This is a genomic window from Piscibacillus sp. B03 (assembly GCF_052246295.1).
GTDB lineage: Bacteria > Bacillota > Bacilli > Bacillales > Alkalibacillaceae > Piscibacillus.
Genome location: NZ_JBQQCO010000009.1, coordinates 57672 through 114877, shown reverse-complemented (window position 1 = coordinate 114877; position 57206 = coordinate 57672). Strand labels below are relative to the sequence as shown.

The window sequence follows — 57206 nt, the reverse complement described above, 5'->3', positions numbered from 1 at the left end:
TAAGTTGCTTTATAACTTTCATAAGGCGAGAAGATATTTTCAGAAGTTAAATCAAGTCGTTTTATTCGAAGGTTATGCAGATGTTATAAAAGCTTATCAAGCCGGCGTTCATAATTCCGTAGCTACAATGGGGACAAGCTTATCTGAAACACACGCTAAAATATTAAGTCACTATGTCGATGAAGTCATAATCTGTTATGACGGAGATTCCCCAGGACGAGAAGCTAGTTATAAAACTGCAAAAATCATTAAAAAAGCAGGAATGAACGCGCGAGTGGCGAATGTACCTAATGAGATGGACCCAGATGATTATTTTGAACAATATGGGCCAGAGGCATTTCAAAACTTGATACAATCTGCTGAGAGTTATGTATCGTTTGCATTGCAATATATAAAAAAGAACTTCAATTTAAATACAGACCATGACAGAATTCAATATGTCGAAAAAGCTTTAGATATCATTGCGACAGTTGATCAAGCTGTTGAAAGGGATTTTTATTTAAATGATCTAGAAGAAACATTTAAGTTGGACCGTGCAACATTGCTTCAAGAAATCGACAATCGTAGAAGAATAATGCATCGTTCAAAAGAACATGATAATCATGTTAAGAATAAGAGCATTGAGCATAATAATTGGAACAAACCTCAAAAGTTGTATAGTGCTTATCAAAATGCTGAACGTCACTTAATTGCTCATATGTTACAAGATGCGTATGTGGCTGATCGAGTTCAGAATCGACTTGGTGCGTCATTTAATATTGAGGATCATCAAGTATTAGTCACTTATTTATACGCATATTATGAGGAAGGGAATGACCCGAACGTTAGTCGGTTTGTCGAGCGACTAAATGATGAATCCATTAAACATCTAGCTGCTGAGCTAGCTTTAATACCTATTAATGAGGAAATGAGTGATCAAGAACTAGATGATTATATTCGAGCTATTAAGCGAGAAGGAGAATCTAGTCATGAATTGCGAACATTAAAGCAAATGTTAAAGCAAGCAGAGAAAGAAAATGACCATCAATCTGCTGCAAAAATAGGTATGAAAATTATTGAATTAAAGAAGAGAAACATGACATGAATGAACAGCAACCAGTTTGGAAGGAGGGGTTAAAATGGCAAACAAGCCAGTAGATCCAAAAGAAGGTTTAGAAGAACAAGACCTAACGCTCGATCAATCTAAAGAACAGCTACTTGAGATTGGTAAAAAACGAGGTGTACTCGTTTATGAAGAAATAGCTGATAAATTAAGCCATTTTGAATTAGACTCTGAACAGATGGATGAGTTTTATGAAACCCTAGCAGAAGAGGGAATTGACATTATAGGTGAAAATGATGAAGACCCTAATATGCAAAAGATTGCAAAAGAAGAAGAGTTTGATTTAAATGACTTAAGCGTTCCTCCAGGAGTGAAAATAAACGACCCGGTTAGAATGTATTTGAAGGAAATAGGGCGTGTTGATTTACTTTCAGCTGAAGATGAGATTGATTTAGCACACCGTATTGAGCAAGGTGATGAAATTGCTAAACAGAAGTTAGCTGAAGCTAACTTACGTCTAGTAGTAAGTATTGCCAAGCGTTACGTCGGTAGAGGGATGCTATTTCTTGATTTAATTCAAGAAGGTAACATGGGTCTCATTAAAGCTGTTGAAAAATTTGATTACCGTAAAGGTTTTAAGTTTAGTACGTATGCAACTTGGTGGATTCGTCAGGCTATTACGCGTGCTATTGCCGACCAAGCCAGAACAATCCGTATTCCAGTTCATATGGTTGAAACGATTAACAAGTTAATCCGTGTACAACGTCAGCTTCTACAAGATTTTGGCCGTGAACCAACACCGGAAGAAATTGGTCAAGAAATGGAATTGTCACCTGAAAAAGTGCGCGAGATTTTAAAAATTGCACAAGAACCAGTTTCACTAGAAACACCAATTGGTGAAGAAGATGATTCACACCTAGGTGATTTCATCGAAGATCAAGAGGCTCAGTCACCATCTGATCATGCTGCTTATGAATTATTAAAAGAACAGCTTGAGGACGTCTTAGATACGCTAACTGATCGTGAAGAGAACGTGTTACGTTTACGTTTCGGACTTGATGATGGAAGAACGAGAACACTAGAAGAAGTCGGTAAAGTGTTCGGGGTCACCCGTGAACGTATCCGTCAGATCGAAGCAAAAGCGTTACGCAAGCTTAGACATCCAAGTCGAAGCAAACGATTAAAAGACTTTTTAGAGTAGTCCATTGTAGTTAATACGGGGGTAACATGGGCATTGAACGTAAAGAAATCATTATTAATGAAATAAAGCATTGGAAAGAAACAAAGCTTTTACCTGAGAGATATTGTGATTTTTTGTTAATGCTTTACACACAGGGAGAAGATCAGCAAGAAACAACCAACACAAGTAAACCGCTGGGAAGTATTTGGTTCGTGTTAGATTTATTCTTCCTTATGCTCTTACTCCCTGTTACTTCTTATTTTTTATTAATTGAAACAACAGATTTATGGCTCAAAATTACTTTGATTCTTATAACAATTATAATCGCTATAGTTCATATTTTGTATTTTTATAAAAATAAGTCTTTGGTAATTCACATACCTATAATTGTTTTATTTACGACTTTATTGACAGGATCGATTGCTTTTAATGCTTTTTTTGTGTTAAGTATGTATTGGGTCATTGCTTTTCATTGTTTTATGTGGATTATAGTAGGATACTGGAAAAAATTATATTATTTAATTATTTCTGGCGTATTAGGACTTATAATATTGCTAATTAATTATTTTGTTATATAAATATTCACAATTTCTCCCTTTTAGTTTATGTATTTTTCGAGTAAAATAAGTGTAGTTTGAAATTATAACCGTATACATATCGTGCAACGAAGGAGGACAAATAAGATGAAAAAGAACTTAATAATGCCATACGTACTTATTGCTACTCTTGGACTAGTTACTATGATTGTTATGGGTGGAGTAGGGTTAGCCCAAATGGACCAGGCTGAAGGTGAAGGCGGTAATGAGGGTACGTTAGATCCTGCAGAATTGGTTGAACAGAATAACTGTATATCTTGTCACGGTGCTGACTTAAGTGGTTCAGGTAATGCGCCAGGATTAAATGATGTTGGAGATCGTTTTGATAAAGAAGAGTTAGTTGACATCATTAACAACGGTGTAGAAGGTAGTAACTTAATGACTGGCGATTATGCGAATGCCGAAGAAGCAGAAGTAATTGCGGAATGGTTATTAAACGGTAAAGAGTAAATGACTTAAAAGTCCAGAACATATTTATGTTTCTGGGCTTTTTTAAACTTAAAACGAGGAAGTTGACTATGAGCAAAATAATGTTATCCAAGAGACTGGAGAAAGTAGCAAAATATATTCCAAGTACAACTGAAGTTTTAGCAGATATTGGTTCTGATCATGCATATTTACCTTGCTATGTCTGTTTACAGAACCCAGACATTAAAGCAATAGCTGGTGAAGTTAATGTTGGCCCTTCTGAATCAGCACAAGCTCAAGTCAATCAATTTGGCTTGACTAATCGTATTGACGTGCGATTAGGAGACGGGTTATCTGTTTTGGAGCCAGAGGAAGCTGATTGTATTGTTATTGCTGGCATGGGTGGATCATTAATTACTTCAATATTAGAGAATGGTAAAAGTAAATTATCAAATGTAAATCGTTTGATTTTACAACCTAATATAGACGCGCAGTCAATTAGAGAGTTTGCTGTAGATCATCAGTACCAAATAGTTGATGAACAGATTTTAGATGAAGATGGTTATATATATGAAATTGTAGTTTTAGAACCGAGTGAGGATCACGTTCAATATTCTGACAAAGAATTATTTTTAGGGCCCATTTTACTTAAAACAAAGGGTGAAGTTTTTTATCGTAAATGGCGTAATGTTCTTCAAAAGAAAGAAAAGATTATTGAGCAAATGAAGCGGTCATCAAACATAAGTGAACAAAAGCTAAATCTATTTACACAACAAACGCATTGGATAAAGGAGGAAATAGGAAGTGACAACAGTTAAGGATGTCGTGAAGTTGTTAGAAGACTTCGCCCCAAAGTCTTACTCTTTTGAAGGTGATAAAGTCGGGCTTCATGTTGGGAGTATGAATGCTAAGGTATCTAAAGTTATGATAGCTTTAGATGTTCTAGAAAACGTAGTGGATGAAGCAATAGAGAATAAAGTAGATTTAATTCTGGCGCATCACCCATTAATTTTTAAGCCGTTGAAGTCCATTGATCTTAACAGTGAAAAAGGTAGAATTATTCAAAAGCTAATTCAACACAATATTTCCGTATATGCTGCGCATACTAATTTAGATATTGCTGCAGGTGGCGTTAATGATATGCTAATGGAGCAGCTAGGGATTGATACGAGTGAAATTTTAGTAGAGACAGGTGAAGAATCACTATATAAACTGGTCATATTTGTGCCGGAAACTCATGAAGAGATATTACGTAATGCATTGTCTGAAGCGGGGGCCGGCCACATTGGTGATTACAGTCATTGCACGTTTAATACACCAGGAACAGGTACTTTTAAACCTTTAGATGGTACAAATCCTTATATTGGTTCACAAGGTGAGATTGAGAAGGTTAATGAAGTACGCATGGAAACAATTGTTCCAGAAACAATCTTAAATAAGGTTATTAAATCTGCAACATTAGCACATCCATATGAAGAGATGGCTTATGATGTCTACCCTGAAAAACTGCCAGGTATAAAACGTGGACTTGGTCGAATTGGAACATTAAAAGCTCCTGTTACATTAGAACAATTTGCTGAACATGTTAAAGAATCTTTTGATGTACCATTTGTAAGAGTGGTAGGAGATCAATCTAAGAAAATAAAACAAGTTGCTGTCATAGGTGGAGACGGTAATAAATATATTAATCAAGCAAAAATTAAGGGTGCAGATGTGTTAATTACTGGAGATATTTATTACCACACAGCACACGATGCTTTAGGAATTGGACTAAACATGATTGACCCAGGTCATCATATTGAGAAAATCATGAAAACTGAATTGGTAAAGGTTCTAAGAGAACGCAGTAAACATTTAGATGTGGAATATATGTCTTCAAATATTGTTACTGAGCCTTTTAAATTGTTATAAATATAGACTAAGGTTATGTTAATCATAGCCTTAGTCTATTTTCTGTCTATTTAGAATCTTGTAACTTATTCAATCAATGTTGACATTTAACTCATAACGTTGATAATCTTATTTAAAATGAAAAAAGGGGAGGAATTCGGTTAATGGTTTGGGAGCAAAAGTTTCAAAAAGAAGGGTTAACTTTTGATGATGTTTTATTACTACCAGCAAAGTCAGATGTATTACCTAGAGAAGTTAATGTGAAGGTTGAGTTAACAGAAACGTTAAAGTTAAACGCACCTATTATTAGTGCAGGAATGGATACTGTGACAGAAGCTGAAATGGCAATAGCTATGGCTAGAGAAGGTGGACTGGGTGTCATCCACAAAAACATGTCCATTGAAGAACAAGCTGATCAAGTAGATCAAGTTAAGCGCTCCATTCGTGGTGTCATTACTAATCCATTCTTTTTAACACCGGAACATCAAGTGTTTGATGCAGAACATTTAATGGGTAAATATCGCATTTCGGGGGTACCTATTGTAAACAACGAAGATCATCAAAAGTTAGTTGGAATTATAACTAACCGTGACTTGCGATTTATCCAGGATTATTCTTCAAAAATTGATGATGTTATGACAAAGAGTGACCTTGTTACAGCACCTGTTAATACTTCTTTAGAGGAAGCAGAAAAAATCTTACAAGAGCATAAGATTGAGAAACTTCCATTAGTAGATGATGAAGGCTTTTTAAAAGGTTTAATCACTATCAAAGACATTGAGAAGGTCATTGAATTTCCTCATTCTGCAGTAGATGCTCAAGGTCGATTAGTGGTTGCAGCTGCTGTTGGTGTTACAGGTGATGTTTTATTAAGAGCAGAAAAGCTAGTCGAAGCTGGTGTGGACGCTCTTGTGATTGATACTGCTCATGGACATTCTCAAGGTGTCATTGATACAGTTAAAAAACTTAGAAAGCAATTCCCTGAAACCAACTTAATTGCAGGTAATGTAGCAACTGCTGAAGCCACACGTGAGTTAATTAATGCAGGTACAGATGTAGTAAAGGTAGGTATTGGTCCTGGTTCTATTTGTACTACAAGAGTAGTCGCTGGTGTTGGTGTTCCTCAAATTTCTGCCATTTATGATTGTGCAACTGAAGCAAGAAAACATGGTGTACCAATTATTGCTGATGGTGGAATAAAATTCTCTGGTGACCTTGTTAAAGCAATTGCTGCTGGCGGCCATGTCGTCATGCTAGGAAGTATGTTAGCAGGCACAAGTGAGAGCCCTGGTCAAACTGAAATTTTCCAAGGTCGCCGTTATAAGGTTTATAGAGGAATGGGTTCTGTAGGCGCAATGGAAAAAGGTAGTAAAGATCGCTACTTTCAAGAAGAAAATAAAAAGTTCGTGCCAGAAGGGATTGAAGGTAGAGTACCATACAAAGGACCAGTCGCAGATACACTTTATCAATTAATTGGTGGTCTACGCTCAGGTATGGGTTATTGCGGATCTCAGAACCTAAAAGCGTTAAGAGAAGAGGCAAAGTTTGTTAAAATCACAAATGCAGGATTAAGAGAAAGTCATCCGCATGATGTACAGGTAACAAAAGAAGCTCCTAATTATTCATTTTAGAAATTTATTAACCGACCCCTTATAAGAAACGGAATCACTTCATATATACTTGCCAATATGGGGCAAGAGTCTCTACCGGGTTACCGTAAATAATCTGACTATGAAGGTATGAATTTATGAACTAAAATTCTGCCTTTATAGCTATAGAGGTGGAATTCTAGTTTTTTATGTGGGGCACAAAGAAAGGTGTGGAATAATTGGTTACAATCGATGAGAAGATTATTGTGTTAGATTATGGTAGCCAGTATAATCAATTAATTACAAGAAGAATTCGTGAACACGGAGTCTATAGTGAATTAAAACCAAATACATTAACAGCACAAGAAATAAAAGACCTTAATCCATCTGGAATTATTCTTTCTGGTGGTCCTAATAGTGTTTATGGTGAAAATGCTTTTAAAATTGATCCAGAAATTTTTAACCTTAATGTTCCGATACTTGGAATCTGTTATGGCATGCAACTTATGTCTTATCATTTTGGCGGTGAAGTAGAACGTGCCGGAAAGCGTGAGTATGGACGAGCGCAAATAAAGCGTCTGAATGATTCAGAATTATTCTCCGCTTTACCAGATGAACAGCAAGTTTGGATGAGTCACGGAGACCATGTAACAAAAGAGCCAAAGGGATTTGATGTTGATGCATCTAATGAATCTTGTCCAATTGCTGCCATAAGTCATAAAGAAAAACAGCTTTATGGGGTCCAATTTCACCCAGAAGTTAAGCACTCAGAATTTGGTAATGATTTATTAAAAAACTTTGTTATGAATATATGCCAATGTTCTGGTGAATGGACAATGGAGAATTTTATTGAACTAGAAGTTGAGAAAATCAGAAACCAAGTAAAAGATCGTAAAGTGCTCTGCGCCTTAAGTGGCGGTGTTGATTCTTCAGTCGTAGCGGTTTTATTACATCGTGCTATTGGTGATCAATTAACTTGTATTTTTGTTGATCATGGCTTGCTTAGAAAAAATGAAGCAGACGATGTAATGAAGATGTTTAAAGAAGGATTTAATATTAATGTTATTAAAGTAGATGCGCAAAGACGATTCTTAGATAAGTTAGAAGGTGTTCATGATCCTGAACAAAAACGAAAAATAATTGGAAATGAATTTATCTATGTATTTGAAGATGAATCGTCTAAATTAAAGGATATTGATTATTTAGCACAAGGGACGCTATACACTGATATTATCGAAAGTGGCACAGATACAGCACAAACGATTAAATCTCACCATAATGTTGGAGGATTGCCTGAACGTATGGAATTTGATTTAATTGAACCTCTCAACACACTCTTTAAAGACGAAGTTCGTGCTTTAGGTGAGGAGTTAGGTATTCCAGAACATATTGTTTGGCGTCAGCCATTTCCGGGACCTGGTCTAGCAATAAGAGTGTTAGGTGCAGTAACAGAAGACAAACTTGAAATCGTAAGAGAATCTGATGCCATTTTACGAGAAGAAATTAAACATGCTGGGTTAGATCGAGATGTTTGGCAATATTTCACCGTATTGCCTGGTATTCAGAGTGTAGGCGTTATGGGCGATGAACGTACGTATGATCATACCATTGCAATACGAGCTGTAACATCAGTCGATGGTATGACTTCTGACTGGGCACGTATTCCATTTGAAGTTCTTGAAAAGATTTCAACTAGAATTGTAAATGAAGTAAACAATGTGAACCGAGTTGTTTATGATATCACAAGTAAGCCACCTTCAACAATTGAGTGGGAGTAAAGGTGTTTTATACGAACATATAGCTTTAGAATTAAAAAAAGCCGTACTTTAGGTTTCTAAAGTACGGCTTCTACTACTTTTAAGCACGTTTTTTCTTGTTTGATTTAACTTTTGGTAGAATCTTGTTGTTTGTTACTAATGATTCTCGTTGCCATGTAGAATCATCATCTGGATTATAACTTTCAATAAAACGAATGACTTCTTTAGTAATAGGTGTTGGTGTTGAAGCACCTGCTGTTACAGCTACCTTTTCACAACCTTCAAGCCACTCTAATTTAATTTCTGAAACATCTGCAATTCGATAAGCTTCAGTTCCTGCAATTTGTTTAGAAACTTGGGCCAAACGGTTTGAGTTATTACTCATAGGGTCACCAACCACTAAAGTAAGGTCTGCTTCTTTTGCTTGTTCAGCAACAGCTTCCTGTCTAACTTGAGTTGCCATACAAATTTCTTGTACCATCTCTGTTTGTGGATAAATTTCCTTAACTTTTTGCATAACATCGTAAACATCCCACTGACTCATTGTTGTTTGGTTGGTTACAATGATTTTTGTATCATTATCAAAATTTAATTGTTTAGCATCTTCTTCAGTTGTGATTAAATGAACATGGCCAGGAGCAACACCTACAGCACCCTCTGGTTCTGGGTGACCTTTTTTACCGATGTATACAACTTCATAACCCTCAGCAACTTTTTCCCGAATTAAATCGTGTGTACGTGTAACGTCAGGGCAAGTAGCGTCAAGTACTGTCAACCCTTTATTCTCAGCAACTTCCTTAACCTCTGGTGACACTCCGTGTGCAGTGAATACAACAGTTCCTTCATTAATATCTTTTAAAAGCTCTAAACGGCTTTTTCCTTTTTGATCCAATGTGATGATTCCTTCGTCTTTGAAGGCTTTTGTAACATGACTATTATGAACGATCATTCCTAAGATATAGATCGGTCTTGGTAAGTTAGGGTCTTTGGCAGCATTGCTCGCAATCACCATTGCATCAACAACACCGTAACAATATCCCCTCGGTGCAATTTTAATAACTTCCATGAAAATGGCCTCCCCATTTTTATACTCACTATGCTTATTATAAAGCCTATAAGCTTAATTGACAAAATGTTTATTCCAGTAGCATTTAAAGTATGTCTCCTTTATAATGAGATATGTTAGGAATAAAGGAGAATGTTAAAATGAAACGTTATTTTCAATCATACCAATTAAGTTCAAACATGCTTTCGGTCATACAGGAACTTAAGTTCAAACAACCAACAGAAATACAACATCGCGTTATACCTTCTGTCTTAAGAAGAGAAAATGTGATTGGACAGTCACAGACTGGGACAGGGAAGACGCATGCGTATTTAATTCCGTTAATTGACCAACTTAAATTGGATGAACAATCTACACAAAAAATGATTATAGCTCCAACTCGTGAATTGGCAATGCAAATTTTTCATGAAGTAAAAAAAATGCAAGAGTACTCAAAGGAAGTATTCTCTGCTCGATTAGTTATTGGGGGCACTGATAAAGAACGTGAACTCCAAAAGATTCAAAAACAACCACATATAATCGTTGGAACCCCAGGAAGGATTCTTGATTTTATCGAAGAGAATGCCATTAATCCATCTACCGTAAGTAGTGTGGTTATTGATGAAGCAGACTTATTAATTGATTTAGGATTAATTGAAGAAGTAGATCAAACCTTAAGTCGTATGTATGTTGATGTACAAACTTTAGTATTTTCAGCTACTATCCCAAAGAAGCTACAACCATTTTTGAAGAAGTATTTAGTTAACCCTAATTACATTATGATCGAAGATTCCATAAATCCATCCAAACTAGAACATCGATTAGTACCAAGAAGACATCGTAATGCAGCCGAATTAATCGTTGAAACTTCGAAATTAATTCATCCATATATTGCTTTAATCTTTGTAAATAAGAAAGAGCATGCCGATGAGTTAAGAGAAGCTTTACTTGAGAAAGGTTTAGAAGCAGGTGTCATTCATGGTGGGTTAAAACCTAGAGAACGTAAACGTATGTTGAACGATTTACGATCACTGAAATATCAATATATCGTTGCAACTGATTTAGCAGCTCGAGGTATAGACATTCCGGGTGTTAGTCATGTCTTTAATGCTGAGTTTCCTCAAGACGTTGAAACATATACACACCGTGTGGGCAGAACAGCTAGAGCAGGTAATGAAGGTACGGCTGTGACATTTTACGATGATAAAGATATGCCGATTATTGAGAAACTAGAGCAAACTGGAATTGAATTTCACAATTATGATATTAAAAATGGCGAATGGGCACCCGTTAAAGAATGGAATGTCCGTCAAAAAAGACAAAAGCAAGAAAATGAGCTAGAAAAAGAAGCTTGGAAAAAAGTAAGAAAACCGAAAAAAGTAAAGCCAGGCTATAAGAAGAAGATGAAGAAAGAAAAAGAACAGATTAAAAAACAATTGAAGAAAGAACAATTTAGAAAAATGAATAAGGGGAGGAGAAAATAATGACATTAAAATTAGGTTCACATGTGTCGATGAGCGGTAAAAAAATGCTTTTAGCTTCTAGTGAGGAAGCAGTATCTTATGATGCGAATACTTTTATGATTTATACAGGAGCACCACAAAATACAAGAAGAAAAGATATCGAAGAATTAAACATTGAAGCAGGACTTGAACATATGAAGGAACATGGTATTAATGAATTTATTGTACATGCTCCATATATTATTAACATTGGTAACACTACAAAGCCTGCAACCTTCAAGTTAGGAGTCGATTTCCTACAATCTGATATTGATCGTACAGAAGCTTTAGGAGCAAAACAAATCGTCTTGCACCCAGGTGCCCATGTTGGAGCTGGAGCAGAAGCTGGTATTGAAAAAATCATTGAGGGATTAAATGAAATTCTTCATAAAGAGCAAAAAGTTCAAATTGCTCTAGAAACAATGGCAGGTAAAGGTTCAGAATGTGGACGTTCTTTTGATGAAATAGCTAAAATTATTGATGGTGTAAATTACAATGAACATTTATCAGTTTGTTTTGATACTTGTCACGTTCACGATGCAGGATATGACATTGTAAATGACTTAGATGGTGTATTAAAAGAATTTGATGACATTATTGGTTTAGATCGAATGAAAGTCATTCATATAAACGACAGCAAAAATGAAAAGGGCGCTCGAAAAGACCGCCACGAGAACATTGGGTTTGGACACATTGGTTTTGATGCAATTTACAATGTCGTCCATCATCCTGATTTAATGCATTTACCTAAAATCTTAGAAACACCTTATGTTGGCGAGGATAAGAAGAACAAAAAACCTCCATATAAATTCGAAATTGACATGCTAAAAAATGGAGAGTTTGATCCTGATCTAAAAGAGAAAATTAAAAGCCAATAATTTATAATAAATGATCTAAATTATATTGTTTAGCTAGTTGATTTAGTAATGTTTGTGCCTGGCGAGCTTCTTGATGGCCAATGTTACGTTCAACATAGCGATACGTTCTCGATCGGTCCTTTTCTGAAAAAGGGTCGATCGATTCTTTTTTTATGAATGTTAATAACTGATTTGCTTGGCTTCGAGAAATCTGAATTCCATATTGACGACCATACTTGACTAACTCATCAGGTGTTGATGCATATAATTTCGTTCTAATTAAATGTTTAAACATTATAAACTTCCTTTCAAATTGAAAAAGTCATCACTATATATATGCATAAAGTTGTAAATGTTGAAGATTGCCATAAATTACTTATGTAAAAACATTAAATCCTCACACACTATAAATACCACGTAGAAAGTGAGGTAAGATAAATTATGGCTGATGACCAGTACCCGACGAGTTATAATGATGATCAAGATTACTTCCCTAATAAAGGAGAAGAACAAAAAAAGGTCTATAAAGACTTTAATGAATATGATGCAAGAGATCAAGGGTATGACACAGAGTTTGCAAGTGAAGCGGCAACCTTTAACCCAAGTGAGTTAGACGAAGATAAAATTAGAAAAGAAGAGAAGGAAACTCGCTTTGAAGAGCATGTAGATGCAGGGTGGGGTTGGATTGCTTTAGTTGTTTCACTTTTATCGTTTTTTGTCTGGACATTACTGTTTGCAGTAGTTGGTGCAGTGATGGGGATTTATGCTAAAAGACGTGGTGCAGATACACTTGGTAATATCGCGATAGGTATCGCAATTTTAGCAGTCGCCCTTAGATTGTTTGTCTTTCCAATTATGTAGCAAAAAATTATCCCCTAAGAAATTAATCTTAGGGGATATTTTCATTTAAGCATTTTGTTTTTCTTCTTCTTGCTTTTTATAATGTTCTTCAGCAAGTTTGTCGACTTCTTTCTTCAGTTCTTCAACCATTGTTTCTTCGGGTACTTTACGGATAATTTCACCATGTCTAAAGAGTAACCCTTCACCACGGGCACCTGCGATTCCAATATCCGCTTCACGGGCCTCACCAGGACCGTTTACAGCACAGCCTAAAACAGCAACTTTAATTGGTGCTTTAATGGTTTGAATATACTCTTCAACTTCATTTGCGATACTAATTAAGTCAATTTCAATACGTCCACAAGTAGGGCAAGAAATTAAGGTTGCAGCGTTGGAAGCGAGTCCAAATGATTTTAATAGTTCTCTTGCTACTTTAACTTCCTCTACCGGATCAGCGCTTAACGAAATACGTAGAGTACTTCCAATTCCTTTACTTAGAATCGCACCTAAACCAGCAGCACTTTTAACTGTACCAGCAAAAAGTGTACCTGACTCGGTAATCCCTAAGTGTAGTGGATAAGGAATTACTTTAGCGGCTTTTTCATAAGCTTCAATAGCTAGGTTGACATCTGATGCTTTTAGTGAAACCACTATATCATGGAAATCTAAGTCCTCTAAAATTTTAATGTGTCCTAATGCACTTTCAACCATGGCATCCGCTGTAGGGTAACCATATTTCTCTAATAAATGGCGTTCTAATGAACCAGCATTTACACCGATACGAATTGGGATCCCTTTACCTTTAGCAGCGTTCACAACTTCTTCTACGCGTTCACGTTTACCAATATTACCAGGATTAATACGAATCTTATCTGCGCCACCTTCAATGGCCTTTAATGCATATCTATAGTTGAAGTGTATATCAACAACTAATGGAATGTTAATTCGCTTTTTAATTTCTGGAATGGCATCAGCTGCTCGATCATCCGGACAAGCGACACGTACAACTTGACATCCAGCTTCTTCTAAGCGATGTATTTCATTAACTGTTGCTTCAACATCATGTGTTTTCGTTGTGGTCATTGATTGAATAACAACTTCGTCTTTTCCACCAATAATTAAATTCCCGACTTTAACGGGTCTTGTATCTTTACGGTGAATAATCGTAGACATTGCTACAACTCCCCTTTTTTCATAAGAAAATACTTAAGATAATTCACTAATATAGATAATAACATAAAAATAAGGCATTATGCTATTAGTCCTAACTGTTATAATAATAAATATGTCATTAATTTTCTAATAAGAAGTTTTACAGTTATAAAAGTGGAGGGGTCATGAATGATTTTAGACAGTTACTTAGGAATATTAATTGTCACATTTTTAGCGATGTTTTTTATGTTAGGAGAGTTATTAGTTAAGTTAAAAGGTTTAGGAATGATACTAGGTGCTGGTTTTATTACATTTTACTTTATGAGTCAATCACCTACATATAATGTTTGGATTATGGCCTTTGTGTTCATCATTGGCTTAATGTTAGTTGTTATAGATGGTAAGTGGCTAAATGACGGAACATTTGGTGTCGTAGGATTAGTACTTGTCCTACTTTCTGTTGCCTTTGCAGCGACAAGCTTCACACATGCGCTGTATAGTGTAGCAGGTGTATTACTAGGTAGTTTTTCAAGCTTGTTTTTAATGAAAGTTCTACCTAGACGAGATATGTGGTCTAAAGTAACTTTACTTGATCAACTTACAAGTGAAGAAGGATATAATTCTTTAAATGAAACATATAAAGACCTTTTACATAAAGAAGCTATTACTGTTACCGTTCTTAGGCCGTCTGGAACAATTAAATTGAAAGACAAAGAGTATAGTGCTGTTTCAAATTCAAAGTGGATTGAACAAGGCAAGAAAGTCAAGGTTGTCACGGTTGATGGTACAAAAATAGAGGTTGAGGAAATCGAATAATTGGTTCGTTTAATCTAATACTAATGAGAGGTAATTAATTTTTTGAAGTGTTTAACCCAATTTATTATGATATCCACTTTTTGTTAAGTTAATGTAAAGTTTATGTAAATTTTAACTTAACATTATTTACATTATGGATAGACGGGAATAGAATAGAACTCGGTTTTAAAAGTATTAGATCTAACGAGGTGACGAAATGAACTTACAAGAAATGATTTTCTTATTTATCGGTGGTTTAGGTATTTTCTTATTTGGTATTAAATATTTAGGAGACGGACTACAAAAAACTGCCGGAGATAAACTTCGCGATATCCTAGATCGATTCACTACGAATCCATTTATGGGTGTTCTATCAGGTATTGTTGTTACAATTCTTCTACAAACGAGTACAGGTACAACTGTACTGACAATAGGTCTTGTAAATGCCGGTTTTATGACATTAAGACAAGCTATTGGAGTAATCATGGGTGCTAATATCGGTACGACCGTTACTGCATTTATTATTGGTATAGATATTTCCGCATACGCATTACCTATAATTGCGTTAGGAACACTGTTAATCTTTTTCTTTAAAAATAAACGTATTAACTATATTGGACAATCAGTGTTTGGCTTTGGTGCACTTTTCTATGGTCTAGAGCTTATGGGAGATGGTATGAGACCATTACGTTCATCTGAAATGTTCCAGGAGTTAACAGTTAGTATGAGTGACATTCCTTTATTAGGAGTTGCTATTGGTACAATCTTCACTGTAATTGTTCAAAGTTCATCCGCAACAATTGGGGTTTTGCAACAGTTATATGCGGAAGGTGCAATTGAATCATTAGATGCAGTTCTTCCAGTATTATTTGGTGATAATATTGGAACAACTATTACAGCAGTAATTGCAGCTATTGGAGCTAGTGTTGCTGCTAAACGTGCCGCAGCAACACACGTTATTTTCAACTTATTAGGTGCTACCATATTCTTAATATTATTGATTCCGTTCACTCATTTGGTCGAGTGGATTAGGGATACATTAATGCTTGAACCTAAAATGACCATTGCATTTGCACACGGATTATTTAATGTAACTAACGTTATAATTCAGTTCCCATTCATTGCATTACTAGCAGTTATTGTAACGAAAATCATTCCAGGTAAAGACAGTGTTATTGACTATAAACCAAAACACTTAGATCCAATATTCATTCAACAATCACCTTCAGTTGCCGTTGCACAGGCAAAAGAAGAAACGATTCATATGGGACAAATCGCGGTACATGGTTTAGAAGAAACAAGACAATTTTTAAATAATAATCAAAGTAAACACTCAGAGGTTGCTTATCAGTTAGAAGATGCGATTAATAACTTAGATAAGAAAATTACAAATTATCTTGTACAAGCTTCAAGTTCAATTTCTGAAGCAGATAGTGCAGCACACTCATCTGTTGTTGATATCGTTAGGGACATTGAACGTATTGGAGACCATTTTGAGAACATTGTGGAATTAATTGAATACAGAATTGCAAATAAAGTTAATATGACTGATCAAGCTTACGAAGATATGAACGTCATGTTTGATTTAACAATCGACACGGTGTCTCAAGCAATAGAGGCTTTTGAAAACATGGATGAAGAGAAGGCGAAAGCCGTTATGAAGAAAGAAGACGAAATTGATTCAATGGAACGTAAATTCCGTAAGAAGCACATTTTACGTCTAAATGAAGGGCTATGCTCTGGTTCTGCTGGTATTGTTTTTGTAGACATTATTAGTAACTTAGAACGTATCGGAGACCATGCACTAAATATTGCCCAAGAAGTAGTTGGAAAGAAAGAAGAATAATTACTAACCCGTACCATTAACTGGTGCGGGTTTAAAATAATTTTTTCTTGAAAACTTGTATTAAATGTTGTTGACAATATGGCATTATCATGATAAATTATATCTCGTCGTCATCATTTGAAGAGGACAACATTTAAACATTCCAGCGTAGCTCAGTGGTAGAGCAATCGGCTGTTAACCGATCGGTCGCAGGTTCGAATCCTGCCGCTGGAGCCATGGCGGTGTAGCTCAGCTGGCGAGAGCGTACGGTTCATACCCGTGAGGTCGGGGGTTCGATCCCCTCCGCCGCCACCATACATAAATTGACCGGAGCAAACTATATTGACCGTTTGTCAAATACATATTTCATAGCATCATGGCGGTCGTGGCGAAGTGGTTAACGCACCGGATTGTGGCTCCGGCATTCGTGGGTTCGATTCCCACCGATCGCCCCATACAACTTTATATCACGGACCCTTAGCTCAGCTGGTTAGAGCTATCGGCTCATAACCGATCGGTCGCAGGTTCGAGTCCTGCAGGGTCCACCATTTCTTTTACGGAGGAGTACCCAAGTCCGGCTGAAGGGAGCGGTCTTGAAAACCGCCAGGGGCTTCACGGCCCGCGGGGGTTCGAATCCCTCCTCCTCCGCCATATATAACAAGCTTAAGGCTTGTTTTTTTTATGTTTAAAATAGTACTATAAAGGCAATTGTTATTATGTAATAAACCTTTTCATGCAAAAATCTTGCATGGAATGGCTAGCATTGGTAATCTTTAATTAGTGGGGTTATTTCCCCATATAAAGTTAAAGGAGGAATCTCATTATGGCTAAATTTGAACTACCAGAATTACCATACGCTTATGATGCATTAGAACCACACATCGACAAAGAAACGATGAATATTCACCACACGAAGCACCACAACACTTATGTTACAAAATTAAACGCAGCACTAGAAGGCCATGCAGATCTTCAAGATAAGTCTCTAGAAGAATTATTAGGTAACTTAGATTCACTTCCTAGCGATATTCAAACAGCTGTACGTAATAACGGTGGTGGCCATGCTAACCACAGTTTATTCTGGACGGTACTTTCACCAAATGGTGGAGGCGCACCAACTGGAGAATTAGCGGACAAAATTAATCAAGCTTTCGGTAGCTTTGAAGATTTTAAAGAAAAATTCGGAGCTGCAGCAACAGGACGTTTCGGTTCTGGTTGGGCATGGTTAGTAGTTAAAAATGGCGAGTTAGAAATTACATCTACTCCTAACCAAGACACTCCAATAATGGAAGGTGTAACTCCAATCCTAGGCCTAGACGTTTGGGAGCATGCATACTACTTAAAATATCAAAACAAACGCCCTGATTATGTAGCTGCATTCTGGAACGTTGTTAACTGGGATGAAGTTGCTAAGCGTTATGAAGAAGCTAAGTAATTAATGAAATATTAACTGGATCTGTTAATTATGTGAATGGAAACACCAAATGTGATTATTAATCACATTTGGTGTTTTTTGTGTGTTCGAAATTATATGACTTACCCAAGACGATTTAATTTCATAATTGGTTTCAATTTGATTAGCGTATAGACTCATTTCTTTTGTTAAAAATATAGGTTAGGAAATGAGGGATTTTATGTTTTCTAAAAGGTTATCTGATGTCAGCGATCATGAAAAGAAAAACCTCAAGTTATTATTAGTCATTGGTTTGTTATATACACTTGGGATTTACTTATCAAATATATTTGTAAATATATTTCTATGGAAACAAACAGAAGACTTATTGATATTAGCTTTATACAACTTGTGCATATACGTTGCTCAAACATTAATATTTGTTTTATTGGGCAAATGGGTTAAACGAATAGATCGTGTGATTATTCTCAGGACTGGTATCTTTGTTATTTCAGTCTTTTTTATTTCTGTCTTATTATTAAGCACAAAAGCATCTGACCTATTTTACGTATTAGGAATTTTAATAGGTACTGGTTATGGGTTATTTTGGTTAGCCTATAATATTTTAATTTTTGAAGTAACTGAACCATACACTAGGGATTTCTTCAATGGTATGTTTGGAGCTTTGCAATCACTGAGTGGAATTGTAGGACCAGTGTCAGCAGGTTGGATTATTACCGCTTTAACAGGATATAAAGGGTACTTAACCATATTCTTTATTTCATTTGTTTTATTTATAATGGCGATTATTTTCAGTATTTTTCTTGAACGAAGGAAAACAGACGGGGAGTACAACATACGAGAAGTTATAAAGGAAAGTAAGGAAAATCGTCAGTGGTTTTGGATGTTAACAGCGCATTTGTTTCAGGGAATGCGAGAGGGCATATTCTTATTTTTAATCGGTTTATGGGTGTATTTAGGAACGCAAAGCGAATTAATTGTGGGGATTTATAACATGATTTATGCGATTGCTTCTTTCGTGATGTATCAAATCGTAGCGAGAATCGTTAAACCTGACAACCGAAAAATACTCATTTTTATTGGGAGTATCTTTTTATTTATATCAGTATTCTGGCTATTGATTTCAGATGAGCCAGTGGACTTTTATATTTATGCGGGAATCTTAGGTGTGTTTTTACCGTTATTCTTTGCTCCATACACATCTGTCTCTTATGATATTATTGGACAAGCAAAAAATGCCAAGGATAATCGTGTAGAGTATATTATTTTTAGAGACATAATATTAAATAGTGGACGTACGATCTCGTTGATTTTGTTCGTTATAGGATTATTGGTTATTTCTGCAGACGTTTGGATGAAGTATTCAGTTGTTATTTTCGGAATTGGCTATTTTGTTTCGGGAATTATTGTTTTTAGAATTCACAAGCTAAAACATCATACTTAATGAACAATTGATGAAATATCTTTTTGTCAAATAGAAAGGGTGTTATAATATAGAGTAGATTTAAAGGGGGAGGAGAAAGCATTGACAGAAAAGAAAAAGAATAAATCACATTTGCCCCTTCGTTTAAATGTGCTTTTTTTTGTGATATTTATTTTATTTTCGCTGCTAATATTACAATTGGGTGTTGTACAAATTTTACACGGTGAAGATGCTCAAGCTGAAATAGACCGAACAGAAGATGTAACCTCTAGGACACCTGTACCTAGAGCGAAAATGTATGATCGCAATGGCGAGATTGTGGTAGATAATGATTTGAAATACGCCATTACGTATACACCTAAACGTAATGTGCAACCAGAAGATAATTTAGAAATTGCAGAAAACCTTGTTCACTACATGACAATGGAAGATACAGATTCTGTAACTGAACGTGACATTAAAGATTATTGGATCTTGAAAAATAAAGAAGAAGCTTATTCTAGGCTAACAAATAGTGAAATGACCTTAAGTGACAGTGAACAATATCAACTCGTATTAGATAAAATTACTGAAGAAGACCTTAATTCTATTACCGATCAAGAGATGGAAGTTATTGCAATTAAACGCGAGTTAGATCAAGCTACTCAGCTAACACCTCATGTTATTAAAAATGAGGGAATTACAAAAGAAGAGTACGCTGTAATTGCAGAGAACGCACATAATTTACCTGGTATCAGTGTTTCTACTGATTGGGACCGAGTCAAAGTGCATCATCCAACTTTATCTAATCTTATTGGTAATATAACTAGCCGTAATAAAGGATTGCCAAGAGATGAAATGAATAATTATTTGGCACGTAACTATAGCTTGAATGACCGAGTAGGGGAAAGTGGACTTGAGGAACATTACGAGTCATATTTACAAGGACAAAAAGAAATTCGCAAACACGTGACGAACTCAAGCGGAGAAGTCATTAAAAGCGAATTAGTACGTGAAGGTAATCGTGGTAAAGACTTAATGTTATCTATTGATATGGAATTACAAAAAAGGTTAGATTCAATAGTTCAAGAAGAGCTTAAAGAAACGATTACAAACCAGCCTTACGTAAATAGATATGTGGACAGTGCTATGGCTGTTATGATGGATCCAAAAACGGGTGAAGTTTTAGCAGTATCAGGCCAATATTATGATCGGGAAAGTGGAGAATTCAGTCATGAACCTTATCGTGTTTTTCACAATCAGCACCCACCTGGATCGACGATTAAAGGAGCAACAGTACTGGCAGGCTTAGATTCGGGAGTCATTAAACCGGGTACTAGATTCCGAGATCAAAGACTACAATTCATAGGAACACCTGATAAAGGTTCTTGGACATCTACTTTAGGTTCCCCAGATGATATAACGGCTTTAAAGCGATCTTCAAACGTTTATATGTTCCGAACTGCTATGCGATTAGGCGGGCACTGGGATTATATTCCAAAACAGAGATTGTCATATAACGGTGAAGGATACCAACTCTTATCAAATTATTTTAAGCAGTTTGGTTTAGGTACTAAAACAGGTGTCGATTACCCTTATGAAGCAATTGGGGTTAGAGGTAGTGATAAATCTAGATCGGTTGATCCTGGTGAGGTGCTAGATATGGCTATTGGTCAGTTTGAAGCTTACACCACAATTCAACTAGCTCAATATGTCTCAACAATTGCAAATGGTGGTTACCGAATGGCACCACGATTAGTTAAACAACTTCATAATCCATCTGATACAGAAGGATTAGGTACTGTTTATGAGTCTAATAAACCTAAAGTATTAAACAAAATAGAAATGGATGAGCGATATTTGGACAGAGTGCTGGAAGGTTTCCGCCAAGTTTTTCAAGAACCTGGGGGTACTGCTTATTCTGCATTTAGCGATAATCCTTCATACAACCCAGCAGGAAAAACAGGTACAGCTGAAGTAACTGTATATGAAGAAGGTAAAGGTACAGAGACCAACAATCTATCACTAGTTGGATTTGCACCATATGAGGATCCAGAAGTGGCATTTGCTATTATGGTGCCACATACAGGTAAAGATAATAATAATAAAATCAATTTAAATATTGGAAGAAAAGCACTAGACGCCTATTTCGAATTAAAAGAAGAGCGTGAATCTGGAAACACAGATTCGGATGACGAAGAAGAGGAAACAGATTCTGAAGAATAATAATAATAATTATTTAAAGGGCTATTCCTGATGTAAAAGGAGTAGCCCTTAGTATATCAAGCATATATATTCTTTTCACTTATGACAGCATCTATAGGTATATCATAATCATCGTGTGGAACGTGTTTGACTATCTGCTGCTCCATCGCTAAGGATATTTTAGTACCTTTGTAGTTTGCTAAGTACCTGTCATAATAACCTCCGCCATAACCAATTCGATAGCCATGTTGGTCATATAGCAACCCTGGTACAATTATTAAATCAATATCGGAAGGCTTTACAAATTTTGTTGGATCTTCTTTTGGTTCGTATAAATCAAGGTACACATTTTCTAATTCATATTGGTTAGTGAATGTGTAAAAATCCATCTCATGAGTATCTGGGTAGCATTTTGGAATAACCATTTGTTTCCCTTGTTTCCAGCCATATTCAATAATAGGCAATGTGTCTAACTCAATTTCTCTAGCAATGGTGATGGCGATTGTATTTGCATCCTGCCACCACTGTGTTTCATAAAGTCTTGTGGTGATGTCTATTAGATATTGCTTTTTTTGTTCTTTTTGAATCTGCCTTAATAATCGTTTGCTTAGAACACGAAAGGTCTCTTTATACATGAAGAATCCCTACTTTTATGTTTAATAGTATAAAAAAACAGCAGGAATAATCCCTACTGTTTATTTCGTTTCACGGTGTAGCGTATGTTGTTTTTCTCTTGGGCAATACTTTTTCATTTCGATACGTTCAGTGTTTGTACGTTTATTTTTAGTAGTGTAATAATTACGATCACCACATTCTGTACATGCTAAAGTTACTTGTACACGCATGTGAATTCCCTCCATTTCTGCAATTACAATCATTTTTGACTACATCATCATACCAAATCACGACAAATTATTCAAGAAAGAATTGTAAATGAACCTTTATGGATATTATTCTATTATAAAATAAGAAGTGTTAAACTAATAATAGATATAGAAAAAGAGGTGAAACAATTGATCGTAGCAATTATAACTATAATAGCTATCAGTGTTGTGCTATTAATATTATCTTTCTTTACGAATAACAGGTTTGATGAATTAGATCAACAAATTGAAGATTTATCTATTTCATCAATGCAGGAAGGGTATATCTTAAAAAATAAAATTAAAGTGTTAGAAGAAGAGTTATTAGTGGATCCTTATAAATCTTACAATCCAAAGAGCTCTGTTAAAAAAACGACACGACCAGACCAAGAGCCTACCATTGTTTTACATATTGGACAATTATATGAACAAGGGTACACATTAAATGAAATCTGTAGTAAGACAGGATTAAAAGAAGAAGATATTAGAGTGATTATTAATCAACTCCAAAAAAATGAGTCTTTTAAATAAGGAGCTATCAACATGAGACCCATAATACAAGCATTTTCAATTGGCCTATTAACAGCAAGTGTTCTTTTGGGATTTATCTATATACAAACTGAAAAACCTAACAATGAGTCATCTGAAACAGAGGTTTCCTTAACAGATGAAGATGCCAAAGATTATTTAGAAAACAGAGGTTTTGCTGTAGTGAATGGTCAAGAATACGAAGATTTAGTGAGGCAAAAACAACAATTAGAATCTGAAATAGATGAAATTAACGAAAGTGAAACTGATTCTGAACAAGAATCAACAGAGAAATTTATATTTGAAGTGGAAAGTGGAATGACATTAAATGATATAGCATCAGAATTAGAGCAATTGAATATAATTGATGATGCGCAGTCATTTAGTCAATTCATGGAAGAAGAGGGTTATAGTCGAGGGGTTCAATTAGGTGAGTTTGAGTTACACAATCGTTTAACATATGAACAAATTGCAGAAATTTTAACAAGGTAAATTGAAATACATATAGATGAAGGTGAATGGTTAGAGGAGTTGTTATTTTGTTTGTTACAGAGCGGTTTACTTTAATGAAGATATTAAGTCATTTATTAGACAATCAGTACAATTTGGTTTATAAATCAGAAGAACGTGATGAATATATATTGCAACGCATAGATCGAAAAGAAAATCATATTGTAAGGTTACTGCATCGGACTTATGATTGGTCTAATCAACTAAAAAGAGATTTAGAACAGAGAATGTCATCTATACTAAAACAAAAACAGTTATTCAAAGGGAAAAACATTCATCTTCACTTTATTTATATTGCTGATCTAGTCCCCGTTGATAATTGGGAGAACCTTAAACGGACGATGCCAATCCGTCATCACAAATCGACAGATGTAACGATGTATTATTTAAATCAGCAAGATCGAGAAGAAGAATGGTATCGAGTGACAGAGCAACTACCTGGTTTAAATCAAAATTTATTGGCAAATTACCCTGGAGTTGAAGAGCAGGAAAGGCAATCTATTTATTTAGAACAAAAAATCCATGCAGATTTATATAAAAAGCAAAAAGAATTAAAAGAAACGTTTTCGTTTGGTAAAACTCGGTTGACATTATTTTTATTAGCGATTAATGTTTTTATATTTATGTTAGTTGAAAATAGTGGCGGTAGTACTAATGTAGAGAATTTGGTTAAATGGGGCGCTAAGTATAACCCATATATTGCAGATGGGGAGTATTGGAGAATTATTACTTCAATGTTCCTACATATAGGTGTGATCCATTTAATTATGAATATGATTGCCCTATATTATTTAGGGGAGTTAACAGAGAAAATTTATGGTACAAAGCGCTTTTTCTTTATATATTTCGTTGCAGGAGTCTTTGGAAGTGTTGCAAGCTTTGCTACAAATGATTCTGTTTCTGCAGGAGCTTCTGGTGCTATATTTGGCCTTTTTGGTGCATTATTGTTTTTTGGTTTACACAATAGAGAAATTTTCTTCAAGACAATGGGCATGAATTTAATGATTGTAATAGGAATTAATATCGTATTCGGTTTATCAGTACCTCAAATTGATAATGGGGCACATATTGGCGGTTTGATTGGTGGCTTTTTAGCATCCCAAATCGTTCATTTACCAAAAAAGAAATCTTTTACATTTCAAATTAGTACAGGAATTTTAACTTTGGTTGCTATTACAATTATGTTTAAATTAGGATTAATGCGACTATAGAACTATTAAAGGAAGAAATTTATGAATAATATAATAGACGTAAGGAAATTATTAAAACAATTCGGTATATTTGTTTATATTGGAGATCGATTAGCTGACTTAAATTTAATGGAAGATGAAATTAAAAGTTTGTTTGAAAATCGAATGATCAGTACTAAGAAATATATGGACGCACTCGCTATTATTAAAAATGAGAAAAAAGGACTAGAATAAAATGTGGGAGTTTGCGTTATAATACTTGAATTTAAGGATATATCTGTTAATAATATATTTTGTGAAACTTTTCTTTCTTTCACTCGTCTAATGTTAAGGAGAGAAAGAAACTGGAGGTTCATCTTATGGAACGTATTAAAAAAATACCACTATTTATAATAGCTGCAGTGTTAATTGGTTTAAAAACCTATATTGTTTATCGTTTTTATTTTAATTTATCAATTGAATCAGCTTTTCAGGAAATCATCTTATTTATAAACGCATTTGCTTTTAGCTTCTTTGTCTTTGCGATTGGAGTTTGGTTTAAAGAAAGACGACAGAAGAAGTTTATTTATATTACCACTATTGTGATGACATTTATTTTAATTGCAAACTTGATGTACTATCGCAATTTTACTGACTTCATCACACTTCCAACATTAATGCAAGTTAATAATGTGGGTGATTTAGGTGGAAGTATGATTTCCTTAATTCACATCGAAGATTTATTTTTGATATTAGATGTGGCTCTTATATTTTATTTAGCAAGAAAAGAAGCATTCCCTGTGAAAACTTTTTCTAAACTGTTTAAACGACGTATTGTGACGGTTAGTCTTTCTGTTGTAATTCTAAATTTAGTTTTAGCAGAGATTGAACGTCCAATGTTATTTAAGCGTGGTTTTGACCGTGAATATTTAGTTAAAAACGTAGGTATCTTTACATTTCATGGGTATGATGCATTTATTACTGCTTCGATGCAGTCTAAACGCCTGTTTGCAGATGGATCAGAATTCAATGAAATTGAAGAGTATGTAAAAGAAACAGTGGAAGACTCTAAGGATGCAAATCAAAAAATTGATATTGAAAATGTTGCTGAAGGAAAAAACATTGTATACATTGCTGCAGAATCTGTTCAACAGTTTGTCATTAACCGAGAAGTATATGGTGAAGAGATTACACCATTCTTAAACGATTTAATTGAGGACAGTTACTATTTCGATAATTTCTATCATCAAACAGCGTTAGGTAAAACGTCGGATCATGAATTTCTATTAGACAATAGTCTTTATCCATTACCCAATAGTGCTGCGTTCTTTACACACGCTCAAAATGAATATTATGGACTTCCAGAAATTATAAATAATAAAAGAGATTATAAATCTTATGTGTTTCATGCAAATAATGCAAGTTTCTGGAATCGCAATGTTATGTACGAGACTTTGGGCTATGAAGAATATTTTGATATAGAAAGCTATGAATTTACAAAAGAAGATGAGATTGGTTGGGGGTTAAATGACAAAATATTCTTTGATCAATCGGTAGATATACTAAAAGAATTAGACGACCCTTACTATGCCAAGTTTATTACGTTAACAAACCATTTTCCATTTGATATTCCTGAATCTGAAGCAAATTTACCACTATATGAATCTGATTCAGTAACATTAAATCAATATTTTCAAACCGTTCGTTATACTGACGAGGCTTTAGAGGAATTCTTTGCAACGATGAAGGAAGAAGGGTTGTATGAAGATACCATCTTCATTATTGGTGGAGATCACTATGGAGTTCCCTCATATCATAATGAGGAGTTAGGCGAATATTTAGGTGAAGAGATTACGCCTTATGAGGACGCAAAACTCCAACGAGTTCCGTTTATCATTCACATTCCTGGACATGATGATTCAAGGACTATCTCAACTTTAACTGGTCAAATTGACTATAAACCAACAATATTAAAAATGCTTGGAATCGAATTAGATGAAGACATTCGTTTTGGTAGCAATTTATTTGATCAGCCCGAAGATCGAAAAGACTTTATTGCCTTTAGGGATGGGCGAGTGATTGGTAACGATTATGTCTATGCAGCAGGCATGTGCTATGACAATGAGTCAGGTGAAGCAGTAGAAGAGGTCAATTGTGACCCAATTCGAGAAGCTGCAACTAAAGAATTAAATTATTCAGATGAAATGATTTATGGTGACCTACTTCGTTTCTATGATTTTGATCGTGGTGAAGTTATAGAATCTGCAGAAGGTGAATAAGCAATGAGGCTGTTACTTGAGCAGCCTCATTTTTTTTAGTATCTTTATATCTGAGTGGGTATATTCTGGAAAATGGAGAGAACATATAATATGAGCCAAATTACGTTTAAAATGTCTAATGTAAATAGACGAATATTAAATAATGTAAATTTGACGATTGAAAAAGGTGAACGAGTGATGTTATTTGGACCATCAGGTTCCGGGAAATCGACATTACTTCATTTATTTAATCGTTTAGATGACCCCGAACAGGGAGAGATACAATATAATGGACAGAATATAGGTGAACATGACATCACGAAACTAAGAAAGAATGTTGGATTAGTATTACAACAGCCTTATTTGTTTCCTGAAACAGTAGAAGATAATTTAGGGTATGGTCCTAAATTGTTTAATGAATGGAAGCCAGATAACGTTAAGAAGCTATTAGATTATGTAAACTTACCTGCATCTTATTTGGATAAGCCTATAGACGAACTGTCAGGTGGGGAAAAACAACGTGTGTCTTTAGCTAGAACATTAGCTAACAAGCCTGAGGTATTATTACTAGATGAACCGACCAGTGCACTTGATGATCAAAACATAGAACGAATTGAAGAAGATCTTATTAATTTAATCAATCGTAATGATTTAACCGTCATCATGGTTACGCATAATTTGGAGCAAGCTAAACGATTAGGTACTAGGGGAATATATTTAGAGAATGGACAAATTATTGAAGATGGACCATTACCTGAAATGTTAGAGAATCCTAAAACAAATGAACTTAAAAGTTTTACAACGAACCAATAGGAGGCAGCTATGGATAGAGATGTTTCAAATTTTTCTTTATTAGTCTTAATCGTCTTTGTGATGATCCCTTTTACCATTTCATATTTTTATCAACTTGGCCTTAAAAAAGATATAGTTTGGTCTTCAGTTAGAGGGGCTTTGCAATTATTTTTAATTGGTATAATTTTAACTTATTTATTTAACTTGGAACCTATAATAGGGATTCCTATTATGTTGAGTGTTATGATTACAATCGCTACTTTTCATGCTAGAAAGAAAGGGAAAGAACTACCCAATGTATTTATCACCATACTTGGTGGTCTTATTGTAATAGAAGTCTTTGTATTAGCGTTATGGCTAGGTTTCGATATGGTGTCATTCACACCCGAAGAGGTAATCCCGATGAGTGGTATGGTAATAGGGAATAGTATGGTTGCCATGGGATTATCGCTGGAGAGAATGAAAGCTGAATTCAGCACAAATAGAGGAAAGTTACTAGCTGCTTTATCTTTAGGCGCTACTCCTAAACAAGCATCTCATCTTTCTGTTAGACGGACATTAAATGCTGCATTAATACCTAATATTGACCAACTAAAAACGATTGGACTTGTGCAACTACCTGGGATGATGACCGGTTTAATCTTAGGCGGAGTTGAGCCGATTGTTGCGATTAAATATCAGTTAGTCATTTCAATCAGCATATTTTCGTCTGTTTCAGTCAGTGCCATTATAGTATCGTTAATTATGTATCGTTTCTTCTACAATGAACATATGCAATTACTTGATCTTGAAGAAATTCAAAAGAAAAACGGCTAACAAGTTAATGTTAGCCGTTAAACGTGTTTGTAGTTAAGATTTACAGCATATTCATTAGTTCAGAATAAATGGTCATCACTGAGAACCAACCGAATACAGCAGCAGAAGCTCCTGCGAATAAAATAGCCAATACATTACGACGTTTCAGTTCTCTAAAAACGGCAATAAAGCTTAAGATAGCGACAAATAAGAAAATAATTCCTAATACCATTTAGTTGTTGCCTCCTTGATCAAACTTGTTGTTCATTAATTTAATATCTTGATTTATAACGTATCATACTCTAGTATATTTTATACAAAAATTATCATACTGTCGAGTGATAAAGTAAAATTAGCCTATTAAAAGGGGGACAAAATTGTGAACATTAAACATTTTGAATTAGGACTTCTAGGAACAAACTGCTATATAATAGAGAGCGATAAGAAAGCCCTTGTGATCGATCCAGGAGGAGATTATAACATATTAGATCAGCACTTTATAGAACAAGATATTAAACCTATTGCTATCTTATTAACGCATGCTCATTTTGACCATATTGGAGCTGTTGACCCTTTAAGGAAAAACTATGATATACCAGTATATATGCATTCAGAAGAGAAAGAGTGGTTAACAAATCCTAGCTTTAATGGTTCTAAATTATTTGGTGTGGGTGAAATCTATAGTACTGAACCTGCAGAATTTTATCTTGAGGAAGGTTTTTTTGAAATTGACTCTTTCTCATTTGACGTGTTTCATACACCTGGACATTCACCTGGAAGTATTTCATTTTGGTTTAAAGAAGACTCAACTCTTGTCGCAGGTGACACGCTTTTTAACGGCAGTATAGGCAGAACGGATTTACCTTTTGGTCAACATGATCAATTGATTAAAAACATTAAAAACAAAATTCTTACATTACCTGCAAATTCAGTCGTTTATCCTGGACACGGTCCAAGCACGACAATTGAGAAGGAAAAGAATCATAATCCGTTTCTCCAATAATTTGGTTATGACGATCATTAAAGAATATAAAAAAGGATGGCTGTTGTTAGCCATCCTTTAATTAGTGCGCAAATCCAGGTTCTAAAAGGAATGTTACATAGTAAGTGAAGCCCACCATGAAAACAGTTAAGTACGCGCCAAAAATATACATATAAAGACGTTCAGAAAGGTTTAAGTATCCAATTCCTAAAAAGAAAACAGTTTGCGCTAAGAATAACAGTGATAACTGAATCATACCACCAGCGTAGAACATCGCCGTAAAGATTCCTGTCCAAAACGCGATTACTCGAAACATTCGTGGCATATTTTTTTCCTCCTTTTACAGGAATGTTGTCAAAAACATTATATATGAATCCAAATTAAATGTAAATGAACATTTTATGTACATTAACAAGTATTTCCTAAATAAAATATAAGCTGGGCCACCAGGATTCGAACCTGGGCATCACGAGACCAAAACCCGTTGCCTTACCGCTTGGCTATGGCCCAATTTACAATTATTATTATAACATCTATATAAGTTTTTATACATTCCAATGTGTTACGTGAGTATATGAAGGCTCTTCATGATCTGCTAATTTGACAATTAACTCTAATCTTAATTTACTTTGAGATGAAAGGTTATAGTTAATAACCACTGAACCGGTCATATAATCAAATTTTAATGACTGTTTAACATCACTTGGCTCTAATGTGTCGAGTGTATATGAAAATTCATGTAAAGCAATTTGGATAAGGTTTTGAATAGTTTCTTGATCGTTTAATAATTGTATATGCTTTAATTGATCTTTTTCATTTTGCCAAGATAATAGTATAAATGATGATACGACTAACATAATGGTAAGTGCGTAAGGAAAGAGAATACCTGATTCTTCTTTTGATTTTGTGATTATCTTAGTAAAAGACTTGTTTAAAATATATCTTTTCAAATGTTTGCCTTTCTCCTTTCGAAATGGTTATTATAAATGCTTCTTCTGTTAAAGGAGTCATTTTAAATTCTTTCACATCTCTTATTATAATCTCATGACCAGTATCATTTACTCTTCTCCTAACAAGGTTATGATAAAGCTCATATTTAACAGTTGAACCGTCATGGTTAATAAAAGTTATTGAATTTGTTTCAAGTTGTTGGTCAATGGACTTATTCAGTTCACTTTGAATATGAAAATGCACATGCCTTAACTCTGAGTCGGTAGAAACATACAACGGCTCGATTGATAATACAAACTTCAACATTTGAACTAGAAAAGGTGTAATAACAGTTAAAAAAGAAATTGAAATGAGAAGAGGAAGCAAGGTAATTCCTTTATTATTAAGTAGGTACATAACGGCATATACTCTCTTTTAATTTTTTATGATTTTCCCAGTTTATACAAATTAGTAAAACGTGTTCATTATAATGTGTAAGATCGATTTTGAAATTTTTATCTTTGTAAAATATAGAGTTATCAACGCTATCAAAATCTTTTGTTATAATATTTTCTTTTAAAATTTTATTGTACATTTCATCTGCTAAAAAATATTGATTATGATCATGCTGTAATTTAAGTAAACTATTTATTGAGGGGAAGAGGAACGAAGTAAATAAGATAATACAAGACAATGTAAGTAGTAAATCAAATAAAATATATCCTCTATGACACCTTAGTAACATAAAATCTTCCTTTTCCAAACGGAAACGTAATATTGTATTGTTCATCTTTATAATAAAGCACCATCTTGCCTGGATTAATTATAGTACCGTCAGTGTTAAATCTTATAGGGTTTTTCAATGTTGATAAGTAAATTCTAATATCTGGATGATAAGATTGTGTCATGACACTTGGCTGTTGGGTAGAGTCGTGTATCAGATATTGACGGTCAGATGAATTTATCGTAATAGAAATGGGTATTTGATATGTTGCAGCTTTCTGTTGAGAATAGAAAACATCTTTTTCAAATTGTTGAAAGAATTCTTTTGGTGGATCTTCATGGTCCTCGAAATAATATCGACTCATTGATATAGTAATTAAAACTGAGATGACAAAAAGGACAATTAGGGTCTCAATTAGTGTATAACCTCGCACTCTATTCATTGTTAAAAATAACTTCACCATTAACAATTGATGCGCCTTCTAAGCATACATTATCACTTGTAGAGTCGATAGAAGAAAGGTTAGTTAAATCACTAGGGTATTGATCCTCCTTAATTTTGAACAATTGCACTTCACTGCGTACTAAATCTTCATAAGCTTCACAACCTTTATCTTCCACAGTATTGTTGTAATCTGTAATATTTGGAACAGCTAAAATTAATAAAAACGAAATAATCATTAACACAATCAACATTTCAATCAAAGTAAAACCTTTCTCGGATTTGAACATCTCAATTTTCCTCCTTATATTTGTTGAATCAATTTATAAATAGGGAATATGGTTAGTGCATAGATAGTAATCACCAAAATACCTACAATAATATAAAGAATAGGTTGGATTAACATGATTAATTGTTTAATACGTTCTTCGAAAGTTTCGAGTAATATAGTAGAATATTGTTTCAAATCGTAGCTTAATGTCCCCTGTTCATCACTTCTGCTAATAAGCCATTTCATTTCTTCTTGTATTAAAGGAAGGTCCTTAATAGAGTCATAAAAACTATTTCCCTTTGATAATTGTTCAAGTGTTACTGATGCATAGTATTTTACAGTATCAATTTCATTTTGAGTTTTTAGTAAGATTAAAGCTTCTTTTATATTTTTCCCACTATGAAGGAGCGCATAGAGTTGATAAGAGAGTTGTAGGCTAATAAACGAGCTATAGATGTAACGATAAATGGGTAGTTTCATAATAAGAGTTAATCGTCTTTCGACATATAAGCGCTTAATATAAAAGATAAATACTATAACAGATAAGATTAATATCAAAATAAGTATCAGAGTTAAATTAAAAATAGATATTAAAGCATTAATAAAAATTATAGATTGATTTTGTCCAAAATTAGCAAATGTTTTGGTAAGGGAGGGAAACAAATAATAACTCATGCCTAAAAATAAAACGATACTTATTACAAGTAGCAATAATGGGTATCTTAAAGATTTCTTTAATCTCGTCTGTAGATCATACCTTAATTTCATTAGCTGAGTGCAGTGGTTAATATGTTCATGGAAGTGACTAGACTCTAATGAAAATTTAATATATGAGATAACTAAAGGGTTAAAGCGTAGAAATTTAAAACATTGATCAATCGGATGTCCTCTAAGTAATAAAATTGAGAACTTTTTAGATAGTTCATTAAGATGCGGATCGAAATGCATGAATTCTAATGCTTGTTTTAATGGATAATGTTTATTTAATAATTTTGATAATCGGTCGAGAAATTGTATTTGCTTAGTTAGATTAATGCTACTTTCATGACGTCTGTTTAATAAATCCCAATGCATAAGCTTTCCTCCTTAAAGATTGAAACGATTGGTAACCTTCTTGATGGGACGGAGGAACACCTTCGATGGCTTTTGATAAGGCTTTTCCTGATAATATCTCCGCAATAGCAGCTCTCCTTATAGACGGTCGCTTAAATGGCTGAGATATTGTCAATAATTGCTGCGAAGCTATACCTATAATCGTTTCCTGAAGATCGATATCTGATAGGCCCATAGCCTTAAGGCGAGAAATGGTTCCGAATGCATCTTTTGCATGAATCGTACTCAATACTAAGTGCCCTGTTAATGCAGCTTTAAAAGCAAATTTTGCAGTATTTTCATCTCGAATTTCACCTACTAAGATAATGTCAGGGTCGTGTCTTAAGGCTGCTTTTAATCCGACATCATAACTGAATCCGGAATTTTCATTGACTTGTACTTGAAGCAAATTATCTACTTGTTGTTCAACTGGATCCTCTAGTGTGATTGCTTGGTAGCCATATAACTCTATAGATTTTCGAATTAGAGAATACATTGTGGTTGTTTTCCCAGACCCGGTCGCGCCAGTAAACAGAAGCATTCCGGCTCGGTGATTAATCCAGTTTAAAAGGTGTTTCGCTTGATTAGGAAATAGAAATAAGCTTTCAATATTAGGGAAAACATCTTTTGGAATTATACGGATAGCCAAGCTTTCCGTCACTTTTGTAGGTAGTGTTGATAACCTAAGATCATAACTGTGCCATTTTGTTTGATGTAAAATAGTTCCGTTTTGTGGTAACCGTTTTTCTGCAATGTCCATACCAGAATTGAACTTAAAAAACCTTAGCAAATTATGATAAGATTTCATAGAGAGTGATTCATAAAACCATCGATAACCATTTACACGAAAGTAGACCTCAATGTGATGATCTTTAGGAGTAAAATGAATATCTGATGCTGACTTATCGATCGCTTTACTTAGCATTTTGTATGAATATTTGTCTGGAGAAAACATTAGGCAATCCCCCTTAATTACAAAAGTAGGTGTATAAAATGAATTCAATAGTTTTAATAGGTTTCATGGGAGTAGGAAAATCTACAATTGGTAAAGAGTTATCTTATAGGTTAAACCTGCCTTTTGTTGATACAGATCAGCTGATTGAAGAAGAAACAAGTTTAACCATTCCTAAAATATTTGAATTGTATGGGGAAGGTCATTTTAGAAAATTAGAATCTGAAATCTTAAATAAAGTAATACAACATAATCAAGTAATTAGTACTGGCGGGGGAATTGTAGAGTTAAAACAAAATAGGGATTTCTTGAAAAAACAAGATTATACAACGTTTCTAAAAGCAAGCTTAAATACTATTTATCAGAGACTTGAAGGAGATCAATCTCGTCCGTTATGGAATCAACCATACGTTAAACGTCTAGAGCTGTTCAATCGTAGACAGGCCTTTTACGAAGAAGTGTCTAATTTAACCATTGAAACTGACGAATTATCAGTTAGTGAGTCTGTTAATCTAATCATTTCACAGTTAAAGTTATAATATAGTTAAATTGTTACGTCAAAACCTATAAAAATTTATTTTTCTCTAATAAAAAATTAAGTTTTCTCACCGTTTTCATAATAAAAAGTTGAAAAATCGGTGAGAAAACTTAAAAATGCAATTTTTAATGAACAGACATCATTTTTTTAGAACGAGCTTCTGTTATATAGAACAGCCCACAATTTATTAGCTTTAAATGCACTTTTGGGTATAAACGATCATAAATTTGTTTCTCTATATTTTCTTTTAATAACTCACCATCTTCCTCTTCACGTTCTTGGAAAAGTTGGTTGGTCATATCCATTTCTTTCTGATATATTTCCTCTGATTGCTTGGCAAAAGATAATGATTTTTCCTTGATTCTATGTTTGATTTCTTCATTAATCATCATTACAGCTCTTTTACTTGAGATAATGGGGGGGATTTTATAACTTAAGTCTGGAATTATTTTTGAAAATGCCTCGTCCAGTAATTCATCCATCATTTTAAAACGCATTGTCCCATTGATTAAATAGACACCAACACTGACCATTTCATCATGTGTATAAGCTCCTTGATATCGTACCATTAAGTTACATACAAACCAGGGATGGAGTGGTTGGCGTTCTTCAGTGGGTGTTTGTTCAAACAGTTCAGTATATTTTCCCTCTTCTAGGATCACTTGAAAGAGCTGCTCTAGTCTTGGTGATCCGTAGTGAATCCACTCACCTTTTTCTGCCTTTTTATTCTCATCAGATATAAATGTAACAGACATGGGGTCACCTTTATAGCCGAGTTTCTTAACGTATTGCCAGTAAAAAGGGCGATTCATTAATCGTTGATCTAACTCTTCTGTTAATTTCACCTTAAGGATACCAGTGTCATTATATTCAATTGTGGCATTTCGTTTGTAAAAGAATTGCACTAGGAAATCATGAATTTCAGCTTGATTCATTAGCTATATTCCTTTCTACCTGACTGTCACTAATAACGGAGAATAAGTGGTCAACTTTAATAGAAGCTTCTTTTTCAGAACGTGAATCTTTTACAATATCTACAATCTCCTCCTCAAGACTATTTATACCTAATTGACTAAGGATTTGATCAAGTTCTCCAATGACATCTTTAAATAAATCAAGTTTATCGTAAAGTAAGTTTAATACACGTTCATCAATCGTATTATTAAGCACCATATAATAAATATTGACATCTTTTGTTTGACCAAATCGGTGAATGCGACCAATTCTTTGTTCAAGCTTCATTGGATTCCAAGGTAGATCGTAATGAATCATATGGTTACAGAATTGTAAGTTTAACCCTTCTCCACCAGCATCAGTTGCTATTAACACTTGTGCTTTATTTTTAAATAGTTGAACCATCCAGTCTTTTTTACTTTTACGGAATTTGCCGTTAAATGTAACTGAAAAGATCCCATTTTGTTGTAATAACCACTGTAAATAAATTTGTGTAGACTTATACTCTGTAAAAATAATACACTTATCATTTATAGATTTTACAAATTCAACTGTTTTTAAAGCTTTAGAATGATGTGGTAATTGTTCAATTTGAGACATTAATTCCTTTTTAAAATCATTACTCCAGTCAGAGTGTCTAATGGTTTCATAACAAGCTTCACGACTCGAACAAATCTCACGCTGTAACGTTAGAGCTGTAAAAGAGTGATTCACATTTAACGATTCTAATGTGTTATAGAACTCCATTTCTTCGTCTGTAAAGTCCACGCGTATCGTATTAATATCTCTTTTTGTCCATTCATTAGCTGTTTCTGCTCGTCTGTTTCGAATCATAGATTGTTTGACAAGCGTTTGTATGGCTTGACTGTCTTCTTTTCTTTCATTACGAACAGTTTGTTTAAATGATTGTTTATCACCAAGTAATCCCGGTCTTACGATTGACATAAGGTAGTAAATCTCATCAATCTTATTTTGGATGGGAGTAGCAGTTAATAACAAACAATAAGTAGACTTTATTTGTTTAACAAATTGATAGTTACGAGTTTTAGGATTTTTAAGACGATGTGCTTCATCTATGATTATCATATCGTATTCTTGTGATAATATTTCACTAGCATGTGGTTCTTTTTTAGCTAAATCAATTGACGAAACGACAACATCGTATGCATACCATGGATAAGAACGGTGTTTAGCCCTTGCTGGTATATAAAATCGTTGTTGCAATTCGATTTCCCACTGCCTGATTAGAGAAGAGGGGACCAAGATTAATACTTTTTTTACTAGGTTCTTAACCATTAATTCCTTAAGAATAACTCCAGCTTCGATTGTTTTACCAAGTCCAACTTCATCAGCTAGAATGGCACGTCCATGCATTTGGTGGAGTACTTTATGAACAGCGTCTAATTGGTGTGGCATTAACTCTAAACCAGGTAAATGTTGCATACAAGTTAATGTGTCTTTAGAATTCATCTTCATCTGACTTACTTTATACGCTTGTTTAAACGTATCCCAATCACTTATTTCAAATTGATTTAGATCTTCGTCAAGAGATTGTAAGTCATCATCATGAATGATTATACTCATAGTCTAAACTCCTCTCTATGAGAACTTAGTGTATTATTTTATTTGTTAATAAATTTCTTAAAGTTGTGACTTAAATTATATGATGTCGCTTACACTACTAGCAGACATATGCTATAATGTGACACAAGTATAGTATTATTATGTACAAAAAATAGAATATCATCAGGCGAATGATGACAAGGGGAGAGACCACAATTGTGGCGCCGACGGAGCAAGTACGAAAAGCGTATGAATCTCTCAGGCAAAAAGACTCTTGTCGGACGCTACTCTGGAGAGTGCTCGAGTTAGAGCCACCAAAGATGCAAGTAATACTCTATGTATTATGAAACTTTCAGGTGACAGGACAGAGAATTCCGAATGCTTTAATTTGGTATTCTCTTTTTTAATGCTTAAAAACGGAGGGATGAGCAATGGGAGAGTTAAAACGTACACCTATTTATCCAGCTTATAACACTAAAACAGTTGATTTTGGTGGTTGGGAAATGCCAGTTCAATTTACTGGAATTAAAGATGAACACCATGCAACTCGGGAGAAAGCTGGTCTATTTGATGTATCACACATGGGGGAAATTTTAGTTGAAGGATCTGATAGCGAGAATTTCCTACAAAAATTATTAACAAATGATGTATCAAAATTATCGATTAATCAAGCACAGTACACGATGATGTGTTATGAACACGGTGGTACAGTAGATGATTTAATTGTCTATAAACTAGATGAACAGAAGTATTTATTAGTTGTAAATGCTGCAAATACAGAAAAAGATTTCGAATGGGTTCAAAAACATGTAGAAGGTTCAGTTGAAGTAAGTAACGTTTCAAATCAATTTGTTCAGTTAGCTCTTCAAGGGCCAAAGGCAGAGACGATTCTTCAAAAGCTAACAGATGAGGATCTTAGTGACATTAAATTTTTCCGTTTTAAACAGGACGTAGCATTTAAAGGCGTAAACCATACAGCAATTGTTTCTCGTACGGGGTATACTGGCGAAGATGGATTTGAAATTTACATAGATCAAGAAAGAAGTGGTATTGAGTTGTGGAATGCCATTCTTGAAGCGGGTGAAGAATTTGGTGTGACACCTGTAGGTTTAGGGGCTCGTGATACACTTCGTTTTGAAGCAAATCTAGCTTTATATGGCCAAGAGCTTTCAAAGGATATTTCTCCAATAGAAGCCGGCTTAAATTTTGCCGTTAAGGTGAAAAAGGATGCAGACTTCATTGGTAAGGAAGTTTTGGCAGAACAGAAAGAAAATGGTCCAAAACGAAAATTAGTTGGTATTGAGATGATTGATAAAGGAATTCCTCGTCATGGTTATGAAGTATTAAAAGGCGGTGAACCTGTTGGATTTGTTACTTCAGGAACACAATCACCGACTTTAGGTAAAAATGTTGGCTTGGCACTTGTCAAGACCGAATTAGCTAATGAAGGTGAGTTACTTGAAATAAAAGTCAGAAAGAGAACGCTACAAGCAAAAGTAGTTCCAACGCCATTTTATAAAAGAAAATAAGAGAGGTGACCGTTCGTGCAACATCGTTATATTCCTATGACAGAAGAAGATAAAAAAGCGATGCTTGAGACAATTGGAGTTGAATCAACTGAAGACTTATTTGCTGATATTCCAAAAGAGGTGCGCTTTAACGGCGAGCTCAAAATAAAGCCTGCTAAAAATGAACATGAATTAAAGAAAGAGCTAATGGAATTGGCAGATCAAAATGTTAATTTACAAAGCCATACATCTTTTTTAGGTGCGGGTGTTTATCAACACTATATCCCATCAATTGTTGATCATGTGATCTCTAGGTCAGAATTCTATACAGCTTATACGCCTTATCAACCAGAAATTTCTCAAGGTGAGCTCCAAGCGATTTTTGAATTCCAAACAATGATTAGTGAACTAACAGGTATGGAAGTTTCTAACTCATCTATGTATGATGGAGGGACTGCTCTAGCAGAAGCTGTTAATTTATCTGCAGGTCAAACTAGAAAGAAGAAAGTTCTAGTATCAAAAGCAATCCATCCTGAGTCGTTAGAAGTAATACATACTTATGTAAAAGGACCGGGTCTTGAGATTGTTGAGATTGATGTAAAAGATGGTTTAACGGATTTAGAACAATTGGAACAAGAATTAGATGAAGATACAGCTAGTGTTGTACTTCAATACCCTAACTTCTTAGGGCAAGTTGAACCTCTAAAAGAAGTAAATGAATTAATTTCTAAACAGAAAAAGACGATGATGTTAGTATCTAGTAACCCACTTGCTTTAGGTTATTTAACACCACCGGGCGAATTTGGTGCAGATATTGTTGTCGGGGATGCTCAGGTCTTTGGTATTCCAGCACAATTTGGGGGGCCTCATTGTGGTTACTTTGCAACGACTAAGAAATTAATGAGAAAAGTTCCAGGACGTTTAGTAGGTGAAACAGTAGATGAAGAGGGCCAACGTGGTTTTGTATTAACATTACAAGCACGTGAACAACATATCCGTCGTGATAAAGCTACATCAAATATTTGCTCTAACCAAGCTTTAAATGCTTTAGCATCTTCTGTTGCCATGACTGCATTAGGTAAACAAGGTGTTAAAGAGATGGCTGTTCTAAATATGAAGAAAGCACGTTATGCTAAAAAGCAATTTGAAGAAGCTGGTTTTGAAGTTGTTTACACTGGACCATTCTTTAACGAGTTTGTTGTAAAAGTTAACAAAGATATTAAAGAAATTAATCAAAAATTAGTTGATAAAGGGTATATCGGTGGTTTTGATCTAGGAAGAGTAAGAGACGGTTGGAAACAGCATTTACTTGTTGCGGTAACTGAAATCCGTACTAAAGAAGAGATTGATCAATTTGTAAAAGAATTGGGTGATATCAATGGCTAATAAAAAAGACTTCCCAGTAATTTTTGAACTCAGTCAAGAAGGAAGAGTTGGATATAGCTTACCTGAAAATGATGTACCAGATGTAGACATCGATCAAGAATTTGGACCTGACTATATTCGTTCTGAAGCACCAGAATTACCAGAAGTAAGTGAACTTCAAATTATGCGTCATTATACCGCACTATCTAAACGTAATCATGGTGTAGATTCAGGCTTCTATCCATTAGGTTCTTGTACAATGAAGTATAATCCTAAAATTAATGAAGATGTTGCTCGTATTCCAGGACTAAGTCAAATTCACCCATATCAAGATGAAGATACTGTTCAAGGTGCACTTGGTTTAATGTACGATTTACAAACAACATTAGCTGAAATAACAGGAATGCACGAAGTGACACTACAACCAGCAGCTGGTGCACATGGTGAGTGGACTGGACTTATGATGATTCGTGCTTTCCATGAAGCGAATGGTGACTATAATCGTACGAAAGTCATCGTTCCTGATTCAGCGCACGGTACGAACCCAGCTTCAGCAACCGTTGCAGGATTTGACGCAGTTACAGTTAAATCAGATGAACGTGGCTTAGTGGATCTAGAAGACCTAAAACGTGTTGTGGGTGATGACACGGCAGCTCTTATGCTGACAAATCCAAATACGTTAGGTCTTTTTGAAGAACATATTGTTGAGATGGCTAACATCATTCATGAAGCCGGAGGACGTTTATACTATGATGGAGCTAACTTAAATGCAATTATGGGTTATGCGCGTCCTGGCGATATGGGATTTGATGTTGTTCACTTGAATCTTCATAAAACATTCACAGGCCCTCACGGTGGTGGTGGACCTGGTTCAGGACCAGTTGGTGTATCAGAGGAGTTAGCTAAATATCTCCCTAAGCCAGTATTAACAAGTAATGGTGAGAAGTATTTCTTTGATAACGACCGTCCAGATTCAATTGGTCGTGTAAAACCATACTATGGCAACTTCGGAATTAATGTAAGAGCATATACTTATATTCGTTCTATGGGTCCAGATGGCTTAAAACAAGTTAGTGAGAATGCTGTATTAAATGCGAACTACATGATGCGTCGTTTACAAGATGAGTATGAGTTACCATTTAAACAACATTGTAAACACGAATTTGTGCTATCAGGTAAGAATCAGAAGAAATTAGGAGTTCGTACATTAGACATTGCAAAACGCTTATTAGACTTTGGTTATCATCCACCGACAATATACTTCCCGTTAAATGTGGAAGAAGCCTTAATGGTTGAACCAACAGAAACAGAGTCTAAAGAAACTCTAGATGAATTCGTTGATGCAATGATTCAAATTTCTAATGAGGCTAAAGAAGACCCAGAAGTAGTTCAAGAAGCACCACATACGACTGTTATAAGTCGACTAGATGAAACACAAGCAGCTAGAAAACCAGTTTTACGTTATTATAAAGACTAATTTCAAAACACCTCTATAGTGGAAAATATCCATATATAGAGGTGTTTTAAATTTGGGATATAAAAAGATTCCAGATGAGCTCTGGAATCTTAATATGCTTTCTTCTTCACTTTTACCTTACCTGTCCACTTACGAAAGCCACCTTTAAGATGGTTTAGATCCTGATAACCTTGCTTCTTTAGTATTGTTGCAGCTCTTAAAGAACGCTGTCCGCTTTGACAATATAAATAAACCGGCTTGTCAGGACGAATTTCTTGTAAACGTTGTTTTAATTGTGACATTGGAATGTTACGCGCACCTAGTATATGTCCTCTTTCAAATTCGTTAGGTTCACGAACATCAATTAATTGAGCTTTACGATAGCCTTCAATAAATTGTGATTCAGTTAAAGTGTTTAAAAATTTATTGGTTCTAATATATCGAAAGACACCAATTAGAATAAAAGCAGCAATAACAATTAAGATAGATAAGATGATCTCCATTATGATCCCCTCTCTCTGTTCTCTGTCTATATTATATTATATAAGGCATGGCTTTAATATTCAAAGAGAAAATATGTTAAGTAGTAAACTTCTATTGATTTTTAATTTAAATTCGACAATTTTTTCGGTTGACTTTAATTGATGGTTATGCTTTACGACACAATATATAGTGATAATATTAAAAAGTTCACACTATATATTGAAAATAAATTTTGGTTCTGTTACATTTAACTCATCAAGAAAATTTGACCAATAAATAATTTGTCGAATGAGGAGGGGCAACATGCAAGGTGTGAAAACTAGGGATTTTCAAATTGATGTGGACCGTTTGAATGATGATATCAAACAGTTTCCACAAGTACATCCCATCACCAAAGATATGCATACAACGCATAAAGGTGTGTCAAGGTTGGTTATGTTAGACCGATATGCCTTTAAAGACACAGAAAAGAAAACATTAAAAGAAGGAGATTTTGTTGTCTTAACAGTTAAAGACGACCCAAAATTTCCAGCTAGAGGTACAGGATATATTGTATCAATTAATCAAGAAACTAAAAAGGCTAAAATTAAAGTAGAAGAAGACTTTATACATGTATTAGAGAAAGAGTCGGAGCAGGAGACGGGTATTGTAGAACGATCGATCAGTGCAATTGATAAACCGTTAGAAATCTACTATGAACAGATTGCTCGACGTAATGCGACTGGACTAGCTGAAGTTGAGCGCACATCAGAAAAAAGGCAGGAATGGTTTGAGAAATTCAATGAAGAACTATCTAATTTAAACTTCATTCCAGCAGGTAGAGTTCTTTATGGTGCAGGGTCGAACACAGACGTGACGTATTTTAACTGTTATGTGATGCCGTTTGTGAAAGATTCAAGAGAAGGGATTAGTGATCACCGCAAACAAGTAATGGAGATTATGTCACGTGGTGGCGGCGTTGGAACGAATGGTTCGACACTTAGACCTCGAAATGCTTTAGCTAGAGGTGTAAATGGTAAGTCATCTGGTTCCGTATCTTGGCTAGATGATATAGCGAAACTAACGCATTTAGTAGAACAGGGCGGATCAAGGCGCGGTGCTCAAATGATTATGCTTAATGATTGGCATCCAGATGTTATAGAATTCATTATTTCTAAAATGCAAAACCCTAGGATTCTTAGATATTTAATAGAAAACATAGAGGATGAAACTATTCAGCAGTTAGCTAAAGATAAATTAAAGTTCACCCCATTAACCACAGCTGAAGAGCAGATGTACCAGGGGATTGTTAACTACAAACATATTCCTGGACAAGGTGGTTTTTCTGATGAAAATATTAGAGAAGCAGAATCTAAACTTAGAGATGGTGGAACATATAGTGTTCATAACCCGGATTTTCTAACGGGGGCTAACATTTCTGTATGTATCACAGATGAATTTATGGAAGCGGTAGAGAATGATCTTGAGTATGATTTACGCTTTCCAGATGTAGAAAACTATTCAGAACAAGAGATGGAATTTTACAACGAGCACTGGCATGAATATGGAGACGTAAGAGATTGGGAAAACTTAGGTTACGGTATTAGAGTTTATAAACGCATTAAAGCGAAAGAACTTTGGGATCTTATTAACATCTGTGCGACTTACTCTGCCGAACCTGGTATTTTCTTTATAGATAATGCGAATAAAGAAACCAATGCTAAGGCTTATGGTCAAAAAGTGGTTGCAACAAATCCATGTGGAGAACAACCCCTCGCACCATATTCTGTCTGTAACTTAGCTGCCGTTAACTTAGCTAATATAGCAGATAAAGAATCAAAGAAACCTGACTTAGAACAATTAAAACAGACGGTCGAAGTTGGAGTTAGAATGCAAGATAACGTCATTGATGCGACACCTTATTTCTTAGACGAAAATAGAGTGCAAGCTCTTGGTGAGCGCCGTGTCGGTTTAGGAGTAATGGGTTTACATGATCTTCTAATCTATTGTGAGACAGAGTACGGTTCAGATGAAGGAAATAAAATGGTAGATCAAATCTTTGAAACCATTGCGACGACAGCTTATAGAACTTCTATTGAGTTAGCAAAAGAAAAAGGTAGTTTCCCATTTTTAATTGGTGAAACTGATCATGAAACAAAAGTGTTAAGAGAGAAATTTGTTAGTACAGGCTACATGCAAAAAATGCCTGAAGATATTAAAGAAGGTATCTTGCAGTATGGTATTCGTAATTCTCATTTACTAACAGTAGCCCCAACTGGTTCAACTGGTACAATGGTTGGTGTTTCAACTGGTTTAGAGCCTTACTTCTCATTTACTTATTACCGAAGCGGTCGATTAGGTAAATTTATTGAAGTAAAAGCAGATATCGCTGAAGAGTATTACAAGCAACACCCTGAAGCGTCACAAGATGAGCTTCCTAAATGGTTTATTACAGCAATGGATTTATCACCAGAGGCACATGCTGATACACAATGTGTTATTCAACGTTGGGTTGATAGTTCAATTTCTAAAACCGTTAATGCTCCAAAAGGTTACCGTGTAGATCAAGTTGAGAAGGTTTATCGCCGTCTATACAGAGGTGGAGCAAAAGGTGGTACCGTCTATGTTGACGGTAGCCGTGACACTCAAGTATTAACTCTGAAAGCAGAAGAAAATGATATCTCAGAACAACAGGAGCTATTTGAAGAAGAAGAGAAAAAAGTAGTGTTAATGGAAACGGTCCAAGAATTAGATAAAACAAACGTCAATATTGGGTCAGAAATTGGTGATACTTGTCCTGTATGTCGTAAGGGTAATATAGAAGATGTCGGTGGATGTAACACTTGTACAAACTGTGGTGCCCAATTAAAATGTGGCTTATAGAATTAAAGCGTCTGGTGCTACCAGGCGCTTTTCTTATATGTTCTATTTACTATCCTCCAAACATAAAATGATATGTGCATCAATGGATGGAGGGGTCACATGAAAGTTGATGGCGTCTTTTCAGGTGGAGGTATAAAAGCATTTGCATTTTTGGGTGCGTTAGACGAGTGCGACCGTCGAGGTATCGAATTCTGTCGGTTAGCTGGTGCATCTGCAGGTGCATTAATTGCAGCACTTATAGCAGCAGGTTATAAGCCCAGTGATATTAAAAGAATTATTAATGATCTTGATACAGAAAAATTTTTAGATCCTCACCCACTTGCAAAACGAATTCCTTTTATAAAATGGTTGTGGATGTACTATAGTTTAGGGTTGTATCAAGGTAAATATATTGAGAAATGGATTGACGATTTATTATTAGCAAAAGGTGTTCGTACGTTTGAAGATTTAAAAGAAAAGTTATTTATTATAGGTGCAGATATTACAAATGGTCGAATAGCTGTATTTCCTAATGATTTAGAACACATTTATGGAATAAAGCCCGATACTTTTAGAGTTTCTAAAGCCGTAAGAATTAGCATTAGCATTCCTTATTTCTTTCAACCCATTAAATTAACGACTCAAAGTCGAAATCAATATGTTTTTATTGACGGGGGAACATTAAGTAACTTTCCTTATTGGTTATTTCAACAAGAATCTCTTAAGGAAAATAGGCCAACATTAGGAATTAAATTAAGCTCTTATGATTCTGTGGTACCTGGACAACATATCAAAACCGCATTTGATATGCTACCAGCGATTATATCTACGATGATTCATGCTCATGATACTAAATACATATCTTCAAATGAAGCGGAAAACATAATGTTTATACCCATTAAAGAGAACATAAAGGCAACAGATTTTGATTTGAGTATTGAGCAAAAAGAGTATTTATATAATTTAGGAAAAAACAGCGCTCAAAGTTATTTTGAAAGGTCAAATAATTAAATAAAAAATAGCTGAACGATTTATATGTTCAGCTATTTTTTATTGCCTTTTATAACAGTCAAATGAGAAGACTTTTTTGTAGTGCGTTGTATCTTACTTGGGCCATTTTGTTTTGTGAAAGGTACTGTATTTTTGCCGTACTTTTTGCGTGATTGTTTTAAAGCTTTTCGATAATTAGAGTCCTGGCCGCCCTTATGTCTACCAACAAATAGATAATATATGACAACCCCGATCACAACAGCAAACCCTAGCATCATAAGAATACTTTTAAAGAAGTTAACAGGATTTACAAATAAATTGTAAATGAGTCCGAATATAGCTAAACCAATGATTCCATAAACGAAATACTTTGCTTTTTGACCCATGACAGACTCCTTTCACTGTATCAATTAATATATTAATATCTTACCATGTGTAACAACTAATATACGGTATTCTATGTATATTTTACTAAAAATCACCACAAACGTATATACCAACATTTCAAGGTATGATTCATTAAGTAACGTACAAACTATTTTCATGGAGGGATGTACGATGTCAAGAAAGCACAACAAAGAAGAAAGTAAACGATCAGTTTTTCTAAAAAGTTTGTTTTGTGGTGTTGTCGGAGCGTTTATTTGGGGAATAGTTAGTTCAATTGCTTACTTCTTCAAATTTTCTGAGGTGTCGCATGCTACATTTATTCTTAGGTCATTCTTTTCAGGTGGATGGACGGAAGGTCTAACTGGAGAATTAATTAGTTTAGCGATATTAACTGTTTTAGGCATTATACCAGCATTAGCGTATTATTTGCTTATGAAGAAATTACACGGTATGATGCCAGGCATTATGTTTGGTATGGGTTTGTGGGTTCTTGTGTTTATTATTATGAATCCACTATTCTACTATGTACCATCATTCTATGATCTTTCAAGCGACACAATTGTGACGACAATTTGTCAGTTTGTATTATATGGCGTATTTGTAGGGTATACAATTTCATATGAATATCATGACCGTCGAATTGAAGCGAATCATGTCCAAAAAGAAGTCTAGTTATGATAAACTAATGAATAGACAGAATATTAAGGGGAATTGTCATGAAACCAGTATTACTGTTAAATGGTCCAAACTTGAATTTATTGGGGCAGAGAGACCAGTCAACTTATGGGAACAAAACGCTTCATGATGTTGAAAAAGATGTCATAGACTTTTTAAAAAATCAAGGAATAAAAGTCGATGTATTTCAGTCTAATCATGAGGGGGAGTTAATTGACCAATTGCACAAAGCCCATCAGGAATACTCAGGAGTGATTTTCAATCCTGGAGGATATACTCACACAAGCATTGCACTTCGTGACGCAATAGAGGCGATTATTCCTCCGGTTGTTGAAGTGCATATCTCAAATATACATAATCGTGAGGAGTTCCGCCAAACATCACTTATTTCACCTGTTTCAGCTGGGCAAGTTATGGGTTTTGGGGTTGACGGTTACTTAATCGCAGCTTATGCATTGGTGAAACTATTAGATCATAGAAAGGGAGAGGATTAATAATGAACAAATTAAGTAATTTGAGAGAGAAACTGAATGAGAAAAAACTAGATGGTATTTTGATTACGAATGGTAAGAATAGACGCTATTTAACTGGATTTACTGGTACTGCTGGGGTTGTACTTGTTACCTTGGATCAAGCTCTGTTTATTACAGATTTTCGTTATACGGTGCAAGCTAATGATGAAGTCAAAGGTTTTGAAATTATAGAACACAAAGGTCCCATTCATGAAGAAGTAGCTAAACAGGTAAAAGAATTAAACCTTAATAAGCTAGGTTTTGAAAAAGATACTATGACGTACTCAACTTATGAAAATTACCATAATGAATTAAGTGCAGAATTTGTGCCAGTTTCAGGTGTCGTTGAAGAGTTACGTCTAATAAAGACAGATGAGGAATTAAGCATTTTAAAAGAAGCTGCAAAAATAGCTGATGATGCATTTGAGCATATTCAATCTTACATAAAACCTGGTGTTAAAGAAATTGATGTTTCAAATGAGCTAGAGTTCTTTATGCGTCGTCATGGAGCTACATCATCTTCATTTGATATTATTGTCGCATCAGGGTATCGATCTGCACTGCCACATGGAGTTGCATCAGAGAAGGAAATTCAATCTGGTGAATTAGTCACTTTAGATTTTGGTGCATTATATAAAGGGTATTGTTCTGATATTACTCGTACGGTAGCTGTTGGAGAAATTGACGACAAGCTCAAAGAGATATATGATGTAGTATTGGAAGCACAAAAACGCGGCATGGAGTACACAAAAGCAGGCATGACTGGAATTGAAGCAGATGCTCTGACGCGTGATTACATTAAAGAGAAGGGTTATGGTGAATACTTTGGTCACTCGACTGGTCATGGTCTAGGAATGGATGTGCATGAAGGTCCTGGTTTATCTTTCCGTTCAAACACTGTACTAAAGCCTGGAATGGTTGTTACAATTGAGCCGGGCATATATGTACCAGATGTTGGTGGTTGCCGAATTGAGGATGATACAGTCATCACTGAAAACGGAAATGAATCTTTGACATTCGCACCTAAAGAACTCATAACTCTATAAGTATTGAGGAGGAAAATTATAATGATTTCTGTAAACGATTTTAAGACTGGATTAACAATTGAACTAGATAACTCAATCTGGCAAGTAATTGAGTTTCAGCATGTTAAGCCAGGTAAAGGGGCGGCATTCGTTCGTTCAAAATTAAGAAATTTAGAGAATGGTAATATACAAGAGAAAACGTTTAGAGCTGGTGAAAAGGTTAACAAAGCTCATTTAGAACGTCGTAAAATGCAATACCTTTATGCAGATGGTAATAACCATGCGTTTATGGATACTGAATCTTTCGAACAAATTGAAATACCTTCAAAGACGATTGAAAGTGAACTTAACTTCATGAAAGAAAACATGGAAGTTACTGTTTTAATGTATGAAGGTGATACTCTAGGGATCGAGCTACCAAATAACGTTGAGTTAGAAGTGATTGACACAGAACCTGGAGTAAAAGGTGACACAGCTAGTGGTGGGACAAAACCAGCTACATTAGAGACTGGCCATATAGTTCAAGTACCTTTCTTTGTTAATAAAGGTGACATGTTAGTTGTAAGTACAACGGATGGTAAATACGTATCACGAGCTTAATTTTTTTACTAAACCAAGTAACTCGAACGATGACTATTATTCCAAGTCATTGTTCGGGTTATTTTTATTTTAGCTTCATTTCCTTATGTACCCCCTTCATGTTTTCAAAATTCTTTTAAAAACTCTTCATATTTCCTAACTCAAAATTAATAGATTAACTATACTCTTTTTTCATATTCAAGAAATAGCATTCATAGAATAGTGATATCTAAGTAGGAGGATGTCACATGAAAGAGATCTTAGAAATGTTGCCAGCGGATATTCAGTTTATGATTTTAGAACTAAATCCTCAACAACAAGATCAACTTGAAGAGGTCCGATTAAGGATGAATAAACCAATAGAGCTTGTTTTTCACGACCATACAGAGTTTAGCCAACAGTATGTTTTTAATGAAAAAGATGCAAAAGAATTTTTAGGGAAAATAAGCCAGCACTCTGTATATCGTATGGAGGAAGAATTGCGCAATGGCTATATTACCATCCGTGGAGGTCACCGTGTCGGAATTGCTGGTAAAGTAACTTTATCTCAAGGAAAGGTCAAGGCAATTACACATATTTCATCATTTAATATTCGTGTGGCGAAAGAGCATAAAGGTACAGCTAATAATGTTATGCCATTCATTTATGATCGAGCAGCTAATAAAGTTCTGAACACCATGATTATTGGTGCGCCAAAGACTGGTAAGACAACCTTATTAAGAGATGTCGTTCGTTTAGTGAGTGACGGTTTTGATGGGCGAAAAGGTATGAGAGTGTCTTTGATAGATGAACGATCAGAAATTGCAGCTCCATACGAGGGAGTTCCTCAGCATGATGTTGGAGCACGTACAGATGTTATGGCTGACTGCCCAAAAGCAGAAGGTATGATGATGATGATTCGGTCCATGTCTCCAGAAGTGTTAGTTGTTGATGAGATCGGTGATGAATTAGATGTGAGAAGTATAAAGGAGGCCGTTTTAGCAGGTGTACAAGTTATTTGTAGTATTCACGGATACACCTTAAATGAAATTAGGAAACGTCCTTCGATTCAACCGTTGTTTCAAGACCAAGTTTTTGACCGTTTTGTATTGCTAGATTATAAAAGAGAGCCTGGTAAAGTGAAACAAGTTTATGATCAAGAATTCAAAATGATTAAGAATCACATAAGGAGAAATCAAAATGAAGTGGATCGGAGCTATTCTGATACTGTTCACGTGCACGTGGGTCGGAATCGATATCGCTAGAAATTATGCGAAACGCCCTAAGCAAATACGTGAGTTATTACATGCGCTTCAAATTATGGAAGCAGAAATGGTATACGGACAAGAGCCTATTCATCAAGTATTAAATAAAATATCCAAACAGCTAACCCCACCATTAGGCTATATATTTTACGATATTTCAGAACAACTTATAAAGTCTTCTGAATCATTAAACGATGTTTGGGAACAAATTTTCATACAAAAATGGCATCACACAGCTATGAAAGAAAGGGAGAAAGAAATTATAACGCAGTTTGGGCAAACACTAGGTATTCATAATTTGGAACAACAACAAAAGCAAATACAGTTAGCAAAAGTACACCTTCAGAGGGAATTATCAGATGCCTCAGAAGAGGAAAAGCGTTTCTCTAATATGTTTCGTGCACTGGGAGTATTATTCGGTTTATTATTAACGCTTATATTCATTTGAACTAGGAGGTAAAGGTAGATGGCCGATGTATATTTGTTATTTCAAGTAGCGGGAATTGGAATTGTCGTCGCTATGATCCATACAATCTTAAAACAGATGGGAAAAGAAGATATTGCTCACTGGGCAACTTTAATTGGGTTTGTCATAGTGCTAGTCATTGTAGTCGATCATCTATCTAGACTGTTCCAACAAATTAAATCTGTATTTTTATTACAAATCATTAGAGGTTTATTTATGTAATGCAAATACTCCAGTTGCTTACTGTCGTGATTGTAGCGGCGATGTTAATCATTCTAGTGCGCGAGAAGCATGAAACAATTGGTTTTTTGTTAATCGTTATTACAGGTGTAATTGTTTTTATATTTGTGTTGGACAAGGTTTCCCAACTGTTTGATGTAATCCAACAAATCGTATCACGGTTTAATGTTTCATTACTCCATCTAGATACTATTTTTAAAGTGATTGGGATTGCCTACATAACTGAATTTACAGCACAACTGTTAAAGGATGCAGACTTAGAAGCAATAGCCATAAAAGTTGAATTAGTAGGTAAAATTTTTATCCTGCTTTTCGCTTTACCAATATTCATTGCAGTATTAGAGACTTTAATGAGTTTTATACCTGGTTAATGAAGAAGGGATCGTTTTATGAAAAAGTTGGGATACGTTACCATATGTGCTATTTTCATAGTTCTATTCTCAGAATCTAGTGTGCTTGCCAATGATGAACGACTATTTGAGATGCCTAAAGAATGGACAGAGAGTGAGGAAATGCAGGCACAATGGCAGCAAGTTTTAGCCAACTATAGAGAATATTTGCCCTTTTCAAGCCAGGACCATTGGTTAGATTCTGTACAAGATGGTTCTGTATTTACTTTTAAATACTGGTTTTCAGGTATTCTTAAATTTTTTATAGATGAGTGGATTGTAAATGGCAAACTCCTAGGAATGTTAATATTCCTAACGCTTTTAAGTGTATTTCTTAAGTTACTGATTGGATCCTTTGAAAACAAGACAGTTTCAAATGTTAGTTATCTGGTTATCTTTGGGGTTTTATTAACTATTGCGATAACAAGTTTTTATAATGCTGTTCAATACACAACGAATGCCATCGATGGAATGGGCAATTTTATGATTGCATTATTACCACTTATGCTAAGCCTTATGGCGGCTTTTGGAAATATCGCGTCAGTTGCATTCTTTTCTCCTATTATTCTAGTTTTCATTCAAGTGAGTGGGATTTTAATAAGTAAGGTTGTTTTACCATTGTTCTTTCTATCAGCGATTTTGAATATCGCTAGTACGATTAACAACGAGTATAATGTCACAAAACTTGCTGACCTCATAAAACAAGTAGCTTTTGTTATTTTAGGTGTATTTCTAACATTATTTGTTTCTATCATGTCTTTACAAGGTGTCAATGCAGCAGTTGCAGATGGAGTGGCCATAAGGGCTGCAAAGTTTGTTACTAGCAATTTTATACCAGTCATCGGAAGGATGTTTACGGATGCGACTGACACAGTGCTGTCAGCATCCGTATTATTGAAGAATTCAATCGGGATCGCTGGAGTCGTTCTTCTATTAATTATCTCACTGTTTCCTGTACTAAAAGTCCTTGTTTTAGGATTAATTTTTAGATTGTCAGCAGCTCTTTTACAACCGGTGGCAGATGGACCAATTACAGATGCAATAGAAACTATGGGAAAACACATATTTTATATATTAGCTGCTTTGCTAGCTGTATCAATAATGTTCTTCTTCGCTGTTGTTATGTTAATTATCGTTGGGAACTTAACCTTAATGGTCCGATAAGAGGTGATCTTATTTGTCGTTTATTACAGACTGGATTTCGCAAATTGTATTTTTCATTTTCTTAGCAACAATTATTTCATTATTAATACCTTCAACGAAACATGACAAGGTTATTAAATTAGTGTTTGGGTTAGTCATTTTCTTATTATTTCTTCACCCTTTAACGGAATTATTTAATATAAATCCTAACCAATTTGTTAAAGAGTGGGAGCTGAAGATGGAAGAGGTATTGGGAGATGACATAGAAGATGAAATAAATTCTAAAAAAATAGAAATACAAGCTTCACAACATGCATATATATTAGAACAGTTACAGATAGAAATACGTGAGTTAGTAGAAAAAGAGTTAGAAGAACAGCATAATCTCAAGTTGAATTCTATTGAAATCACTATGGAAGAAGCTGAGGGACAGGAGAATTACAGTGCAGAAGATATTCAGACCGTAACATTTTATTTAGAAGAAAAAATGGACAACCAAGTGCAGAATGTAGAAATAATAAGCATTCCATCTAGAAGAGATGAAACTGAACATACAGCAAAACAAACACGAATTAAAGATATGTTAGCAAGTAAATTAAATATAACACAAAACCAAATTCAACTTATTTGGGAAGGGGATTAAGGATGTTTCAGAGCCTAAAGAAGATTTTCAAAATGAAAGATGAAAGCAATCAACCGACAAAACGGTCTTATGTCATTCTGATTGGTTTAATAGGTTTGCTGTTTTTGATCGTGTCAAATATCTTCTCAAGTAATAATTCAGAACCACAAGAACCAGCCCCAATCAGTAATGAGGAGGAAGTATTTCTAGATAAGAGTGAAGAGAGGCCGAGTAGTTCTTCTGATGATGTTGCAAGCGAGTTAAGAAATCAGATGCAAGATGAGTTAGCAACAGCCTTGAATTCCATACAAGGCGTTTCAAATGTACAAGTTATGCTCCAATTGGAAGCATCATCTCTTAAAGTTTATGAGAAAAACACAATAACAGGTCGCCAACGGACAAGCGAAACAGATCAGAATGGTGGAACTCGAGAGGTTGAGGATGAAACCGTCGAAAACCAAACAGTCATCTTAAGAAAGAACAATTCTGAAGAACCATTACTTATTCAGCAAAAATATCCGTCCGTTCGAGGTGTCCTAATCATTGCGGAGGGGGTTGATAATTTACAACGGAAACAAAGCGTCGTTGAAGCAGTCTCTAGATTATTAGATGTTTCAACACACAGAATTTCAGTATTGCCAAAAGATAGGGAGGAATAATTTATGGTATTGAAAAAACAAACTGTATGGTTAATTACAATGTTAAGTTTACTAATTGTATTAAGCGTGTTTTATATGACATCTCCAAATGATGTAGAAGTTGTGGGTAATGATGATGAAAATACGGAAGAGAACCAAAATGGTGAAGAAACAAATGATGGTGAAGATAACAATGAAGAAGGAGAAGGTTCTGAATCAGGAGAAAGTAATATCGATGTATCTGGTATGAGTGTTGATGATCTGTTTGCTACGACTCGTCTAGAAAAGCAAGATACTAGAGAACAATTAATTGAACAATGGGAAGCGGTTTTAGCTTCATCCAATTCTTCAGCAGATGAAGTAAATGAAGCAATGGAGCAAATTCAGGATATTCGTACAATTTCTCAGAAAGAATCTTACTTAGAAAACACAATTCGTTATGAGAAAGACTACCGTGATGTATTAGTTCAAAAAGATGAAGAAACTGTTTCAATTACAGTTATAGCTGAAGAGTTATCTAAAACTGAAGCGAACCAATTAATGCAAATGGCTAGAGATGAATTTGGTATTATGGATGTTAGAGTAAGTTTACAAGAAGATGACATCTAAACACTAATACTATTTTTGAAGTCCCATATCTAAGAGGTATGGGATTTATTGTTTTATAAATGTTGAACAAAAAAACTTAAAGATAAGTTGAAGTTAATAAGTTACTTGTCGTACAATGTTAGTAGGAATTATTAGTACCTGTTATTAAAAAGTAAAAGGAGTGCCAATAATATGTTAAAAGTACAAGAGGTTCGAGAACTAATAAAACTTATCGATGAATCTTCAATATCAGATTTTACTTATGAATCAAATGGTACCAAAGTAACTTTAAAAAAGAATGACGGAGAAGTTGTAACTGTAAGTAAAGCTGTAACTGAACAACCAGTTGTAGAACAGCCTAAGCCAGCAAATCCAGCTTCACAAGCTGAGGTGAAAACTGAACCAAAGACAGAAGAAAAAGTTGAAGAAACAACAGAAGCATCAACTGATTACGATCATGAAATCGTTTCGCCAATGGTTGGAACATTCTACGAGTCTCCTTCGCCGGATGATGATCCTTATGTTAAAGCTGGATCGACAGTAGAGGCGAATTCAGTTGTATGTATTGTAGAAGCGATGAAGCTATTTAACGAAATTGAAGCAGAAGTTAAAGGTGAAATCGTAGAAGTACTTGTTGAGAACGGTGAATTAGTCGAGTACGGACAACCATTATTCAGAGTGAAAAAGAAATAAAGGAGGGATTGTCCGTGATCCAAAAAGTACTTATTGCAAATAGAGGAGAAATTGCAGTACGAATTATTAGAGCTTGTAAAGAGTTAGGAATTGAAACAGTAGCTATTTATTCTGAAGCTGATAAAGATTCTTTACATGTACAATTAGCGGATGAAGCATATTGCGTTGGTCCGACTGCTAGTAAAGATAGTTATTTAAATAAAACAAACATCATGAGCCTTGCAAAATTAACAGATTCAGACGCAATACACCCAGGTTATGGCTTCTTGTCAGAGAATGCTGATTTTGCTGAAATGTGTGAAGCATGTAACGTAACATTTATTGGCCCTAGTGCTGATGCTATCTCACGTATGGGTACCAAAGATGTAGCTCGCGAAACTATGCGTCAAGCTAATGTACCGATTGTACCTGGTTCTGAAGGGATTATTAAAGATGCTGAGGATGGCAAGAAAATTGCTAAAGAAATCGGGTACCCCGTTATTATTAAAGCAACTGCCGGCGGTGGTGGTAAGGGGATACGAGTGGCAAGAGATGAAGAAGAGCTTGTCAAAGGAATTCGTTTAACACAAAATGAAGCCGAAACAGCATTTGGTAACCCAGGTGTTTACTTAGAGAAATTTATAGAGGACTTCCGACATGTTGAGATACAAGTCTTAGCAGATAAACATGGAAACACAGTTCATTTAGGTGAACGTGATTGTACGATTCAACGTCGTCTACAAAAATTAATAGAAGAAACACCTTCTCCAGCCATAGATGAAAAGACACGTGAAGAGATGGGTAATGCTGCTGTAAAGGCTGCTCAGGCTGTTGATTATGTAGGTGCGGGTACAATTGAATTCATTTATGATCGTAAACAAGGAAACTTCTATTTCATGGAAATGAATACAAGAATTCAGGTTGAACACCCGGTAACAGAAATGGTAACTGGAATAGACTTAATTAAAGAACAAATTAAAGTAGCGAATGGCGAAAAACTTTCATTTAAACAAGAAGATATTAAATTCGAAGGATGGGCTATTGAATGTAGAATTAACGCTGAAGATCCATTTAAAAACTTTATGCCATCAGCAGGTAAAGTAGCTATGTATCTTCCACCAGGCGGTTTAGGTGTAAGAGTTGATTCTGCGGCTTATACTGGATGGAATATTCCACCTTTTTACGATTCAATGATTGCAAAATTAATTACTTATGGTAATACTAGAGAAGAGGCAGTTAAAAGAATGAATCGTGCTCTTGATGAGTTTATTATTGAAGGAATTCATTCTACGATTCCATTCCACAAACGCATGATGAATCATCCTGTTTTTGTTGGAGGAGAATTTAACACTAAATTCTTAGAAGAGTATGATGTATTAACTGAAGAATCGGCTGAAGAGGTGAACTAAATGGAAGATAAGCAACTATTAAACGTTAGTGACGATCAAACGTTAGGAAAAGTAGAAATTGCACCTGAAGTAATTGAAGTCATTGCAGGTATTGCAGCAAATGAAGTTTCAGGCGTTGCGAATATGCGTGGTAATTTAGCTTCAAACGTCACTGAACGCTTTGGTAAGAAGAAGCACGGAAAAGGTGTTCGCGTTGACTTAACTGATCAAGGGATTGTTGTTGATGTGTTCACTGTATTAGATTATGGTGTATCCATTCCAACTGTAGCTCAAAAAATTCAAGACAGTATTCGATCTACATTGAAAAATATGACTGCATTAGAAATTTTAGAAATTAATGTCCATGTAGTAGGAGTCCAGATTGAAGATAAACAAGAGGATTTAGATAAGGAAACGAAATCTTAATCATGATGAAAAATTGACTTGCTAGGGGATTGTTTAGCCCCTAGCAAGTCTTCTTTTTTCTAAGATATAAAAAACGTGGTAAACTAATGGTGGACGTGGTAGGATATAAAAGGATATTTGAATGACAAAGGAGAAGTAACATGGAAGAACGAAGATTTGCCAGAGAAAAGGCTGTTCAGGCCTTATATCAAATAGATATTAATAAAGACACGACTTATCAAAATTTAATCGAGTCTTTAGAAGATTTAAATGACTATGGTAAAAAGCTAATCAAAGGCGTGTTAGAACATCAAAGTGAAATTGATCAAGCGATTTCTGCCAAGCTTGAGAAATGGTCCTTTAATCGAATTGCAACGGTAGAAAAAACAGTTTTACGAATTGCTGTTTTTGAAATGATGTATGATGAAAGTGTTCCTAAAGAGGTCTCTATTAATGAAGCAGTTGAATTAGCAAAACGATTTAATGAAGATAAATCAGGCAAATTCATTAATGGAGTATTGTCAAAATTCATATAAAGAAAGTGGGTGATTATGATGTCGGCAGAAATAATGTATGGTGATGTATTAGCAAATAAGTTAAGAGACGAATTAAAGATTGAAGTTCAACAATTGAAGCGACAGAATATTGTACCCAAATTAACAGTATTAATTATTGGAAACAACCCGGCATCAAAGACCTACGTTAGAATGAAACAAAAGGCTTGTGAAA

The 57206-nt window shown here is 34.9% G+C and carries 64 protein-coding genes, 6 tRNA genes and 3 riboswitches (2 of these 73 cut by a window edge); of the genes, 52 read left to right on the top strand and 18 right to left on the bottom strand.

Features of this window, described 5'->3' with window-relative positions; genetic code table 11:
- The 8 genes from dnaG to guaA all read left to right on the top strand — a co-directional run.
- Positions 1 to 1084: the 3' portion of a DNA primase gene (gene dnaG, locus ACTWQB_RS08155; protein WP_443138694.1), read on the top strand. Its footprint begins 734 nt before the window's first position; only the last 1084 of its 1818 coding nucleotides appear in the window; its start codon lies beyond the left edge, outside the window; it ends in the stop codon at positions 1082 to 1084.
- A 34-nt stretch (positions 1085 to 1118) separates the two neighbouring features.
- The gene (gene rpoD / locus ACTWQB_RS08150; protein ID WP_443138693.1) at positions 1119 to 2243 is read left to right on the top strand and encodes an RNA polymerase sigma factor RpoD; all 1125 of its coding nucleotides are present in this window, start codon (positions 1119 to 1121) and stop codon (positions 2241 to 2243) included.
- A gap of 26 nt (positions 2244 to 2269) precedes the next feature.
- The gene (locus ACTWQB_RS08145) at positions 2270 to 2800 is read left to right on the top strand and encodes a hypothetical protein (RefSeq protein ID WP_443138692.1); all 531 of its coding nucleotides are present in this window, start codon (positions 2270 to 2272) and stop codon (positions 2798 to 2800) included.
- Positions 2801 to 2905: 105 nt separating this feature from the next.
- Positions 2906 to 3268, top strand: coding sequence for a c-type cytochrome (locus tag ACTWQB_RS08140; RefSeq protein WP_443138691.1), 363 nt, complete (start codon positions 2906 to 2908; stop codon positions 3266 to 3268).
- A gap of 68 nt (positions 3269 to 3336) precedes the next feature.
- A complete protein-coding gene (locus tag ACTWQB_RS08135; protein WP_443138690.1) occupies positions 3337 to 4044 on the top strand; it encodes a tRNA (adenine(22)-N(1))-methyltransferase in 708 nt (235 codons plus the stop codon).
- Positions 4031 to 5137 (top strand): Nif3-like dinuclear metal center hexameric protein, encoded by a 1107-nt coding sequence (locus ACTWQB_RS08130; protein WP_443138689.1) that lies wholly within the window; start codon positions 4031 to 4033, stop codon positions 5135 to 5137. Before ACTWQB_RS08135 ends, ACTWQB_RS08130 begins: the two co-directional genes overlap by 14 nt.
- Before the next feature lie 143 nt (positions 5138 to 5280).
- The gene (guaB, locus tag ACTWQB_RS08125) at positions 5281 to 6747 is read left to right on the top strand and encodes an IMP dehydrogenase (protein WP_443138688.1); all 1467 of its coding nucleotides are present in this window, start codon (positions 5281 to 5283) and stop codon (positions 6745 to 6747) included.
- Positions 6748 to 6766: 19 nt separating this feature from the next.
- A riboswitch (purine riboswitch) is annotated at positions 6767 to 6868 on the top strand.
- A gap of 76 nt (positions 6869 to 6944) precedes the next feature.
- The gene (gene guaA / locus ACTWQB_RS08120) at positions 6945 to 8483 is read left to right on the top strand and encodes a glutamine-hydrolyzing GMP synthase (protein ID WP_443138687.1); all 1539 of its coding nucleotides are present in this window, start codon (positions 6945 to 6947) and stop codon (positions 8481 to 8483) included.
- A 79-nt stretch (positions 8484 to 8562) separates the two neighbouring features.
- Here guaA and ACTWQB_RS08115 read toward each other — a convergent pair whose 3' ends face one another.
- Positions 8563 to 9528 carry a 4-hydroxy-3-methylbut-2-enyl diphosphate reductase gene (locus ACTWQB_RS08115; RefSeq protein WP_443138686.1) on the bottom strand — a complete coding sequence of 322 codons (966 nt, stop codon included), beginning with the start codon at positions 9526 to 9528 and terminating at the stop codon, positions 8563 to 8565.
- 140 nt (positions 9529 to 9668) lie between these two features.
- Between ACTWQB_RS08115 and ACTWQB_RS08110 the strand changes: the two genes are divergently transcribed.
- Both ACTWQB_RS08110 and ACTWQB_RS08105 read left to right on the top strand, forming a co-directional pair.
- Positions 9669 to 10991: a DEAD/DEAH box helicase gene (locus ACTWQB_RS08110; RefSeq protein ID WP_443138685.1), complete on the top strand. Its 1323-nt coding sequence runs from the start codon at positions 9669 to 9671 to the stop codon at positions 10989 to 10991.
- On the top strand, positions 10991 to 11887 hold the full coding sequence (locus ACTWQB_RS08105; protein ID WP_443138684.1) for a deoxyribonuclease IV: 897 nt from the start codon (positions 10991 to 10993) through the stop codon (positions 11885 to 11887). Before ACTWQB_RS08110 ends, ACTWQB_RS08105 begins: the two co-directional genes overlap by 1 nt.
- Before the next feature lies 1 nt (position 11888).
- Here ACTWQB_RS08105 and ACTWQB_RS08100 read toward each other — a convergent pair whose 3' ends face one another.
- Positions 11889 to 12161, bottom strand: a complete 273-nt coding sequence (locus ACTWQB_RS08100) for a DUF2624 family protein (RefSeq protein WP_443138683.1) — start codon at positions 12159 to 12161, stop codon at positions 11889 to 11891.
- Between the two features lie 146 nt (positions 12162 to 12307).
- On the opposite strand from ACTWQB_RS08100, the gene ACTWQB_RS08095 reads away from it, so the two are divergent.
- On the top strand, positions 12308 to 12727 hold the full coding sequence (locus ACTWQB_RS08095) for a DUF4190 domain-containing protein (RefSeq protein WP_443138682.1): 420 nt from the start codon (positions 12308 to 12310) through the stop codon (positions 12725 to 12727).
- Between the two features lie 45 nt (positions 12728 to 12772).
- Here ACTWQB_RS08095 and ispG read toward each other — a convergent pair whose 3' ends face one another.
- On the bottom strand, positions 12773 to 13879 hold the full coding sequence (gene ispG / locus ACTWQB_RS08090; protein ID WP_443138681.1) for a flavodoxin-dependent (E)-4-hydroxy-3-methylbut-2-enyl-diphosphate synthase: 1107 nt from the start codon (positions 13877 to 13879) through the stop codon (positions 12773 to 12775).
- Between the two features lie 168 nt (positions 13880 to 14047).
- Here ispG and ACTWQB_RS08085 point away from each other — a divergent pair, with 168 nt between their 5' ends.
- The 10 genes from ACTWQB_RS08085 (at position 14048) to ACTWQB_RS08040 (ending at position 21520) form a co-directional block, all read left to right on the top strand.
- The gene (locus ACTWQB_RS08085) at positions 14048 to 14674 is read left to right on the top strand and encodes an NfeD family protein (RefSeq protein ID WP_443138680.1); all 627 of its coding nucleotides are present in this window, start codon (positions 14048 to 14050) and stop codon (positions 14672 to 14674) included.
- Positions 14675 to 14870: 196 nt separating this feature from the next.
- Positions 14871 to 16499, top strand: coding sequence for a Na/Pi cotransporter family protein (locus tag ACTWQB_RS08080; protein ID WP_443138679.1), 1629 nt, complete (start codon positions 14871 to 14873; stop codon positions 16497 to 16499).
- Positions 16500 to 16640: 141 nt separating this feature from the next.
- Positions 16641 to 16715 (top strand) — tRNA-Asn (locus ACTWQB_RS08075).
- A 1-nt stretch (position 16716) separates the two neighbouring features.
- Positions 16717 to 16793, top strand: a tRNA-Met gene (locus tag ACTWQB_RS08070).
- 64 nt (positions 16794 to 16857) lie between these two features.
- Positions 16858 to 16933, top strand: a tRNA-His gene (locus tag ACTWQB_RS08065).
- 16 nt (positions 16934 to 16949) lie between these two features.
- Positions 16950 to 17026: transfer RNA gene (locus ACTWQB_RS08060), tRNA-Ile, on the top strand.
- A 10-nt stretch (positions 17027 to 17036) separates the two neighbouring features.
- Positions 17037 to 17129, top strand: a tRNA-Ser gene (locus ACTWQB_RS08055).
- A gap of 172 nt (positions 17130 to 17301) precedes the next feature.
- Complete coding sequence (locus tag ACTWQB_RS08050; protein ID WP_443138678.1) at positions 17302 to 17913, top strand: superoxide dismutase; 612 nt, start codon at positions 17302 to 17304, stop codon at positions 17911 to 17913.
- A gap of 199 nt (positions 17914 to 18112) precedes the next feature.
- Entirely contained in the window at positions 18113 to 19336 is a 1224-nt protein-coding gene (locus ACTWQB_RS08045) for an MFS transporter (RefSeq protein ID WP_443138677.1), read from the top strand.
- A gap of 81 nt (positions 19337 to 19417) precedes the next feature.
- Complete coding sequence (locus ACTWQB_RS08040; protein ID WP_443138676.1) at positions 19418 to 21520, top strand: peptidoglycan D,D-transpeptidase FtsI family protein; 2103 nt, start codon at positions 19418 to 19420, stop codon at positions 21518 to 21520.
- 56 nt (positions 21521 to 21576) lie between these two features.
- On the opposite strand, the gene ACTWQB_RS08035 is transcribed toward ACTWQB_RS08040, so the two are convergent.
- Complete coding sequence (locus tag ACTWQB_RS08035; protein WP_443138675.1) at positions 21577 to 22134, bottom strand: 5-formyltetrahydrofolate cyclo-ligase; 558 nt, start codon at positions 22132 to 22134, stop codon at positions 21577 to 21579.
- Between the two features lie 60 nt (positions 22135 to 22194).
- On the bottom strand, positions 22195 to 22344 hold the full coding sequence (rpmG, locus tag ACTWQB_RS08030; RefSeq protein WP_054752974.1) for a 50S ribosomal protein L33: 150 nt from the start codon (positions 22342 to 22344) through the stop codon (positions 22195 to 22197).
- A 168-nt stretch (positions 22345 to 22512) separates the two neighbouring features.
- Between rpmG and ACTWQB_RS08025 the strand changes: the two genes are divergently transcribed.
- The 7 genes from ACTWQB_RS08025 to ACTWQB_RS07995 all read left to right on the top strand — a co-directional run bounded on the left by ACTWQB_RS08025 (position 22513) and on the right by ACTWQB_RS07995 (position 28435).
- The gene (locus ACTWQB_RS08025) at positions 22513 to 22893 is read left to right on the top strand and encodes a hypothetical protein (RefSeq protein WP_443138674.1); all 381 of its coding nucleotides are present in this window, start codon (positions 22513 to 22515) and stop codon (positions 22891 to 22893) included.
- A gap of 12 nt (positions 22894 to 22905) precedes the next feature.
- A complete protein-coding gene (locus ACTWQB_RS08020) occupies positions 22906 to 23382 on the top strand; it encodes a hypothetical protein (protein WP_443138673.1) in 477 nt (158 codons plus the stop codon).
- Positions 23383 to 23429: 47 nt separating this feature from the next.
- Positions 23430 to 24611: a rhomboid family intramembrane serine protease gene (locus ACTWQB_RS08015; RefSeq protein WP_443138672.1), complete on the top strand. Its 1182-nt coding sequence runs from the start codon at positions 23430 to 23432 to the stop codon at positions 24609 to 24611.
- A 21-nt stretch (positions 24612 to 24632) separates the two neighbouring features.
- Positions 24633 to 24824, top strand: a complete 192-nt coding sequence (locus ACTWQB_RS08010; protein WP_443138671.1) for a YqgQ family protein — start codon at positions 24633 to 24635, stop codon at positions 24822 to 24824.
- Positions 24825 to 24949: 125 nt separating this feature from the next.
- Positions 24950 to 26848: an LTA synthase family protein gene (locus tag ACTWQB_RS08005; protein WP_443138670.1), complete on the top strand. Its 1899-nt coding sequence runs from the start codon at positions 24950 to 24952 to the stop codon at positions 26846 to 26848.
- A 90-nt stretch (positions 26849 to 26938) separates the two neighbouring features.
- Positions 26939 to 27640, top strand: coding sequence for an ABC transporter ATP-binding protein (locus ACTWQB_RS08000; protein WP_443138669.1), 702 nt, complete (start codon positions 26939 to 26941; stop codon positions 27638 to 27640).
- A 9-nt stretch (positions 27641 to 27649) separates the two neighbouring features.
- Entirely contained in the window at positions 27650 to 28435 is a 786-nt protein-coding gene (locus ACTWQB_RS07995; RefSeq protein WP_443138668.1) for an ABC transporter permease, read from the top strand.
- A 40-nt stretch (positions 28436 to 28475) separates the two neighbouring features.
- Here the strand turns inward: ACTWQB_RS07995 and ACTWQB_RS07990 are convergent, their stop codons facing one another.
- Entirely contained in the window at positions 28476 to 28646 is a 171-nt protein-coding gene (locus ACTWQB_RS07990; protein WP_443138667.1) for a DUF2759 domain-containing protein, read from the bottom strand.
- Positions 28647 to 28793: 147 nt separating this feature from the next.
- Between ACTWQB_RS07990 and ACTWQB_RS07985 the strand changes: the two genes are divergently transcribed.
- Positions 28794 to 29417: an MBL fold metallo-hydrolase gene (locus ACTWQB_RS07985; protein WP_443138666.1), complete on the top strand. Its 624-nt coding sequence runs from the start codon at positions 28794 to 28796 to the stop codon at positions 29415 to 29417.
- 61 nt (positions 29418 to 29478) lie between these two features.
- Here the strand turns inward: ACTWQB_RS07985 and ACTWQB_RS07980 are convergent, their stop codons facing one another.
- The 8 genes from ACTWQB_RS07980 to comGA all read right to left on the bottom strand — a co-directional run bounded on the left by ACTWQB_RS07980 (position 29479) and on the right by comGA (position 33809).
- Positions 29479 to 29721, bottom strand: a complete 243-nt coding sequence (locus tag ACTWQB_RS07980) for a DUF2626 domain-containing protein (protein ID WP_054752962.1) — start codon at positions 29719 to 29721, stop codon at positions 29479 to 29481.
- A gap of 113 nt (positions 29722 to 29834) precedes the next feature.
- Positions 29835 to 29906 (bottom strand) — tRNA-Gln (locus tag ACTWQB_RS07975).
- A gap of 35 nt (positions 29907 to 29941) precedes the next feature.
- Complete coding sequence (locus tag ACTWQB_RS07970; protein WP_443138665.1) at positions 29942 to 30253, bottom strand: hypothetical protein; 312 nt, start codon at positions 30251 to 30253, stop codon at positions 29942 to 29944.
- A 58-nt stretch (positions 30254 to 30311) separates the two neighbouring features.
- Positions 30312 to 30743: a ComGF family competence protein gene (locus tag ACTWQB_RS07965; RefSeq protein WP_443138664.1), complete on the bottom strand. Its 432-nt coding sequence runs from the start codon at positions 30741 to 30743 to the stop codon at positions 30312 to 30314.
- 308 nt (positions 30744 to 31051) lie between these two features.
- Positions 31052 to 31492: a competence type IV pilus minor pilin ComGD gene (gene comGD / locus ACTWQB_RS07960; protein WP_443138663.1), complete on the bottom strand. Its 441-nt coding sequence runs from the start codon at positions 31490 to 31492 to the stop codon at positions 31052 to 31054.
- Complete coding sequence (gene comGC / locus ACTWQB_RS07955) at positions 31485 to 31781, bottom strand: competence type IV pilus major pilin ComGC (protein ID WP_443138662.1); 297 nt, start codon at positions 31779 to 31781, stop codon at positions 31485 to 31487. The genes comGD and comGC overlap by 8 nt, the downstream gene beginning before the upstream one ends.
- 14 nt (positions 31782 to 31795) lie before the next feature.
- Positions 31796 to 32836 carry a type II secretion system F family protein gene (locus ACTWQB_RS07950; RefSeq protein ID WP_443138661.1) on the bottom strand — a complete coding sequence of 347 codons (1041 nt, stop codon included), beginning with the start codon at positions 32834 to 32836 and terminating at the stop codon, positions 31796 to 31798.
- Positions 32805 to 33809 (bottom strand): competence type IV pilus ATPase ComGA, encoded by a 1005-nt coding sequence (gene comGA, locus ACTWQB_RS07945; protein WP_443138660.1) that lies wholly within the window; start codon positions 33807 to 33809, stop codon positions 32805 to 32807. Before comGA ends, ACTWQB_RS07950 begins: the two co-directional genes overlap by 32 nt.
- A gap of 38 nt (positions 33810 to 33847) precedes the next feature.
- Here comGA and ACTWQB_RS07940 point away from each other — a divergent pair, with 38 nt between their 5' ends.
- Positions 33848 to 34345 (top strand): shikimate kinase, encoded by a 498-nt coding sequence (locus ACTWQB_RS07940; protein ID WP_443138659.1) that lies wholly within the window; start codon positions 33848 to 33850, stop codon positions 34343 to 34345.
- 124 nt (positions 34346 to 34469) lie between these two features.
- Here the strand turns inward: ACTWQB_RS07940 and ACTWQB_RS07935 are convergent, their stop codons facing one another.
- Together ACTWQB_RS07935 and ACTWQB_RS07930 are read right to left on the bottom strand one after the other, a co-directional pair.
- Positions 34470 to 35279: a YqhG family protein gene (locus tag ACTWQB_RS07935; RefSeq protein ID WP_443138658.1), complete on the bottom strand. Its 810-nt coding sequence runs from the start codon at positions 35277 to 35279 to the stop codon at positions 34470 to 34472.
- A complete protein-coding gene (locus ACTWQB_RS07930; protein WP_443138657.1) occupies positions 35266 to 36882 on the bottom strand; it encodes a DEAD/DEAH box helicase in 1617 nt (538 codons plus the stop codon). The genes ACTWQB_RS07935 and ACTWQB_RS07930 overlap by 14 nt, the downstream gene beginning before the upstream one ends.
- 170 nt (positions 36883 to 37052) lie before the next feature.
- A riboswitch (glycine riboswitch) is annotated at positions 37053 to 37145 on the top strand.
- Between the two features lie 3 nt (positions 37146 to 37148).
- Positions 37149 to 37231, top strand: a riboswitch (glycine riboswitch).
- A 61-nt stretch (positions 37232 to 37292) separates the two neighbouring features.
- On the opposite strand from ACTWQB_RS07930, the gene gcvT reads away from it, so the two are divergent.
- The 3 genes from gcvT to gcvPB are packed head-to-tail and all read left to right on the top strand — an operon-like array spanning position 37293 to position 41211.
- Complete coding sequence (gene gcvT / locus ACTWQB_RS07925; RefSeq protein ID WP_443138656.1) at positions 37293 to 38390, top strand: glycine cleavage system aminomethyltransferase GcvT; 1098 nt, start codon at positions 37293 to 37295, stop codon at positions 38388 to 38390.
- Between the two features lie 15 nt (positions 38391 to 38405).
- Positions 38406 to 39755 carry an aminomethyl-transferring glycine dehydrogenase subunit GcvPA gene (gene gcvPA, locus ACTWQB_RS07920; RefSeq protein WP_443138655.1) on the top strand — a complete coding sequence of 450 codons (1350 nt, stop codon included), beginning with the start codon at positions 38406 to 38408 and terminating at the stop codon, positions 39753 to 39755.
- Positions 39748 to 41211 carry an aminomethyl-transferring glycine dehydrogenase subunit GcvPB gene (gene gcvPB, locus ACTWQB_RS07915; protein WP_443138654.1) on the top strand — a complete coding sequence of 488 codons (1464 nt, stop codon included), beginning with the start codon at positions 39748 to 39750 and terminating at the stop codon, positions 41209 to 41211. Before gcvPA ends, gcvPB begins: the two co-directional genes overlap by 8 nt.
- A gap of 89 nt (positions 41212 to 41300) precedes the next feature.
- On the opposite strand, the gene ACTWQB_RS07910 is transcribed toward gcvPB, so the two are convergent.
- Positions 41301 to 41693, bottom strand: coding sequence for a rhodanese-like domain-containing protein (locus ACTWQB_RS07910; protein ID WP_443138653.1), 393 nt, complete (start codon positions 41691 to 41693; stop codon positions 41301 to 41303).
- Positions 41694 to 41976: 283 nt separating this feature from the next.
- On the opposite strand from ACTWQB_RS07910, the gene ACTWQB_RS07905 reads away from it, so the two are divergent.
- Positions 41977 to 44535 (top strand): vitamin B12-dependent ribonucleotide reductase, encoded by a 2559-nt coding sequence (locus tag ACTWQB_RS07905; RefSeq protein WP_443138652.1) that lies wholly within the window; start codon positions 41977 to 41979, stop codon positions 44533 to 44535.
- Between the two features lie 99 nt (positions 44536 to 44634).
- Positions 44635 to 45525 carry a patatin-like phospholipase family protein gene (locus ACTWQB_RS07900; protein ID WP_443138651.1) on the top strand — a complete coding sequence of 297 codons (891 nt, stop codon included), beginning with the start codon at positions 44635 to 44637 and terminating at the stop codon, positions 45523 to 45525.
- 32 nt (positions 45526 to 45557) lie between these two features.
- Here the strand turns inward: ACTWQB_RS07900 and ACTWQB_RS07895 are convergent, their stop codons facing one another.
- Entirely contained in the window at positions 45558 to 45890 is a 333-nt protein-coding gene (locus ACTWQB_RS07895) for an SA1362 family protein (protein ID WP_443138650.1), read from the bottom strand.
- A 172-nt stretch (positions 45891 to 46062) separates the two neighbouring features.
- On the opposite strand from ACTWQB_RS07895, the gene ACTWQB_RS07890 reads away from it, so the two are divergent.
- From ACTWQB_RS07890 to ACTWQB_RS07810, 17 genes are all read left to right on the top strand, one after another.
- Positions 46063 to 46563, top strand: coding sequence for a YqhR family membrane protein (locus tag ACTWQB_RS07890; RefSeq protein ID WP_443138649.1), 501 nt, complete (start codon positions 46063 to 46065; stop codon positions 46561 to 46563).
- A gap of 44 nt (positions 46564 to 46607) precedes the next feature.
- On the top strand, positions 46608 to 47060 hold the full coding sequence (gene aroQ, locus ACTWQB_RS07885; protein WP_443138648.1) for a type II 3-dehydroquinate dehydratase: 453 nt from the start codon (positions 46608 to 46610) through the stop codon (positions 47058 to 47060).
- A gap of 2 nt (positions 47061 to 47062) precedes the next feature.
- Positions 47063 to 48124 (top strand): M24 family metallopeptidase, encoded by a 1062-nt coding sequence (locus tag ACTWQB_RS07880; protein ID WP_443138647.1) that lies wholly within the window; start codon positions 47063 to 47065, stop codon positions 48122 to 48124.
- A 21-nt stretch (positions 48125 to 48145) separates the two neighbouring features.
- Positions 48146 to 48703 (top strand): elongation factor P, encoded by a 558-nt coding sequence (gene efp / locus ACTWQB_RS07875; RefSeq protein WP_443138646.1) that lies wholly within the window; start codon positions 48146 to 48148, stop codon positions 48701 to 48703.
- Between the two features lie 227 nt (positions 48704 to 48930).
- On the top strand, positions 48931 to 49926 hold the full coding sequence (gene spoIIIAA, locus ACTWQB_RS07870; protein WP_443138645.1) for a stage III sporulation protein AA: 996 nt from the start codon (positions 48931 to 48933) through the stop codon (positions 49924 to 49926).
- Positions 49862 to 50374 carry a stage III sporulation protein SpoIIIAB gene (gene spoIIIAB / locus ACTWQB_RS07865; RefSeq protein ID WP_443138644.1) on the top strand — a complete coding sequence of 171 codons (513 nt, stop codon included), beginning with the start codon at positions 49862 to 49864 and terminating at the stop codon, positions 50372 to 50374. Before spoIIIAA ends, spoIIIAB begins: the two co-directional genes overlap by 65 nt.
- Positions 50375 to 50392: 18 nt before the next feature.
- Positions 50393 to 50614: a stage III sporulation protein AC gene (gene spoIIIAC / locus ACTWQB_RS07860; protein ID WP_443138643.1), complete on the top strand. Its 222-nt coding sequence runs from the start codon at positions 50393 to 50395 to the stop codon at positions 50612 to 50614.
- Between the two features lie 14 nt (positions 50615 to 50628).
- Positions 50629 to 51003: a stage III sporulation protein AD gene (gene spoIIIAD / locus ACTWQB_RS07855; RefSeq protein WP_443138642.1), complete on the top strand. Its 375-nt coding sequence runs from the start codon at positions 50629 to 50631 to the stop codon at positions 51001 to 51003.
- An 18-nt stretch (positions 51004 to 51021) separates the two neighbouring features.
- Positions 51022 to 52185: a stage III sporulation protein AE gene (gene spoIIIAE / locus ACTWQB_RS07850; protein WP_443138641.1), complete on the top strand. Its 1164-nt coding sequence runs from the start codon at positions 51022 to 51024 to the stop codon at positions 52183 to 52185.
- A gap of 13 nt (positions 52186 to 52198) precedes the next feature.
- A complete protein-coding gene (spoIIIAF, locus tag ACTWQB_RS07845; RefSeq protein WP_443138640.1) occupies positions 52199 to 52807 on the top strand; it encodes a stage III sporulation protein AF in 609 nt (202 codons plus the stop codon).
- A 2-nt stretch (positions 52808 to 52809) separates the two neighbouring features.
- The gene (gene spoIIIAG, locus ACTWQB_RS07840) at positions 52810 to 53445 is read left to right on the top strand and encodes a stage III sporulation protein AG (RefSeq protein ID WP_443138639.1); all 636 of its coding nucleotides are present in this window, start codon (positions 52810 to 52812) and stop codon (positions 53443 to 53445) included.
- 3 nt (positions 53446 to 53448) lie between these two features.
- The gene (locus tag ACTWQB_RS07835) at positions 53449 to 54033 is read left to right on the top strand and encodes a SpoIIIAH-like family protein (protein ID WP_443138638.1); all 585 of its coding nucleotides are present in this window, start codon (positions 53449 to 53451) and stop codon (positions 54031 to 54033) included.
- Between the two features lie 171 nt (positions 54034 to 54204).
- Complete coding sequence (gene accB / locus ACTWQB_RS07830; protein ID WP_443138637.1) at positions 54205 to 54705, top strand: acetyl-CoA carboxylase biotin carboxyl carrier protein; 501 nt, start codon at positions 54205 to 54207, stop codon at positions 54703 to 54705.
- A gap of 14 nt (positions 54706 to 54719) precedes the next feature.
- A complete protein-coding gene (gene accC, locus ACTWQB_RS07825; protein WP_443138636.1) occupies positions 54720 to 56093 on the top strand; it encodes an acetyl-CoA carboxylase biotin carboxylase subunit in 1374 nt (457 codons plus the stop codon).
- A complete protein-coding gene (locus ACTWQB_RS07820) occupies positions 56094 to 56498 on the top strand; it encodes an Asp23/Gls24 family envelope stress response protein (protein ID WP_443138635.1) in 405 nt (134 codons plus the stop codon).
- Positions 56499 to 56638: 140 nt separating this feature from the next.
- Positions 56639 to 57013 carry a transcription antitermination factor NusB gene (gene nusB / locus ACTWQB_RS07815; RefSeq protein WP_443138634.1) on the top strand — a complete coding sequence of 125 codons (375 nt, stop codon included), beginning with the start codon at positions 56639 to 56641 and terminating at the stop codon, positions 57011 to 57013.
- Between the two features lie 18 nt (positions 57014 to 57031).
- A protein-coding gene (locus tag ACTWQB_RS07810; RefSeq protein ID WP_443138633.1) for a bifunctional 5,10-methylenetetrahydrofolate dehydrogenase/5,10-methenyltetrahydrofolate cyclohydrolase crosses the window boundary here: on the top strand, positions 57032 to 57206 show its start. 677 nt of this gene lie beyond the right edge of the window; the window shows 175 of its 852 coding nt (coding positions 1-175); it begins with the start codon at positions 57032 to 57034; its stop codon lies off the right edge, out of view.

Coding starts and splice junctions, on each gene's coding strand:
- ACTWQB_RS07835 (WP_443138638.1), top strand. CDS start 53,449: ATGGTATTGAAAAAACAAACTGTATGGTTAATTACAATGTTAAGTTTA.
- spoIIIAC (WP_443138643.1), top strand. CDS start 50,393: ATGGCCGATGTATATTTGTTATTTCAAGTAGCGGGAATTGGAATTGTC.
- accB (WP_443138637.1), top strand. CDS start 54,205: ATGTTAAAAGTACAAGAGGTTCGAGAACTAATAAAACTTATCGATGAA.
- ACTWQB_RS08085 (WP_443138680.1), top strand. CDS start 14,048: ATGATTTTAGACAGTTACTTAGGAATATTAATTGTCACATTTTTAGCG.
- ACTWQB_RS07900 (WP_443138651.1), top strand. CDS start 44,635: ATGAAAGTTGATGGCGTCTTTTCAGGTGGAGGTATAAAAGCATTTGCA.
- ACTWQB_RS08080 (WP_443138679.1), top strand. CDS start 14,871: ATGAACTTACAAGAAATGATTTTCTTATTTATCGGTGGTTTAGGTATT.
- ACTWQB_RS07890 (WP_443138649.1), top strand. CDS start 46,063: ATGTCAAGAAAGCACAACAAAGAAGAAAGTAAACGATCAGTTTTTCTA.
- ACTWQB_RS07880 (WP_443138647.1), top strand. CDS start 47,063: ATGAACAAATTAAGTAATTTGAGAGAGAAACTGAATGAGAAAAAACTA.
- ACTWQB_RS07940 (WP_443138659.1), top strand. CDS start 33,848: ATGAATTCAATAGTTTTAATAGGTTTCATGGGAGTAGGAAAATCTACA.
- ACTWQB_RS08110 (WP_443138685.1), top strand. CDS start 9,669: ATGAAACGTTATTTTCAATCATACCAATTAAGTTCAAACATGCTTTCG.
- rpoD (WP_443138693.1), top strand. CDS start 1,119: ATGGCAAACAAGCCAGTAGATCCAAAAGAAGGTTTAGAAGAACAAGAC.
- gcvPB (WP_443138654.1), top strand. CDS start 39,748: ATGGCTAATAAAAAAGACTTCCCAGTAATTTTTGAACTCAGTCAAGAA.
- ACTWQB_RS08050 (WP_443138678.1), top strand. CDS start 17,302: ATGGCTAAATTTGAACTACCAGAATTACCATACGCTTATGATGCATTA.
- spoIIIAA (WP_443138645.1), top strand. CDS start 48,931: ATGAAAGAGATCTTAGAAATGTTGCCAGCGGATATTCAGTTTATGATT.
- ACTWQB_RS08000 (WP_443138669.1), top strand. CDS start 26,939: ATGAGCCAAATTACGTTTAAAATGTCTAATGTAAATAGACGAATATTA.
- spoIIIAG (WP_443138639.1), top strand. CDS start 52,810: ATGTTTCAGAGCCTAAAGAAGATTTTCAAAATGAAAGATGAAAGCAAT.
- spoIIIAB (WP_443138644.1), top strand. CDS start 49,862: ATGAAGTGGATCGGAGCTATTCTGATACTGTTCACGTGCACGTGGGTC.
- ACTWQB_RS07905 (WP_443138652.1), top strand. CDS start 41,977: ATGCAAGGTGTGAAAACTAGGGATTTTCAAATTGATGTGGACCGTTTG.
- ACTWQB_RS07990 (WP_443138667.1), bottom strand. CDS start 28,646: ATGGTATTAGGAATTATTTTCTTATTTGTCGCTATCTTAAGCTTTATT.
- rpmG (WP_054752974.1), bottom strand. CDS start 22,344: ATGCGTGTACAAGTAACTTTAGCATGTACAGAATGTGGTGATCGTAAT.
- aroQ (WP_443138648.1), top strand. CDS start 46,608: ATGAAACCAGTATTACTGTTAAATGGTCCAAACTTGAATTTATTGGGG.
- ACTWQB_RS07980 (WP_054752962.1), bottom strand. CDS start 29,721: ATGCCACGAATGTTTCGAGTAATCGCGTTTTGGACAGGAATCTTTACG.
- ACTWQB_RS07935 (WP_443138658.1), bottom strand. CDS start 35,279: ATGAATCAAGCTGAAATTCATGATTTCCTAGTGCAATTCTTTTACAAA.
- ACTWQB_RS08115 (WP_443138686.1), bottom strand. CDS start 9,528: ATGGAAGTTATTAAAATTGCACCGAGGGGATATTGTTACGGTGTTGTT.
- ACTWQB_RS08105 (WP_443138684.1), top strand. CDS start 10,991: ATGACATTAAAATTAGGTTCACATGTGTCGATGAGCGGTAAAAAAATG.
- ACTWQB_RS08095 (WP_443138682.1), top strand. CDS start 12,308: ATGGCTGATGACCAGTACCCGACGAGTTATAATGATGATCAAGATTAC.
- spoIIIAE (WP_443138641.1), top strand. CDS start 51,022: ATGAAAAAGTTGGGATACGTTACCATATGTGCTATTTTCATAGTTCTA.
- comGD (WP_443138663.1), bottom strand. CDS start 31,492: ATGAATAGAGTGCGAGGTTATACACTAATTGAGACCCTAATTGTCCTT.
- ACTWQB_RS07820 (WP_443138635.1), top strand. CDS start 56,094: ATGGAAGATAAGCAACTATTAAACGTTAGTGACGATCAAACGTTAGGA.
- ACTWQB_RS07930 (WP_443138657.1), bottom strand. CDS start 36,882: ATGAGTATAATCATTCATGATGATGACTTACAATCTCTTGACGAAGAT.
- ACTWQB_RS08045 (WP_443138677.1), top strand. CDS start 18,113: ATGTTTTCTAAAAGGTTATCTGATGTCAGCGATCATGAAAAGAAAAAC.
- comGC (WP_443138662.1), bottom strand. CDS start 31,781: ATGTTCAAATCCGAGAAAGGTTTTACTTTGATTGAAATGTTGATTGTG.
- ACTWQB_RS07970 (WP_443138665.1), bottom strand. CDS start 30,253: ATGTTAGTCGTATCATCATTTATACTATTATCTTGGCAAAATGAAAAA.
- ACTWQB_RS08100 (WP_443138683.1), bottom strand. CDS start 12,161: ATGTTTAAACATTTAATTAGAACGAAATTATATGCATCAACACCTGAT.
- gcvT (WP_443138656.1), top strand. CDS start 37,293: ATGGGAGAGTTAAAACGTACACCTATTTATCCAGCTTATAACACTAAA.
- ACTWQB_RS08035 (WP_443138675.1), bottom strand. CDS start 22,134: ATGTATAAAGAGACCTTTCGTGTTCTAAGCAAACGATTATTAAGGCAG.
- ACTWQB_RS07895 (WP_443138650.1), bottom strand. CDS start 45,890: ATGGGTCAAAAAGCAAAGTATTTCGTTTATGGAATCATTGGTTTAGCT.
- ACTWQB_RS08005 (WP_443138670.1), top strand. CDS start 24,950: ATGGAACGTATTAAAAAAATACCACTATTTATAATAGCTGCAGTGTTA.
- guaB (WP_443138688.1), top strand. CDS start 5,281: ATGGTTTGGGAGCAAAAGTTTCAAAAAGAAGGGTTAACTTTTGATGAT.
- ACTWQB_RS08020 (WP_443138673.1), top strand. CDS start 22,906: ATGAGACCCATAATACAAGCATTTTCAATTGGCCTATTAACAGCAAGT.
- ACTWQB_RS08010 (WP_443138671.1), top strand. CDS start 24,633: ATGAATAATATAATAGACGTAAGGAAATTATTAAAACAATTCGGTATA.
- efp (WP_443138646.1), top strand. CDS start 48,146: ATGATTTCTGTAAACGATTTTAAGACTGGATTAACAATTGAACTAGAT.
- ACTWQB_RS07995 (WP_443138668.1), top strand. CDS start 27,650: ATGGATAGAGATGTTTCAAATTTTTCTTTATTAGTCTTAATCGTCTTT.
- comGA (WP_443138660.1), bottom strand. CDS start 33,809: ATGTTTTCTCCAGACAAATATTCATACAAAATGCTAAGTAAAGCGATC.
- nusB (WP_443138634.1), top strand. CDS start 56,639: ATGGAAGAACGAAGATTTGCCAGAGAAAAGGCTGTTCAGGCCTTATAT.
- ispG (WP_443138681.1), bottom strand. CDS start 13,879: ATGTCTACGATTATTCACCGTAAAGATACAAGACCCGTTAAAGTCGGG.
- ACTWQB_RS08145 (WP_443138692.1), top strand. CDS start 2,270: ATGGGCATTGAACGTAAAGAAATCATTATTAATGAAATAAAGCATTGG.
- ACTWQB_RS07965 (WP_443138664.1), bottom strand. CDS start 30,743: ATGTACCTACTTAATAATAAAGGAATTACCTTGCTTCCTCTTCTCATT.
- ACTWQB_RS07950 (WP_443138661.1), bottom strand. CDS start 32,836: ATGCATTGGGATTTATTAAACAGACGTCATGAAAGTAGCATTAATCTA.
- ACTWQB_RS08140 (WP_443138691.1), top strand. CDS start 2,906: ATGAAAAAGAACTTAATAATGCCATACGTACTTATTGCTACTCTTGGA.
- ACTWQB_RS07910 (WP_443138653.1), bottom strand. CDS start 41,693: ATGGAGATCATCTTATCTATCTTAATTGTTATTGCTGCTTTTATTCTA.
- ACTWQB_RS08135 (WP_443138690.1), top strand. CDS start 3,337: ATGAGCAAAATAATGTTATCCAAGAGACTGGAGAAAGTAGCAAAATAT.